The sequence below is a fragment of the Pseudomonas sp. JV245A genome, from assembly GCF_032424515.1.
Lineage (GTDB): Bacteria > Pseudomonadota > Gammaproteobacteria > Pseudomonadales > Pseudomonadaceae > Aquipseudomonas > Aquipseudomonas protegens.
In genome coordinates this window covers 1-57,671 of the sequence record NZ_VYKE01000024.1, presented here as the reverse complement: position 1 = coordinate 57,671, position 57,671 = coordinate 1, and the positions used below count along the sequence as shown (strand labels likewise).

The following is a 57,671-nucleotide window of genomic DNA, read 5'->3' as shown; positions in this document are numbered from 1 at the left end:
TTCCTTGACGAAGTTCTGCGCGGTGGCTTCCGAGCTGGTGCCGAGGATCTGCACCACGTAGTTGCCTGGCGCCTGGCCAGCGTACCAGCTGCCACCGGCGGCCTTGGCCACGGTGACCGGCTTCTCGGCCGGCTTGGCCGGAGCAGGCTTGGCTGCCACTGGCTTCTCTGCCGGCTTGGCGGCAGGCGCAGGCTTGGCCGTGGCCACCTGGGTCGGTGCCGGGGCTGGACGCGCTGCCGGAGTCGGCGTCGGGCCAGCCGTAGCCCCAGCAGGCGGCGCGGTGGTGGTCACGGTCGGTGGAACGGCGCTGGAGCCTTCAACCGGTACCCCGTCGTCACCCTCACTGATACCCCCTGCGGCTTCGGCCAGAGGACCGCGCATCACGGGCTGCGACTGGCCGACCAACGGCAGCGGCATTGGCTGTGACGAACCGGCGAACTCTACTGACGGGCTGCCATTGGCATTGGGTGTCGGTGTTTGCCCCAAAGGCAGCTGCGCTTGCTCATTGGCCGGAGCGCCGGTGGTTGGAGCCTTGCTGCGGCCCGGCATCAACCAGGCCGCGGCCACGGCCACCACCACGACAGCGGAGATGGCCAATACGTGTTTCTTCGGCATGTTGAACCCCATACTTGGACGCTTGACCGCAGAGCGGCTGGCGATCATTGCTTCGATCATTGCATCCCTGGCGACCTGGTTGATGTTGCCCGGCCAGCCATCGGAGCCTTCGTGAATATCACTGATCTGATCTGCGGAGAAAAGTTCGATGCCCTGCCCCGCACCTTCAAGCCGCTGGGCCAGATATTCGCGGGTTTCCTCTTCGGTATAAGGCTGCAACTCGATGACGTGGAAGCGCTCTTCCTCGGTATTGAGCTGGTCCAGTGCGGCGATCAGCGACGACTCGCCGAACAGGAACACATGGGGACGACCTTCCGGAGCGCCGGCCGCCAGGGCCAGCAGGGCCTCGAGGGCGGACTCGTCGAGCTGCTCGGCATCATCCACCAGCAGATAGACTTCCTGACCGGTCAGGGCCAGCTGCACTATCTGGGCGAGGATCGCGCCGATTTCAGCCTCGGCCACGTTCAGCGCCTGGGCCACCTGGCGCAGCACGCCGGCAGCGTCGCCGGCGCCGCGGGCCGACACCACCACGCTCTGCACCGATTGCTTGTTGGTACTGGCTACCAGCGCCTGGCGCAGCAGGGTCTTGCCGCTGCCCTGAGGCCCGGTGACCACCAGCAGCAACTGGCTGTAGCGGGCCAGGTGATGCAGTTGCCCCAGCACGGGCTTGCGCTGGGCAGGAAAGAACTTGAAGCCAGGGACCCGGGGAGCGAAAGGATCGTGGCTCAACTGGTAATGGCCGAGGAAAGCCTCGTCGGCGTGCAAACTAGTCATCGGGATCTTATTAACCTTTAAGCTGAGCCAGGGCGCGGTAGTCCGCTCCCAGCGTGGCCTGTAAAACCTCTTTCGGATAATCGTCGGTCACTACGGCTTCGCCCATGCGGCGCAACAGCACCAGACGCAAACGACCGTCGATCACTTTCTTGTCAATTGCCATGTGTTCGAGAAAATCCGCTTCGCTCATTTCCTCTGGCGGGATGACCGGCAAGCCCGCGCGCTGGAACAGGCGAATACCGCGGTCACGCTCCTGGCTGGTGATCCAGCCCAGGCGCGCGGACATTTCCAGGGCCATTACGGTGCCAGCAGCCACCGCCTCCCCATGCAGCCACACACCGTACCCCATGTGGGTTTCGATGGCGTGGCCGAAGGTATGCCCCAGGTTGAGAGTGGCCCGCACTCCCGATTCACGTTCGTCGGCACCCACCACCGCGGCCTTGGCCGCACAGGAGCGCTCGATGGCGTAAGTCAGGGCCTGCTGGTCCAGGGCCCGCAGGCGGTCGACGTTCTCTTCCAGCCAGGTGAGGAAGGGCTCGTCGCAGATCAGGCCGTACTTGATCACTTCCGCCAGACCTGCCGACAGCTCGCGGCTGGGCAGGGTGTTAAGGCTGGTGGTATCGATCAGCACCACGTTCGGCTGGTAGAAGGCGCCGACCATGTTCTTGCCCAGCGGGTGGTTGATACCGGTCTTGCCACCCACCGAAGAGTCCACCTGGGACAGGAGGGTGGTAGGAATCTGGATGAAATCCACGCCCCGCTGGTAGCAGGCCGCGGCAAAGCCGGCCATATCACCGATCACGCCGCCACCGAGGGCGATGATGGTAGTGCGTCTATCGTGGCGAGCAGTGAGCAGGCCATCGAAGATCAACTGCAGGGTTTCCCAGTTCTTGTAGGCCTCGCCATCGGGCAGGACCACCGAGATCACCGAGAACTGCCCCAGGCTGCGGGTCAGACGCTCAAGGTAAAGCGGCGCGACGGTCTCATTGGAAATGATCGCCACTTGCCGCCCGGCGATATGCGGCACCAGCAGCTCGGGCTGGTCCAACAGACCTTCACCAATGTGAATCGGGTAGCTGCGCTCGCCTAGATCGACCTTAAGTGTCTGCATGTGTCCCCACAGTGAAGATGGAAGCAGGCATTGTGCCCTGCATTGACGATGGGCCTCGTCTGGTCTTCTGACGCAGCCCGATAGCTCTGCGCCACACCTTGGCGGTCTGGCGCGACGCCGAGAATAGCGCATTTCGCTCGACGCATTAACGGGGTGGCAGCTGCTGCAGGCGCTCCAGTATGTCCAGTACCACCATTCGTGGCGGCCGCTCATCGGTTTCCACCACCAGATCGGCAATTTCCCGATAAAGCGGGTCGCGGATTTCCAGCAGGTCGCGCAGGGTCTTGGCCGGATCGGCGGTGCGCAGCAGGGGACGATTGCGGTCCCGGGCGGTGCGCCCCACCTGTTGCTCGACCGAGGCGTGCAGATAGACCACTCGTCCGCCAGCGTGCAGCGCCCGACGATTGGCCTCGCGCATCACTGCACCACCGCCAGTGGCCAGGACCACGCCGTCAGTGCCACAGAGCTCGGCGATCATCGCCTGTTCGCGATCACGAAAGCCCGGTTCGCCTTCCTTATCGAAGATCCACGGGATATTCGCGCCTGTACGCAGTTCAATTTCCTTATCGGAATCTTTGAATGGCAGGCGCAGCTCTTTGGCCAGTAAGCGACCAATGGTGCTTTTTCCAGCCCCCATCGGCCCAACAAGAATCAAATTTCGCACAGAATCAACGACTCACAGCAATCGCCTGGTTGTTCATGATACGCGGAGTGAGAAATACCAGCAGCTCGGATTTTTTCTCCGACACCACGTCACGCCGGAAAAGGCGGCCAAGATACGGCACATCGCCAAGAAATGGCACTTTATCTACAACCTTGCTCTGGGTATTCGAGAAAACCCCGCCGATGACGATGGTCGCCCCGTCGTTGACCAGGACCTTGGCATTGACCTCGTTCTTCTTGATCGGCGGTACATCCTGGACCTTGTTCAGGTAGTCCGGCTCATCCTTGGTGACCTTGACCTCCATGATGATGCGGTTGTCCGGGGTGATCTGCGGCGTCACTTCAAGCGACAGCGACGCCTCCTTGAAGGACACCGAGGTAGCGCCGCTGGAGCTGGCTTCCTGGTAGGGGATCTCGGTGCCCTTGAGGATCTTTGCGGTTTCCTTGTCGGAGGTGACCACCTTGGGCTGGGAAACGATCTCGCCGTTGCCGGTCTTCTCCATGGCGGTCAACTCCAGGTCCAGCAGCACGTTGTCGGTGATGTAGGCGATACCGATGCCCGAGGTATGGGCGCTAGCCCCCAGATCGACAAAGGGCGAGTTGCTGCCGCCGCTGCCCGGAGCGCCGATGCTGCTGGAACCGCTGGCAGCGTTCTGCACCCCGCTGGCGCTCCAGTTGCCCTGGTTCTGCACCGAGCCGCCCCAGCGCACGCCCAGGCTCTTGTCGTAGTCAACGTTGGCCTCGACGATGCGCGCTTCGATCATCACCTGGCGCACCGGAACATCCAGCTGGGCGACGATGCGCCGAAGTTCGTCGAGGCGCTCCTGGCTCTGGTAGGCAATGATGCTGTTGGTGCGTTCGTCCACGGTGATCGAGCCACGCTCATCGGCTTTTTCCTCGGCGCGGGTCACCGACTGGAACAGCTTGGCGATGTCCGCTGCCTTGGCGTAGTTGACCTGCAGCAGCTCCCGACGCAACGGCGCCAGGTCCTCCAGCTGCTTCTGTGACTCCAGCTCCTGACGCTCCCGGGCGGCAATCTCATCCGCCGGAGCCACCAGCAGCACATTGCCGATCTTGCGTGAATCAAGGCCCTTGGTCCGTAGCACCAGATCCAGGGCCTGATCCCAGGGCACGTTCTGCAGGCGCAGGGTGATGCCGCCCTGCACCGTGTCGCTGGCCACCAGGTTGAGGCCCGTGAAATCGGCGATCAGTTGCAGCACCGAGCGCACCTCGATGTCCTGAAAGTTCAGCGAGAGCTTTTCCCCCTTGTAGGCAGGTCGGGCCGCAGCCGCCCTGCTGCTGGTCTCGGCCAGGGGGCGGACACTGACCGTCAGGCGGTTGTCGGTCTGGAAGGTGGAATAGTCGAAGGCGCCCTTGGGCTCCAGGGTGACGGTGGTACGCCCGGCAGCCGTATCCGCAGTGATGTACTGCACCGGGGTGGCGAAATCCTTGACATCCAGGCGAACCCGCAGCGCCTCGGGCAATTGGGTACGGGCAAAATCGAGGACGATCCGGCCCTCGCGCCGCTGGACATCGACAGCGATGCGCGGGTCGGACAGGTCGATCAGCACATTGCCTTCGCCCTCCTCGCCGCGCCGAAAATCCACGCCGCGTATCGACCCGGCCACTGCCTGCGGCTTTGCAGGCGCCCGAGCTGCCGTCCCCGGAGCAGCGGGCTTGGGCTCGGCGGCGCCGACCAGCGGTGCCAGCAGCGCTATCCATAGCGCTACACCGAGGGCTGAAACAGTCCTGTTCATTTTCCAGATTCCACTTAAGAGTGTTTTTTCAGCGCCAGTGTTCGCGGCCGCTCCAGCCAGGCTCCCGCTCCATCGGGAACAATTTCCACCACCTCGATCTGCGATTCGCTGATGGTCACAACCCGGCCTTCGTTGCGCCCCAGGTAGTCGCCCACCTGCAAGCGGTGGATGCCACCTGCGCCGCGCAACAGGGCAAAGCTCCCGGAGGCGTTGGACAGGGTCCCGACCATTTGCAACTGCTCGATATCGAACCCCTCCAGGTATTGCCGGGCTCGCTGCGGGTCGGGCCGGACCGCACTGGCCCCTTGCCGACGGGCCGCCAGGTCAAGCCTTTGCGGCGGCTGGAACGGACTACGCAATGCGCTGGCGTCATAGGTGAACGAGGGGTAAGACCGGATTACCGGGATTGGTTCAATCGGCCCGGGCGCTTGCAGGCGCATCTGGTTCATGTAGGCGTCCAGGTCGGCAAAGTCGTCATCGGCGCCACCACACCCCCACAGCCCGGCACAAAGGCAGCCAAGCACCGCCCAGCGCAGGCGCCTCATGAGTGCGGCTCCGGAGCGTCGTACCTGTAGGTGCGCGCCTCGATGCTCATGCGCAACAGCGCCGGATTGCCCGCCGCTACAGGCTGAATGCGAAAATCATGCAAGGTGACGATGCGCGGCAGGCCGGCGACGCCACTGACGAAGCTCGCCAGGTCGTGATAGGCCCCGGTGACAGTAATCTGGATCGGCAACTCGACGTAGAACTGCCTGGCCACCTCCGGTTGCAGCCTGATTTCCTCGAAGGCCAGGCCACTGCCCAGCCCCACGCGACTGATGTCCTCCAGCAGGCCGGGGACCTCGGTGTCGCTGGGCAACTGACGCAACAGCAGGTCGAAGCTGTTGCGTATGACGGCCAACTGCTCCTGGTAGCGCGGCAAATTGGCTCCCTGGCGCGCCTTGCCGGCAAACTCCTGCCGGAGACGAGTTTCCTCCTGGCGCTGGCGCTCCAGTTGCTCCAGGTGCGGGCTCAGGTAAAAGCCGTAGCCCACTAGCAGAACCAGCAGCAGAAGCAGGGCCGCCACCAGACTCCTGGCCGGCCCGGGCCAGGAGCCCAGGTTGGCCAGCTCCAGCTCCCGCAGATCGATACGCCGCAACTCTGCCAGCCATTGTCGGGGGGTCATTGCCGAAGCTCCCCGGTTGGCCCGGGCGTCTGCCCGACATTCAGCCGGAACAGGTTGTTCAGCCCTTGCTGGGCGTCCACCGCGTTCTTCACCTCGGTCAGGCTGGGGGCAGCAAAACCCTCGGCAGCCTGCAGATTGCGCATCAGGTCGGACACCCTGTTGTTTGACTCGGCGGCACCGCTGATTCCAAGGTTCTGCCCCTGCAGATCCACCTCGGTGAAGTACACGCCATCAGGCAGGCTGCGGGCCAACTGCTGAAAAATCCGCACACTGTTGGAGCGGTTGCCCTGCAGCTCTTCGATGATGCCCATGCGTTCGAGCAACTGCTGTCGTTGCGCCTTGAGCCCCTGGATGCTGGCGATCTGCTCATCCAGGCGTGCCGTCGCCTGGCCCAGATACTGGTTGCGCAAATGCTGGCGCTCGATCACCCGGCTTATATAGGCGTCGGCCAACAGAATGACCCCAGCCCCGAGCACGACCATCATCGCCAGCATCTGCAGGAAACGCCGACGCCTCAGTTCGCGCGAGGCCTCGCGCCAGGGCAACAGGTTGATCCGCGCCATCAGTCGAACCCTCGCAGGGCCAGACCACAGGCCAGGAGCAGGTTCGGCGCCTGTTCATTCAATACCTGGGGGTCGACTCGAGGCCCCATGGGCATGGCCCGGAAAGGATTGGCCAGCGACGTATCGATGCCTGTCTCGCCCTCCACCCGCCGCTCCAGGCCGGCCAGGCCGCTACCGTCTCCGGCCAGCAGCAGTTGCACCAGGGGCTGTTGCTGAGGCGAGGTGGCGAACTGCTGCAGGGAACGGCTGACCTGTTGCAGCACTTCCTGCTCGAAGGGTTGCAGCAACTCTTCGGCGCAACCCTGTGGCAAACGGCCCTGGCTCTGCGCCAGCAATGCCTGCTCCAGTGTCAGCCCGTATCGACGCTGGAGCGCTTCCATCAGAGGCCCGCTACCGAAAAGCTGCTCACGGCTATAGATCACTCGCTGGCCGTGCAGGACGCTGAAACGGCTGAGGGCCGGGCCTATATCCAGCAACGCCACGGCGCCAGGAGTCGCCAGCGGCAGGTGCGCCGCCAGCAGCAACAGGCAGCGCTCCAGAGCCAGGGGCTGGGTATCCACCACCCGGGCTGTCAGGCCGGCCAGGCCCAATACCGTTTCCAGGGCCTCTACCCGCTCGTTGCGACAGGCTACCAGCAGCACCTGAACCCGCTGCGGATTACCGGGTACCGGCCCCTGCACTTCAAAATCCAGGGCCACGTCTTCCAGGGGATAGGGAATGTACTGGCCGGCTTCCAGCCGGACCTGCTGCTCCAGTTCGTCGGTGTGCAGGCCCGCCGGCATTTCGATCAGTTTGCTGATCACCGCCTCGCCGGCCACCGCTACCGCCGCCCCCTTGAGCCGGCTGCCCGTCTTGAGCCAGGCGCGGGACAGGGCCGCGGCCAGGGCCTCGGGGTCGGCAATGTGTTGGTCAAGCACAGTATTGGGCGCCAGGGGCTCCCTGGCGTAGGCCTCGACCCGGTACCCCTGCCCCTGGCGCCCCAGGGCCAGAAGCGTGACCGATGTCGCATTGATATCGATCCCCATGAGGGAACTCGGCTTTTTGCTGAAGAGTCCAAGCACGACCAATTCCCTATGACTATCCGTGACTTACGGACTGCTTAAGCTGCATTGCGTTCAATGGTCACGTCTTGACAGACGGGCAAATGACGCTCTCGGCGGAAAATGCTTATAATGCCCAGCGTTTTTTTCCGCTTTTACCTGCTGCGTGGGCCGGCCCCTGATGTCCGTGAATGCCCTGACGCCTAATTCATTCCTTTCTCTGGAAATCCAAAAGCCTTGATTCGTCTGCTGAAGTTTTTCGGGTGGTCCATCGTCGCGGTGTTCTGCGGGCTCCTCCTCGCCCTCTCCGGTGCGTTTCTCTATCTTAGTCCCGGCTTGCCGTCGGTTGAGGCCCTGAGAAGCATCCAGTTGCAGATTCCCCTGCGGGTGTACAGCAGCGACGGCAAACTGATCGCTGAATTCGGTGAAATGCGCCGTACCCCCATACGTTTCGCCGACATTCCGCCCAACTTCATCAATGCGTTACTAAGTGCTGAAGACGACAACTTCGCTAACCATTACGGGGTTGACCCCAGCAGCCTGATGCGTGCCGCAACCCAGCTGGTCAAGAGCGGACACATCCAGTCCGGCGGCAGTACCATCACCATGCAAGTGGCGAAGAACTTCTTCCTGACCAGCGAGCGCAGCTTCTCGCGCAAGACCACCGAGATCCTCCTGGCTCTGCAGATCGAACGGCAGCTGACCAAGGACGAGATCCTCGAGCTGTACGTCAACAAGATCTACCTGGGCAACCGTGCCTACGGAATCGAGGCAGCGGCCCAGGTGTATTACGGCAAGTCCATCCGTGACGTGAGCCTGGCGCAGATGGCGATGATCGCCGGCCTGCCCAAGGCGCCTTCGCGCTTCAACCCCCTGGCCAACCCGGCACGCAGCAAGGAACGTCGCGACTGGATCCTGGGGCGCATGTACAAGCTCGGCAAGATCACCGAAGCGGCCTATACCGAGGCAATCAACGAACCGTTGAACGCCAGCTATCACGTACCGACTCCGGAAGTGAACGCCCCGTACATCGCCGAGATGGCCCGGGCCGAAATGGTCGGCCGCTATGGCAGCGATGCCTACACCGAAGGTTTCCGGGTCACCACCACGGTGCCCAGCGATCTGCAGGAAATGGCCAACACCGCGGTCCATGAAGGCCTGATGACCTACGACCAGCGCCACGGCTATCGCGGCCCGGAATCGCGCCTGCCAGGCAAGACCCAGGCGGCCTGGGCCAGCGAACTGACCAAGCAGCGGACCATCAGCGGCCTGGAACCGGCGATCGTCACCCTGGTAGAGAAGAATGGCCTCCAGGTGCTGACCCGCAACGGCGAAGAACATGTGGCCTGGGACAGCATGAAATGGGCCCGGCCGTTCCTCAATACCAACAGCATGGGCCCGGTCCCGCGCCAACCGGCGGACGTGGCCCAGGTCGGCGACCTGATCCGCGTGCAGCGCCAGGCGGACAACTCGTTGAAGTTCAGCCAGATCCCGGTCGCCCAGGGCGCCCTGGTGACGCTGGACCCGCAGAACGGTGCGATCCGCGCCCTGGTGGGCGGCTTCGCCTTCGAGCAGAGCAATTACAACCGTGCGATGCAGGCCAAGCGCCAGCCCGGCTCCAGCTTCAAGCCGTTCATCTATAGCGCCGCCCTTGATAACGGCTACACCCCGGCCAGCCTGGTGAACGACGCACCTATCGTGTTCGTCGACGAATACCTGGACAAGGTCTGGCGCCCGAAGAACGACACCAACACCTTCCTCGGCCCGATCCGCATGCGCGAGGCGCTGTACAAGTCGCGCAACCTGGTGTCGATCCGCCTGCTGCAGAGCATGGGCGTGGACCGCACCATCGACTACATCAGCAAGTTCGGCTTCAACAAGCAGGACCTGCCGCGCAACCTGTCCCTGGCCCTGGGTACCGCAACCCTGACGCCGATGGAAATCGCCACCGGCTGGAGCACCTTTGCCAACGGCGGCTACAAGATCACCCCGTACATCATCGACAAGATCGAAAGCCGCAACGGCGAGCTGCTGTTCAGCGCCAACCCGCCAAGCGCCCCCACCGGCAATACGGCCACCAGCGGCATCGCCGCCCCTGAGCACAACTTCACGATCAACAACGTGGCCGGTGAAACCTCAGCTCCGGCAGCGACGCAAGCCCCGGCGGTTGCCGAGCGGATCATCGATGGCCGTACCACCTACATCCTCAACAGCATGCTCCAGGACGTGATCAAGCTGGGTACCGGACGCCGCGCACTGGCCTTGGGCCGTACCGACCTGGCGGGCAAGACCGGTACCACCAACGAGTCCAAGGATGCCTGGTTCTCCGGCTACAACGCCGACTACGTGACCACCGTATGGACCGGTTTCGACCAGCCGGAAAGCCTCGGGCGCCGCGAATACGGCGGCACCGTGGCACTGCCGATCTGGATGAGCTTCATGGGCGCCGCCCTCAAGGACAAGCCGCCACACACCCAGCCAGAGCCGGAAGGCATTCTCAGCCTGCGGGTAGACCCGGTCAGCGGCCGCGCCGCCACACCCGGCACGCCCAATGCCTACTTCGAACTGTTCAAGAGCGAAGACACTCCGCCCTCGGTCAATGAACTGGGCAATGGCGCCGTACCAGGCAGCCCGCTGCCGGCGGACGAAGCGGCGCCGATCGATCTGTTCTAGCGCCAGGGGAGCCGCGAACGCGGCAACCTTCGCCGGCTTGCCCGCTCCTACAGCGGGCAAGCGCCCACAAAAAAGCCCCGGCTCTCGCGAGCCGGGGCTTTTTGCATGACGCTACGAACGCTTAACCGTTGAACACATCATCCACGCTCTTGAGCGGGTAGTTCTTCGGGTACGGCAGGGTAGCCACGCCGGTCTCGATGGCGGCCTTGGCCACGGCATCGGAGATCACGGTGATCAGGCGGGCATCCATTGGCTTGGGAATGATGTACTCACGGCCGAATTCCAGCTTGATGCCACCGTAGGCGTCGCACACTTCCTGAGGAACCGGCAGCTTGGCCAGGTCACGCAGGGCGTTGGCCGCGGCGATCTTCATTTCTTCGTTGATGCGCTTGGCGCGTACGTCCAGGGCACCACGGAAGATGAACGGGAAGCCCAGGACGTTGTTCACCTGGTTCGGGTAGTCCGAACGGCCGGTAGCCATGATCACGTCGTCGCGGGTGGCGTGCGCCAGTTCCGGGGCGATTTCCGGATCAGGGTTGGAGCAGGCGAACACGATCGGGTTCGGCGCCATGGATTTCAGGCCTTCAGCACTCAGCAGGTTCGGGCCGGACAGACCGACGAACACGTCGGCGCCTTGCAGGGCGTCGGCCAGGGTGCGCTTGTCGGTGGAGTGGGCGAACACCGCCTTGTACTGGTTCAGGTCATCGCGGCCGGAGTGGATCACGCCGGTACGGTCGACCATGAAGATGTTTTCGATCTGTGCACCCATGCTCACCAGCAACTTCATGCAGGAGATGGCGGCAGCACCGGCACCCAGGCAAACGATCTTGGCGTCGGCCAGGGTTTTGCCAGCGATTTCCAGGGCGTTGATCATGCCGGCGGCGGTAACGATCGCGGTGCCGTGCTGGTCATCGTGGAACACCGGAATGTCGCACTGCTCGATCAGAGCGCGCTCGATCTCAAAGCACTCGGGTGCCTTGATGTCTTCCAGGTTGATGCCACCGAAGGTGATGGAAATGCGCTTGACGGTGTCGATGAAAGCCTGCGGGCTTTCGGAGTCGACTTCGATGTCGAATACATCGATGCCGGCGAAACGCTTGAACAGCACGCCCTTGCCTTCCATCACTGGCTTGGAGGCCAGTGGGCCGAGGTTACCCAGGCCGAGAATCGCGGTGCCATCGGAAATGACGGCAACCAGGTTGCCTTTGCCGGTGTACTTGTAGGCCAGTTCCGGATCGCGAGCGATTTCGCGTACCGGCTCGGCTACGCCGGGGCTGTAGGCCAACGCCAGATCACGAGCGGTAGCAGTGGCCTTGGTGAGCTCGACACTCAGCTTTCCTGGACGAGGATTGGCATGGTATTCGAGAGCGGCAGTTTTCAAATCAGACATGTGGGCATTCCGCTTTTTGCTGTTGGACAGACGGACCGCCGAGGATACTCGTGTCGCATAGTCCCCACAAGACTGCCCAGTCACCCCTGTCAAGGCCCCTAGCGTACGACTTTGGGCCAAGAGCCGCGGGGTACAAGGCTTTCAACTGTTCACAATCTATTAAAAAAATGTCTACAATTTTTCTTTATCAGATAAGTCCGAGCATGGAAGGGTCTGTCACGGACAACATCCAGCGCGGATGTGCAGATTGCCGGCCAGGCTGACGCGAGCGATCGACAACCCAGCCGCGAGCCTCGATCCGGCGCCCTGAAAGGCCACTGAGCAGCCGGCGATCGAAGCGCCGCAGGACATTGGGTGCAATGCGCAATACAACCTGCCCCTGCAATGTGATCCAAAGACCACCGCGATTGCGCTGCACCCTGCTCACTCGCCCTTCGAACAGGGCAAAGCCCGCGCGATGGATCTGCTGCGCCTTGAGTACAGGTGAACGTCGCCAAAGCCCCAGCCCGGCTCGGCGCGCATGGTTCTCGGCAGCCTTCTGGCAGCTCGCCAGGGCGACGTTTGGCAGCACGGCAATCCGATAGGCCAAGCCTTCCGCGATCAACCGGGCTTCGAAGTTGATACCAGTGACGCCATAGACATGGGCCAGGACACGACCGTAGCGATCCTGCCTTTCACGCCCCGGCAGCAGGCCGACCCGCCCACCACTCTGTGCCACCAGTTGTCGCAGGCGCTGCCGCGCCGCCTCGGCGAAGGGCTCGGCAGGGCGCCCCTTGCCCGCCAGCTCCGGGGCATTGAGGCCGATCATGCGCAACCTGCGGCCATCCTTGAGGTGCAGGGTGTCGCCGTCCACCACCCGGAGCACCGTTGCCGGCAACAGCCCCTTGGGCGCCGGACAAAACGCCTCGGCCGCTGTCAGCCAAATCGCGCCCACAAAAAAGGCGCCCACTAGGGACGCCTTTTTCATCAGCGAGGAAAGTCGGTATCGGCTTTCCAGAACGATCAGCCTCAGGCCTTCTTCGTTGCGCCGAAAGCACCGAAGCGCGACTTGAACTTGTCGACACGACCGCCAACGTCCAGAGTCTTTTGCTTGCCGGTGTAGAACGGGTGGCACTCGTTGCACACGTCCAGGCTCAGAGGCTTGGCCAGGGTGGAGCGAGTTTCGATGACGTTACCGCAGCTGCAGGTAGCGGTAATGGCTTCGTATACTGGATGGATATCGGCTTTCATGGTGTATTCCTCAGGCTAGCGTGCCGCCACCCAACACTATTGTTGAATACCGCACGAATTAGGGCGCGAATTCTACCAGACCGCGTCAAACGCGCAAGCGATCCTGAGTGCAGCCCATCAGAAAAAGCCGGTGCAACCTTGACAGCCCAGGCTTTGCCACCTCCTGAACTTAAAAACCGGCTCCATGCCCGGGCAGCCCCCGCAGGTACAGGGGCCACGCACGCTTATACAGGACACTCCACCGCTGCTCTGTTAGGCTCCGGGGCCTATTTACCCTCTGCTCAACGAGATTGTCCCGCGTGCCCGACGCCATCCTGCGCCTCGCCCTGCCCTCGCCCCTGCGCCGCCTGTTCGACTACCGTGCTCCGGCCGGGGTGCTGCGTGCCCAGTTGCACCCCGGCATGCGCCTGCGGGTGCCATTCGGCCGCCGGGAAATGATCGGCATCCTGGTGGAGGTGGCGGATCACAGCGAGGTCCCGGCGGAAAAACTCAAGCCGGCCCTGGCCCTGCTGGATCCCACGCCTCCGCTACCGCCGGCCCTGTTCAAGCTGTGCCTGTGGACCGCCCAGTACTACCAGCACAGCCTGGGAGACACCCTGAGCTGGGCATTGCCAGTGCTGTTGCGCCAGGGCGAGCTGGCCGAGGCCCGCCAGGAACGCTTCTGGTCGATCGCCCCCGGGGCCCGGCTCGACGACCCGCGCATCGCTCGCGCCCCACGCCAGCGCGAAGCCCTGGCAACCCTGGCCCAGCACCCACACGGCGTGCCCCATACCCTGCTGAGCAAGTTGATGCTGAGCAAGGACAGCCTCGACCTGCTGCTGGCCAAGGACCTGGTGCAGGTGGAGGTGCGCAAGCACGCGCCCGGGGTACGCCACGAACACTGGCTGGCCCAGCCCGAACTGCCGCTCAACAGCGAGCAGCGCGCCGCCTATGAAGCCATCCGCGCCGGGTTCGACAGCTATCACGCGTTTCTCCTGGCCGGGGTCACCGGCAGCGGCAAGACCGAGGTCTACCTGCAACTGATCCGCGAAACCCTGGAAGCCGGCAAGCAGGCCCTGGTGCTGATTCCGGAGATCAACCTCGGCCCGCAGACCCTGGCGCGCTTCGAGCAACGCTTCAACGCCCGCATCGCCCTGCTGCACTCGGCGGTCAATGACCGCGAACGCCTGGACGCCTGGCTGGCTGCCCGGGACGGCGAGGCCGACATCATCATCGGCACCCGCTCGGCCCTGTTCACGCCGATGAAGAACCCTGGCCTGATCATCATCGATGAGGAGCACGACGGGTCCTATAAACAGCAGGAAGGCCTGCGTTACCACGCCCGCGACCTGGCTCTGGTGCGTGCGCGCCAGGAAAACATTCCCATCGTCCTGGGCTCGGCCACGCCGTCCCTGGAAAGCCTGCACAACGCCTACACCGGCCGCTACGGCCTGCTGCGCCTGAACGAGCGGGCTGGCGGCGCCAAGCAGCCGCGTTTCCTGCGCCTGGACGTGAAGAGCCGCCCGCTGGACAGCGGCATTTCCGGCCCCATGCAGCAAGCCATCGGCCAGACCCTGGCCGCCGGCCAGCAGGTCCTGGTGTTCCTCAACCGCCGCGGCTTCGCCCCGACCCTGCTCTGCCACGACTGCGGCTGGATGTCCGAATGCCAGCGCTGCGACGCCCGCATGACCGTGCACCAGCGTTCCGGCGAGCTGCGCTGCCACCACTGCGGCCATGTGGAGCGGGTTCCGCGCCATTGCCCGCAATGCGGCAAGGTCGACCTGCGCCCCGTGGGCGCCGGCACCGAGCGGGCGGAAGAGCGCCTGGGCATCTTGTTTCCCGACTACCCGGTGCTGCGGGTGGACCGCGACAGCACCTCGCGCAAGGATGCAATGAACCAGCTGTTCGCCACTATCCAGAAAGGCCAGCCGTGCATCCTCGTGGGCACCCAGATGCTGGCCAAGGGTCATCACTTTCCCCGGGTGACCCTGGTGTCGATCCTCGATGCCGATGGCGGCCTGTTCTCCGGCGACTTCCGCGCCAGCGAGCGCATGGCGCAACTGATCGTCCAGGTCGCCGGGCGGGCTGGCCGGGCCGAAGAGCCGGGCAAGGTGATCATCCAGACCCACCTCGCCGACCACCCGTTGCTGGTGCAGTTGACCGAGCAGGGCTACTTCGCCTTCGCCGAACAGGCCCTGAGCGAGCGCCGCGCCGCCGGCCTGCCACCTTTCGCCCACCTGGCGCTGCTGCGGGCCGAAGCCCACAAACCGGGCCAGGCCGAGGGGTTCCTCGATGAAGCCTGCAGCGAGGCCGAGCGCCTGCTGGCGGAACAGAACCTGGGGGGCATCGAACTATTGGGCCCGGTGCCGGCTCCGATGGAGCGGCGCGCCGGACGTTATCGCGCGCAATTGCTGCTGCAGGCCAATGCCCGAGCGCCCTTGCATCGTTTGCTCAGCAGTTGGCTGCTGGTGCTGGAACAGATGCCCAGCGGGCGGCAGGTCCGCTGGTCGCTGGATGTGGATCCCGTGGATCTGTATTGATCGAGGTCGTGCTTTCGCGGGCAAGCCCGCTCCTACAATGGGCAGCATCAAACCCGCAAGAGCCGGCTTGCCGGCGAAGGCAATCGAATGCCGCCATCGATCCCCAAGCAGTCCTCTATAGTTGGCAAGCCCGTTCCAGCAACGGATAATGCCCAGTTTTTCCACCTGCGCACCGAAGCGCCGCCGCACCAGCGGTCGAAAGAGAAGACCATGAAAGACACCATTCGCCAGCTCATCCAGCAAGCCATCACCCAACTCGTCACCGAAGGTGTGTTGCCAGAAGGCCTGACGCCGGCGATCCAGGTCGAAAACACCCGCGACAAGACCCACGGCGACTTCGCCAGCAACATCGCCATGATGCTGGCCAAGCCGGCCGGCATGAAGCCACGCGACCTGGCGGAGAAAATCATCGCCGCCCTGCCGGCCCATGAAGACCTGAGCAAGGCGGAAATCGCCGGCCCCGGCTTCATCAACTTCTTCCAGAACACCCAGGCCCTGGCCGCGCGCCTGGACGCCGCTCTTGGCGACGACCACCTGGGCGTACGCAAGGCCGGCCCGGCGCAGCGCACCGTGATCGACATGTCGGCGCCCAACCTGGCCAAGGAAATGCACGTTGGCCACCTGCGCTCCACCATCATTGGCGACGGCGTGGCCCGGGTCCTGGAGTTCCTCGGCGACACCGTGATTCGCCAGAACCACGTGGGCGACTGGGGCACCCAGTTCGGAATGCTGATGGCCTACCTGGAAGAAAACCCCATCACCAGTGACGAGCTGTCGGACCTGGAGAACTTCTACCGCGCCGCCAAGCAGCGCTTCGACGAGTCCGAAGCCTTCGCCGACCGCGCCCGCGGCCTGGTGGTCAAGCTGCAGGCCGGCGACCCGGACTGCCTGGAGCTGTGGACCAAGTTCAAGGACATCTCCCTGTCCCACTGCCAGAAGATCTACGAGCTGCTCAACGTCAAGCTGACCATGGCCGACGTGATGGGCGAGAGCGCCTACAACGACGACCTGATCAACGTGGTCAACGACCTCAAGGCCCAGGGCCTGCTGGTGGAGAGCAACGGCGCCCAGTGCGTGTTCCTCGACGAGTTCAAGAACGCCGAAGGCGAGCCGCTGCCGGTGATCATCGTCAAGGCTGACGGCGGCTACCTGTACGCCACCACCGACCTGGCGGCCGTGCGCTACCGCAGCGGCAAGCTCAAGGCCGATCGCGCCCTGTACTTCGTCGACCAGCGCCAGGCCCTGCACTTCCAGCAAGTGTTCGCCGTGGCCCGCAAGGCCGGTTTCGTGACCCATCCGATGGAAATGGAGCACATGGGCTTCGGCACCATGAACGGCGCCGACGGCCGTCCGTTCAAGACCCGCGACGGCGGCACCGTGAAGCTCATCGACCTGCTGACCGAAGCCGAAGAACGTGCCTACGCCCTGGTGAAGGAAAAGAACCCGCAACTGCCGGAAGCCGACCTGCGCAGCATCGCCAAGGTGGTGGGCATCGACTCGGTGAAGTACGCCGACCTGTCCAAGCACCGCACCAGCGACTACAGCTTCAACTTCGACCTGATGCTCAACTTCGAAGGCAACACCGCGCCGTACCTGCTGTACGCCTACACCCGCGCCGCCGGTGTGTTCCGCAAGCTGGGCAAGGACTTCAGCGAAGTCGGCGGGCAGATCGAACTGCACGCGGCCCAGGAACTGGAGCTGGCGGCCAAGCTGGCGCAGTTCGGCGAGATTCTCAACAACGTCGCCGAGAAGGGCACGCCACACATCCTCTGCACCTACCTGTACGACGTGGCCGGGCTGTTCTCCAGCTTCTATGAAAACTGCCCGATCCTGGCAGCCGAGACGCCGACCCAGATGCACAGCCGTCTGCGCCTCACCGAGCTGACCCGGCGCACCCTCAAGCAAGGTCTGGAACTGCTGGGCCTCAAAGTCCTGGAGCAAATGTAAGTTGGCTGCCAAGAAAAAACCTGCACCCAAGCGTGGCGCCAGCCGTTACCAGGCCCCGGCCAAGAAGCCGATTCCGGGCTGGTTGTGGCTGGCCATCGGCCTGACCATCGGTGCCTTCATCGTGTTCCTGATGAAGCTCGAGCCCGGCAAGGGCGGTGACAGCGTCAAGCGCGAGAAGATCGAACAGCAGAAAGCCACCAAGATCGCCGAGGCCAACAAGACCCCGCCGAGCCCCCAGCAACCGGTGAAGCCGAAATACGACTTCTACACCCTGCTGCCGGAATCGGAGGTCATCGTGCCGCCGGAAGCGGTGCCGGAAAAAACCCTGCCGACGCCACAGGTGCCACCTGTGCCCACCACCCCGGTAACCCCGGCGGAAGCGGCCAAGATCGACACCGCCCGTGCCCAGGCAGCCCTGGCCGGGATCACCCCGCCACCAGCGCCACCCGTGGCCAAGGCGGCGCCGGTGACCAAGTTCTTCCTCCAGGCCGGTTCGTTCCGCAAGGAAGCCGATGCCGACAAGGTCCGGGCGCAGATCATCCTGCTGGGCCAGTCGGTCTCGGTGGAATCCGGCACGGTGAAGGATGAAACCTGGTACCGGGTATTGGTAGGCCCGTTCAGCAACCGCGAACAGCTGACCGTGGCGCAGAAACAACTGGCCGGCGCCGGCTTCAGCAACCTGCTGTTACAACAGCGCCAGAGCCGCTAAGCCGACCGCTACGCGATTGATCGCGGGCAAGCCCACTCCTACATGGCCCACCGTAGGAGCGGGCCTGCCCGCAAAGCGCTTGCAGCATGCAGCAATGACCGCCGGTCCCTCGCTGCAGCCTCCGGTTGAAAAACGCCCGACCACCCCCATATGAGTTTCCATCAGGGCACTTTCGCCCCGCTGTGTGGAGACTCCCCCCTTGACCACCATCGTTTCAGTCCGCCGCCACGGCAAAGTCGTCATGGGCGGCGACGGCCAGGTTTCTCTCGGCAACACCGTGATGAAAGGCAACGCGAAAAAAGTCCGCCGCCTCTATCACGGCCAGGTCATCGCCGGCTTTGCCGGGGCCACCGCCGACGCCTTCACCCTGTTCGAGCGCTTTGAAGGCCAACTGGAGAAACACCAGGGCCATCTGGTCCGTGCCGCCGTAGAGCTGGCCAAGGAATGGCGCACCGATCGCTCCCTGAGCCGCCTGGAAGCCATGCTGGCCGTGGCCAACAAGGATGCGTCCTTGATCATCACCGGCAATGGCGACGTGGTTGAACCCGAGGACGGGCTGATCGCCATGGGTTCCGGTGGCGCCTACGCCCAGGCCGCTGCCAGCGCCCTGCTGAAAAAGACCGACCTGTCGGCCCGTGAAATCGTCGAGACCGCGCTCGGCATCGCCGGCGACATCTGTGTATTCACCAACCACACTCAAACCATCGAGGAGCAGGATCTCGCGGAATAAGCCTGTTGCGGCGCTTGCGCCACGGCATTCATTCTTGCTTGAGGACCGCCAACTACTATGTCCATGACACCCCGCGAAATCGTCCACGAACTCAATCGCCATATCATCGGCCAGGACGATGCCAAGCGCGCCGTCGCTATCGCCCTGCGCAACCGCTGGCGCCGCATGCAACTGCCGGCCGAGCTGCGCGTTGAAGTGACCCCCAAGAACATCCTGATGATCGGCCCGACCGGCGTCGGCAAGACCGAGATCGCCCGCCGCCTGGCCAAGCTGGCCAATGCGCCCTTCATCAAGGTCGAGGCCACCAAGTTCACCGAAGTCGGCTATGTGGGCCGCGACGTTGAATCCATCATCCGCGACCTGGCCGACGCGGCGATCAAGATGTTCCGCGAACAGGAAATGATCCGGGTTCGCCATCGCGCCGAAGACGCCGCCGAAGAACGCATCCTCGATGCCCTGCTGCCCCAGGCACGCACCGGTTTCAACAGCGACGACGCGGCTCCGGCCCAGGACTCCAATACCCGCCAGCTGTTCCGCAAGCGCCTGCGCGAAGGCCAGCTGGATGACAAGGAAATCGAGATCGAAGTGGCGGAAGCTGCAGGCGTCGACATTTCCGCGCCACCGGGCATGGAAGAAATGACCAACCAGCTGCAGAGCCTGTTCGCCAACATGGGCAAGGGCAAGCGCAAGAACCGCAAGCTCAAGGTCAAGGAAGCGCTGAAACTGGTACGCGACGAAGAAGCCAGCCGCCTGGTCAACGACGAAGAACTCAAGGCCAAGGCCCTGGAAGCCGTCGAGCAGCACGGCATCGTGTTCATCGACGAGATCGACAAGGTGGCCAAGCGCGGCAACGCCGGCGGTGTGGACGTCTCCCGCGAGGGCGTGCAGCGTGACCTGCTGCCGCTGATCGAAGGCTGCACCGTCAACACCAAGCTGGGCATGGTCAAGACCGACCACATCCTGTTCATTGCCTCCGGTGCCTTCCACCTGAGCAAGCCCAGCGACCTGGTACCGGAGCTGCAAGGCCGTCTGCCGATCCGCGTGGAACTCAAGGCGCTGTCGCCGCAAGACTTCGAGCGCATCCTCAGCGAGCCGCACGCTTCGCTGACCGAGCAATATCGCGAGCTGCTGAAGACCGAAGGCCTGAACATCGAGTTCCTGCCCGAAGGCATCAAGCGCCTGGCGGAAATCGCCTGGCAGGTCAACGAGAAGACCGAGAACATCGGTGCCCGTCGCCTGCATACCCTGCTCGAGCGCCTGCTGGAAGAGGTGTCGTTCAGTGCCGGTGACCTGGCCAGCGCCCACAGCGAAGAGCCGATCCGCATCGACGCCGCCTACGTCAACAGCCACCTGGGCGAATTGGCGCAGAACGAAGACCTTTCCCGTTATATCCTGTAAACCTTCGCCACCCATGCAGGGACTGGCTTGCCAGCGATAGGGCCTCCCCCGATCGCCGGCAAGCCGGCTCCTGCCGGAAGGACTACAGGTCATGAGCAAACTTCCCACCGGTATCAACCTGCACAAAGCCTCGAAAACCCTGACCCTGACTTACGGGCCGGACGAGGTCTATCACCTGCCTGCAGAACTCCTGCGGGTGCATTCTCCCTCCGCCGAGGTCCAGGGCCACGGCAAACCCATCCTGCAATTCGGCAAGCTCGGCGTCGGCCTGACCAAGGTTGAACCGGCGGGCCAGTACGCACTGAAATTGACCTTCGACGACGGTCATGACAGCGGATTGTTCACCTGGGACTACCTCTACCAACTGGCGCTGCGCCAGGACGAGCTGTGGAACGACTATCTGGCGGAGCTCAAGGCTGCCGGAAAATCCCGCGATCCGAACGAGTCCATCGTCAAGCTGATGCTCTAGCTCAAGGCTCCGATGGTTTAGAGGGCATTTTCTAATTTCATCTGTTTGAATGCTTGGCTGTATGGCCAATGAATGGCCTGCTTGCGGAAAAAATTAAACTCGGGTAACCAATGGAGCTGGCAAGTTCCCTGCAGAGCTTTCGGAACAAAAAAGCAGCGGTGCGCAATCAACGGTCACCCGAGCAGTAGTACCTGGCATCGTGCTGTGTGACTGCACAGCAGGTCCGGTACTCGTCTCAGGACAATGGAGCGTCGTAGATGAGTAACAAGAATAACGATGACCTGAAACGCCAAGCCTCGGAAAACACCCTGGGGCTCAATCCGGTCATTGGCTTGCGTAGAAAGGACCTGCTTACTTCCGCTCGAATGGTGCTTGCCCAGGCCATCAAACAACCCATCCACAGCGTCAAGCACGTCGCCCATTTCGGCATCGAACTTAAGAACGTGATGTTCGGCAAATCCACCCTGCAGCCGGAGAGCGACGACCGTCGCTTCAACGACCCCGCGTGGAGCCAGAACCCGTTGTACAAACGCTACCTGCAAACCTACCTGGCGTGGCGCAAGGAACTCCACGACTGGATCGACGACAGCAGCCTGTCCGAGCAGGACATCAGCCGCGGCCACTTCGTGATCAACCTGATGACCGAAGCCATGGCCCCGACCAACAGCGCGGCCAACCCCGCAGCGGTAAAGCGCTTCTTCGAAACCGGCGGCAAGAGCCTGCTGGACGGCCTGTCCCATCTGGCCAAGGACCTGGTGCACAACGGCGGCATGCCCAGCCAGGTCAACATGGACGCCTTCGAAGTGGGCAAGAACCTGGGCACCAGTGAAGGCGCGGTGGTGTTTCGCAATGACGTGCTGGAGCTGATCCAGTACCGGCCGATCACCGAGCAGGTGCATGAGCGCCCGCTGCTGGTGGTGCCACCGCAGATCAACAAGTTCTATGTCTTCGACCTCAGCCCGGACAAGAGCCTGGCGCGCTTCTGCCTGCGCAACAACGTGCAGACCTTTATCGTCAGCTGGCGCAACCCCACCAAGGCCCAGCGCGAATGGGGCCTGTCCACCTACATCGAAGCCCTGAAAGAAGCGGTCGACGTAGTGACCGCGATCACCGGCAGCAAGGACGTGAACATGCTCGGTGCCTGCTCCGGCGGCATCACCTGCACCGCGCTGCTGGGCCACTACGCGGCGCTGGGGCAGAAGAAGGTCAACGCCCTGACCCTGCTGGTCAGCGTACTCGACACCACCCTGGACACCCAGGTAGCGCTGTTCGTCGACGAGCAGACCCTGGAAGCGGCCAAGCGCCACTCCTATCAGGCCGGAGTCCTGGAAGGCCGCGACATGGCCAAGGTGTTCGCCTGGATGCGCCCCAACGACCTGATCTGGAACTACTGGGTCAACAACTACCTGCTGGGCAACGAGCCGCCGGTGTTCGACATCCTGTTCTGGAACAACGACACCACCCGCCTGCCCGCCGCCTTCCACGGCGACCTGATCGAAATGTTCAAGAACAACCCGCTGGTGCGCGCCAATGCACTGGAAGTGTGCGGCACGCCGATCGACCTCAAGCAGGTGACCGCCGATATCTTCTCCCTGGCCGGCACCAACGACCACATCACCCCGTGGAAGTCCTGCTACAAGTCGGCGCAGCTGTTTGGCGGCAACGTCGAGTTCGTGCTCTCCAGCAGCGGCCATATCCAGAGCATCCTCAACCCGCCTGGCAACCCCAAGGCGCGCTACATGACCAGCACCGACATTCCGGCCTGCCCCGACCAGTGGCAGGAAAACTCGATCAAGCACACCGATTCCTGGTGGCTGCATTGGCAGGCCTGGCAGGCGGAACGCTCAGGTGACCTGAAGCCGGCGCCCACCAGCCTGGGTAACAAGAAGTTCGCAGCCGCCGAGGCGGCGCCCGGGACCTACGTCCACGAGCGCTGAGCCCCGGCCATCGACGCGGCGGCGCCAGGAGGCTCCGCCAAGCCCTATTCTTGACAAGAGGCTCGGCCTCAGGAAATCCGCAGGACGCCCGGGATGGCGGCTGCGACGGTTTAATTCACAGGGCTACGGCATGCCACACTCATTCATATTCCGCACCGTCGACCTGGATGGCCAGACCATCCGCACCGCGGTACGCCCAGGCAAGCCGCACTTGACGCCGCTGCTGATCTTCAACGGCATCGGCGCCAACCTGGAGCTGGTGTTTCCCTTTGTCCAGGCCCTGGATCCGGACCTCGAGGTGATCGCCTTCGATGTGCCCGGTGTCGGCGGCTCCTCCACGCCGAGCCGGCCCTACCGCTTTCCCGGGCTGGCCAAGCTGACCGCGCGGATGCTCGACTACCTGGACTACGGCCAGGTCAATGCAGTGGGTGTGTCCTGGGGCGGCGCGCTGGCCCAGCAGTTCGCCTACGACTACCCCGAGCGCTGCAAGAAGCTGGTGCTGGCCGCCACCGCGGCCGGGGCGTTCATGGTCCCGGGCAAACCCAAGGTGCTGTGGATGATGGCCAGCCCACGGCGCTACGTGCAGCCCTCCCATGTGATGCGCATCGCGCCGCTGATCTATGGCGGCTCCTTCCGCCGCGACCCGAGCCTGGCAGCGGAACACGCTGCCAAGGTGCGCTCGGCCGGCAAGCTCGGCTACTACTGGCAGCTGTTCGCGGGCCTGGGCTGGACCAGCATTCACTGGCTGCACAAGATCCATCAGCCGACCCTGGTGCTGGCCGGCGATGACGACCCGCTGATTCCCCTGATCAACATGCGCATGCTGGCCTGGCGCATACCCAATGCCCAGTTGCACATCATCGATGATGGCCACCTGTTCCTGATCACCCGGGCCGAGGCCGTCGCCCCGATCATCATGAAGTTCCTCCAGGAAGAACGCCAAAGGGCGGTGATGCACCCGCATCCCGAACCTGTGCGCCCTACCAAGTAAAAGATACCTGTCGACAGGATCGTCGCGCGCAAGAAGGGCCAGGACCGACTATGTTGTCTGTCTTGGATTGGTCTGCTTGTTAGTGGTTTGACGAAGGAGTGTTGACTCATGCAAGACAAACCTGCGACGGGCTCATTGCCGTCACCCGCCGCGTATATCAATGCGCAGAGCGCGATCACCGGCCTGCGCGGCCGGGACCTGTTCTCCACCTTGCGCAGCCTGGCGGCCCACAGCCTGCGCAATCCATTGCACAGTGCCCGGCATACCCTGGCCCTGGGCGGCCAGCTGGGGCGTGTGCTGCTGGGGGAAACCCTGCACAAGACCAACCCCAAGGACAACCGCTTCGCCGACCCGGCCTGGAGCCTCAACCCCTTCTACCGGCGCGGCCTGCAGGCCTACCTGAGCTGGCAGAAGCAGGTGCGCCACTGGATCGACGACAGTGGCATGAGCGAAGACGACCGGGCCCGGGCACACTTTGCCTTTTCCCTGCTCAATGATGCCGTTGCGCCTTCCAATACCCTGCTCAACCCCCTGGCCCTCAAGGAGATCTTCAACACCGGGGGCAACAGCGTGGTGCGGGGCATCGGCAACCTGCTGGATGACCTGCTGCACAACAACGGGTTGCCCAGCCAGGTGACCAAGCACGCCTTCGAGGTGGGCAAGAACCTGGCGGTCACCCCGGGCTCAGTGGTGTTTCGCAATGAATTGCTGGAGCTGATCCAGTACAGCCCCATGAGCGAAAAACAGTACGCCAAGCCGCTGCTGATCGTGCCGCCACAAATCAACAAGTACTACATTTTCGACCTGAGCCCGACCAACAGCTTCGTCCAGTACGCGCTGAAAAACGGCCTGCAGGTGTTCATGGTCAGCTGGCGCAACCCGGATGTGCGGCACCGCGAGTGGGGCCTGTCGACCTACGTCGAGGCGGCCGAAGAAGCGCTGAACGTCACCCGGGCGATTACCGGCAGTCGCGAAGTCAACCTGGTGGGAGCCTGTGCCGGAGGGCTGACCATCGCCGCCCTGCAAGGCCATCTACAGGCCAAGCGCCAGCTGCGCCGGGTATCCAGCGCGACCTACATGGTGAGCCTGCTGGACAGCCAGATGGACAGCCCGGCAACGCTGTTCGCCGACGAGAAGACCCTCGAAGCGGCCAAGCGTCGTTCCTATCAGCAAGGGGTACTGGACGGTCGCGACATGGCCAAGGTGTTCGCCTGGATGCGCCCCAACGACCTGATCTGGAACTACTGGGTCAACAACTACCTGCTGGGCAAGGAGCCGCCGGTCTTCGACATTCTCTACTGGAACAACGACAGCACCCGGTTGCCGGCCGCGCTGCACGGCGATCTGCTGGACTTCTTCAAGCACAACCCCCTGAGCCATGTCGGCGGGCTGGAAGTCTGCGGCACGCCGATCGATTTGCAGAAGGTCACGGTGGACAGCTTCAGCGTGGCCGGGATCAACGACCACATCACGCCCTGGGACGCGGTCTACCGCTCGACCCTGCTGCTGGGCGGCGAACGGCGCTTCGTGCTGTCCAACAGCGGCCACGTGCAGAGCATCCTCAACCCGCCGAGCAATCCCAAGGCCAACTACGTGGAGAACCGCAAGCTCAGCAGCGACCCGCGGGCCTGGTACTACGATGCCGAGCATGTGGACGGCAGCTGGTGGAACCAGTGGCTGACCTGGGTCCAGGAGCGCTCGGGGGCGCAGCGGGAAACCCTCACCACCCTGGGCAACCAGAACTATCCGCCGATGGAGGCTGCGCCCGGCACCTACGTGCGCGTGCGCTGAAGACACTTTGCACCACGGTTCCACGCCGGAGCCGTGCCCCTTCAATGGACCGACAAGAAGTCAGGATGAAGACCCGCGACCGGATACTCGAATGTGCCCTGCAACTGTTCAATCAAAAGGGCGAGCCCAATGTCTCCACCATGGAGGTGGCCAATGAAATGGGGATCAGCCCCGGCAACCTCTACTACCACTTCCATGGCAAGGAGCCGCTGGTGCTCGGCCTGTTCGAGCGCTTTCAGAACGAACTGACGCCATTGCTGGACCCACCGTCCGACGTCCAGCTGGCGGCGGAAGACTACTGGCTGTTCCTGCACCTGATCGTCGAGCGCCTGGCCCACTACCGCTTTCTATTTCAGGACCTGTCCAACCTGGCCGGGCGCCTGCCAAAACTGGCCAAGGGCATTCGCAACCTGCTCAATGCCTTGAAACGCACCCTGGCCTCGTTGCTGGCCCGGCTCAAGGCTCAGGGGCAACTGGTCAGCGGCACCCAGGCCCTGGGGCAGCTGGTGGAACAGATCACCATGACCCTGCTGTTCTCTCTGGATTACCAGCGGATTCTCGATCGCGAAGGCGAAGTTCGGCTGGTGGTCTACCAGATCATGATGCTGGTGGCGCCACACCTGCTGCCGCCGGCAAAGATGGCCACCGAACAGATGGCGCTGCGCTACCTGGATGAGCAGGGCTAGAACGCCTCAATAAAAAACGCCCGGCCTTCCCAGGCCGGGCGTTTTTTATTCCTGATGCGATCAGGACTGGCTGCTTGGCGTCGCTGGAGCTGGCGCGGCAGTCGGGGTTGCAGCCGGGCTCGGGGCTGCGGCGGAGTTCGCCGAGCTGGCCGGAGCCGGGGCTGCAGGCTTGGCCGCAACAGCGGGCTTGGCTGCTGGTTTGGCCGCTGGCTTGGCAGCCACAGGCTTCTTGGCCACAGGCTTTTTCGCCACTGCAGGCTTGGCGGCCGGTTTGGCCGCTGGCTTGGCCGCTGCGGTTTTCGCCGCGGGCTTGGCAGCGGGCTTGGCCGCTACAGGCTTGGCAGCTGGTTTGGCGGCTGCGGTTTTCGCGGCCGGCTTGGCTGCGGGTTTAGCGGCGGCCTTGGCGACAGGCTTAGCGGCAGGCTTGGCCAGAGGCTTGGCTGCGGGTTTTGCAGCAGGCTTGGCAGCTGCAGTTTTGGCTGCAACCGGCGCAACCTTGGCACCTGTGAGTTTTTCAATCTGCTTGGTCAGGGTATCGACCTTGTCGTGCAGGGCCTTGACTTCGTTGCGGCTAGGCACGCCCAGACGCGAGATGGCGCTGTTCAAGCGCTTGTCGAAAGCGCCTTCCAGTTCATCCCACTTACCCAGGGCGCGATCCTTGACGTCGCTGATACGCGACTTGGCCGAAGTTGCGGAATCTTTGGCCGCATCAACTTTCTTGCCGACTACGCTCTTAGTCAGTTTCTCGGCTTTCTCACCATCTTTGACCAATGTCTCGAAAAGCTTGCTGCCGTCAGAGTCGATTTTCGAGTACACGCCTAAACCAGCAAGCCAAATTTTACGGGAGTACTCTTCGACTTTCCCGATCCACGAGCTGCCTTCTTTTTCAGTATTCTTTTTACCAGCCATCCCGTTCTCCTTAATGTTTACGCGCGACACGTTCGAGCAACGCCGTCAGCTCATCGAGCTTAGCAGAGAGTGTCTCAACGTCATGTTTAGACGGAATGCCGATACGATTCAAGGCACTGGCGACGCGCGTGTCAAAAGCCTTCTCGACCTTGTCCAGTTGCACTTCGACTTTGCCTTTAAGAGTGCTGACATCCCCTTTAACGCCATCTATCTGACTGTTGGCTGCTTCAAGTTGTTCAGTGACAACTTTTTTGCCTTTCTTTTCAACGGATTGACCAGCCTTGATCAACTCCTGGAAGTACTCGCTGCCTTCCTGACCGACTTTGGCGTAGGCCCCCAGGCCTGCCAGCCAGATCTTGCGGGCATAGGATTTGACTTCACTCAGAGCAGTCGATTGGGCATCAACTTTTTTCTTCAGAATTACTTTGGCCATGGTGCACCTCACGCGCAGAAGGTTTGAGGAACTGCCCTCGGAAAGAGGACCTGAGGCACAACCTAGAGAGAAAAATTAGAATCGGCACCCTAACGACTGTCATGAATTCATGTAGGAGCCGGTTCAGACCAGAGCCTTGTCCAGAGCCTTTTCGATTTCCGACTTGATGGTGCCGCTCATGGCCGACATCAACATCCCCAGTTCCACGTCGATGCGGATCGACTCTTCACCCACATGCACCGCGCCTTTGACGCCCGAGCGCTTGAGGTTCAGGGTATCGCCTGCCCACTGCGGCTCCAGGCCATATTGATCGGCGAGTTTCTGCGCCAGTTTGTCGGCCTTTTCACGGGCTGCCTGCTTGCCCAGGCCATGGGCACGTTCAACACTAATACGGGCCATTGAAGGTCTCCTGCTGTTTCGGGACTTGCCTGAAGCATCTTGACCCTGCGTGCGTCAAAACGTCCCGGCGGATCGCTATCTTACATTCAGCCTTGCCAAGACAAAGACCGCCACCGGCATTAGAATGTCCCGCATTCTCTTTTGGTGACAGCGATATGACTGATCAGCGCAAAGGCAGCGATGCCGAACCCACCACTCACTTCGGCTTCAAGAATGTTCCTGAAAGCCAGAAAGCGGAAAAAGTCGCTGAGGTGTTCCACTCGGTAGCGGCCAAGTACGACTTGATGAACGACGTGCTGTCCGGTGGCATGCACCGCCTGTGGAAACGCTTCACGATCGAGCTGTCCGGCGTGCGCGCCGGCAATCGCGTACTGGACATCGCCGGCGGCACGGGTGACTTGACCAGGCGTTTCTCCCACCTGGTGGGCCCGACCGGCCAAGTGGTACTGGCCGACATCAACGAATCCATGCTCAAGGTCGGTCGTGACCGCCTGCTGGACCTGGGTGTGGCCGGCAACGTCGAGTTCGTCCAGGCCGATGCGGAAAAACTGCCGTTCCCGGACAACCATTTCGACTGCGTGACCATTGCCTTCGGCCTGCGCAACGTGACCCACAAGGAAGACGCCCTGCGCTCCATGCTGCGGGTGCTCAAGCCCGGCGGTCGCCTGCTGGTGCTGGAGTTCTCCAAGCCCACCAACGCGCTGATGTCCAAGGTCTACGACGCCTACTCGTTCGCCTTCATGCCCCTGGCCGGCAAGCTGATCACCAACGACTCGGAAAGCTACCGCTACCTGGCCGAATCGATCCGCATGCACCCCAACCAGGAAACCCTGAAGTCGATGATGGTCGAGGCCGGTTTCGACCGCGTGACCTATCACAACATGACCGCAGGCATCGTCGCCCTGCACCGCGGCATCAAGCCCTGATGTTGCTCAGCGGCCTGCTCGCCAGCGTCGAGACCGGCATCAATCGGGTGCTGCGTCTGGACAGCACGGCGCTGCCGCGCCTGCAGCACCTCAATGGCAAGGTGATCGCCGTGGAATGCCGCAACCCGGCGCTGCAGCTGTTCATCCTGCCCAGCGATGAAGGCCTGATGCTCGCCAGCCAGTGGGCCGCGGACCCGGACTGCACCCTGCGCGCACCGGCCTCGAGCCTGCTGCGCCTGGCCCTGAGCAAGGACAAGACCGCGGTCCTGCACGGCCCCGAAGTGGAGCTGGAAGGCGATAGCGGCGTGCTGCTGGACCTGGCAGCAACCCTTCAGGACCTGGAGCTGGACTGGGAGTACGAGCTCTCGCGCTGGCTGGGCCCCGTGGCCACCCAGCTGTTCAGTGGCCATGTGCGCAGCCGCGCCCGCTGGTATCAGCAAGGATTTGCCAGCCTCAACCAGAACCTCGCCGAATTCCTCGCCGAAGAATCGCGGACCCTGGTGGGTCAGCGCGAAGCCGAAGCGCGCTTTCGCGAGCTGGATCAGGCCAAACTCGACCTGGAACGTCTCGAGGCGCGCTTGGAGCGCCTTTCCCGATCCCTTGACCCAAGCGATAACGCATGAAGCTGCTTGCCGTCCGCCGTCTGTTGCGCATCCAGCGCGTCGTGATCCGCTACCGCCTCGATGACCTGCTGTTCGACCTGCCCCTGCCCTGGTTCCTCCTGGCCCTGCGCTTCGCCCTGCCCTGGCGCTGGTTCCCGCGCAAGCCGCTGGACCTGAGCCGCGGTGCACGCCTGCGCCTGGCGTTGCAGGACCTGGGGCCGATCTTCATCAAGTTCGGGCAGATCCTCTCGACCCGCCGCGACCTGCTGCCGGAAGACATCGCCGACGAGCTGATGCTGCTGCAGGACCGGGTGCCGCCGTTCGACTCGCAAAAGTCCGTGGCCCTGATCGAAGCGCAGTTGGGCAAGAAGATCAGCGACGTGTTCAGCCGCTTCGACATCGAGCCCCTGGCGTCGGCGTCGGTGGCCCAGGTGCACGCCGCCAAGCTCAAGACCGGCGAAGAAGTGGTGGTCAAGGTGATCCGCCCCGGGCTCAAGCCGATCATCGCCCAGGACCTGGCGTGGCTGTTCATCCTCGCCCGTGCCGCGGAAAAGCTCTCTGCCGACGCGCGCCTGCTGCACCCGGTGGACGTGGTCAGCGACTACGAGAAAACCATCTACGACGAGCTCGACCTGCTGCGCGAGGCGGCCAACGCCAGCCAGCTCAAGCGCAACTTCGAAGGCTCGCCGCTGCTCTATGTACCCCAGGTCTACTGGGACTGGTGCCGGCCCAAAGTGCTGGTGATGGAGCGCATCTACGGCATTCAGGTCACCGACCTGGCCACCCTGGCCGACCAGCGTACCGACATGAAGATGCTCGCCGAGCGTGGCGTGGAGATCTTCTTCACCCAGGTGTTCCGCGACAGCTTCTTCCACGCCGACATGCACCCGGGCAACATCTTCGTCAGCACCGTGCAGCCCTGGAGCCCGCAGTACATCGCCATCGACTGCGGCATCGTCGGCAGTCTGACCCCGGAAGACCAGGACTACCTGGCCCGCAACCTGTTTGCCTTCTTCAAGCGCGACTACCGCCGCGTGGCCCAGTTGCACATTGATTCCGGCTGGGTCCCGGCGGAAACCAAGCTCAACGAATTCGAGGCGGCGATCCGCACCGTGTGCGAGCCGATCTTCGAAAAACCGCTGAAGGACATTTCCTTCGGCCAGGTGCTGATGCGCCTGTTCCAGACCGCTCGGCGCTTCAACATGGAAGTGCAGCCGCAACTGGTGCTGCTGCAGAAGACCCTGCTCAACATCGAGGGCCTGGGCCGCCAGCTGTACCCGGACCTGGACCTGTGGAACACCGCGCAACCCTTCCTCGAACGCTGGATGCGCGAACGGGTCAGCCCCAAGGCCGTGCTCGGCAACATCCACAGCCAGATCGAACAGTTGCCGCACCTGGCCAACATGACCCGCGACCTGCTGGAGCGCATGTCCCAGCCCCATGCCGCCGATCCGCCGGCGCCCTGGCACAAGCGCAAGGACGACTGGTTCCTGCGCCTGCTGGGCACTGCCCACCTGGGCGGTGGCGCGGTCCTGGCCGCCGGCGGTCCATTGCATGAGCTGGGGCACTGGCCTGCTGGCATCATGATTGCGGTCGGTTTGTATCTGATCGTTCGCCGATAGCCAGTGGCGCGACCTGCTGGCAAACTGTCGAAATCGCCGAGGCGTCACCAGCGGGTTGAGCCCGGTTGTCGGAGTCGAAAATGAAAGATTGGCTGGACCAGATCAAATGGGATGCGGACGGCCTGGTGCCGGCCATCGCCCAGGATCACAAGACCGGGCGCGTACTGATGATGGCCTGGATGAACCGCGAGGCCCTGAGCCTGACCGCTGCCGAGAATCGCGCCATCTACTGGTCACGTTCCCGTGGCAAGCTGTGGCGCAAGGGCGAAGAATCCGGGCACGTGCAGAAGCTTCATGAAATGCGCCTGGACTGCGACGCCGATGTGATCATCCTGATGGTTGAGCAGATCGGCGACATCGCCTGCCATACCGGCCGCCACAGCTGTTTCTACCGCGTCTATGAAGATGGCGAGTGGAAAACCGTCGAACCGGTCCTCAAGGACCCGCACGCGATCTATTCTGCAGGACACTGACATGAGCGATACCCTCACCCGTCTGGCCCAGGTGCTGGAAGAGCGTAAAGACGCCGCAGCCGACAGCTCCTACGTCGCCAGCCTGTACCACAAGGGCCTGAACAAGATTCTGGAAAAAGTCGGCGAAGAATCGGTGGAAACCATCATCGCCGCCAAGGACGCTGCCATCAGCGGCGACTGCAGCGATGTGATCTACGAAACCGCGGACCTGTGGTTCCACACCCTGGTCATGCTGGCACAGCTGGGGCAGCATCCCCAGGCCGTGCTCGATGAGCTGGACCGCCGCTTCGGTTTGTCCGGACACGCCGAGAAAGCCTCGCGTCCGTCCGCCTGAACAACTTTCTAAGAGGAAACGCAGCATGGGCATTTTTGACTGGAAACACTGGATCGTCATCCTGGTGGTCGTGGTACTGGTATTCGGCACCAAGAAGCTCAAGAACCTGGGCACCGACGTCGGCGAATCGATCAAGGGCTTTCGCAAGGCCATGAATGACGACGAAAAGCCTGCCGAACCCGTGGTCCCGCCAGCAGCGCAGCCTGTGCCACCGGTTCAGCCGCAGCAGAGCGCGCCGTTGAGCCAGCCGCACACCATCGATGTGCAGGCGCAGAAAGTCGAAGAGCCGACCCGCAAAGACTCGTGAGCACTGACTAATGTTTGGTATCAGCTTCTCTGAACTGCTGCTGGTGGGCCTGGTGGCCCTGCTGGTGCTCGGCCCCGAGCGCCTGCCCGGCGCTGCGCGCACCGCCGGCCTGTGGGTCGGGCGCCTCAAGCGCAGCTTCAACGCGATAAAACAGGAAGTTGAACGTGAAATCGGTGCCGACGAGATCCGCCGGCAACTGCACAACGAGCACATTCTGTCCCTGGAGCAGGAAGCGCGGAAAATCCTCGCCCCGACCCAGCAGCAACCGACTCCGGTAGAGCCTGTGGCCGAGCAGACGATTCACGCGCCAGGCGCCGCTACGGTCGCCGAAGCGCCGCCAGCCAGCGAAGTGCCCGCGCCTCTGCCATCGACACCAGCACCGGCACCGACCGCAGAGCCCGCAGCCCCAGTGGCAACACCCGCCACCACGGCCCCCCACGACTCCACCTTGCCGCCGCGAGCACCATGAGCGATATCCCAGAGAACGACCAACACATGCCGCTGGTGTCGCACCTCACCGAGCTGCGCACCCGCCTGCTGCGCTGCGTAGCGGCGATCTTCATCATCTTCGCCGGGCTGTTCGCCTTCACCCAGCAGATCTACACCATCGTCTCCACGCCGCTGCGCCAGTACCTGCCGGTCGGCGCGACGATGATCGCCACCGACGTCGCCTCGCCGTTCCTGACGCCGCTGAAGCTGACCATGATGGTCTCGCTGTTCCTGGCGATCCCGGTGATCCTGCACCAGATCTGGGGCTTTATCGCACCCGGCCTGTACAAGCATGAAAAGCGCATTGCCGTGCCCTTGCTGGTGTCGAGCATCCTGCTGTTCTACATCGGCATGGCGTTCGCCTACTTCCTGGTGTTCCCGCTGATCTTCAAGTTCTTCGCCGCCGCCACCCCGGCCGGCGTGGAGATGATGACCGATATCACCAGCTACCTCGATTTCGTCATGACCCTGTTCTTCGCCTTCGGCGTGGCCTTCGAGATCCCGGTGGCCGTGGTCCTGCTGGTGTGGATAGGCGTGGTCAACGTGGCGTACCTGCGCAAGATCCGCCCTTACGTGATCATCGGCTGCTTCGTGGTGGGCATGATCCTCACCCCGCCGGACATTTTCTCCCAGACCCTGCTGGCCGTGCCCATGTGGCTGCTGTTCGAGATCGGCGTGCTGTTCGGCGGGCTGATCAGCAAACGTGGCGAGCACCCGGACGATGAACCGGCCGACGACCACAACGACCAGCCGCCAGCGACCCAAGCGTGAACCTGCTGCTTCTGGAAGAGGCCGATTTCATTGCGGCCGACCGGGTAGTGCTGCGCGACCGACGCCTGACCCACATGCAGGACGTGCATCGGGTGGCGGTCGGCGACAGCCTGCGGGTCGGGCGCATTGGCGGCTTGATGGGCAGTGCCCAGGTACTGCGCCTGGAGCCTGCTGAAGCCGAACTGCAAGTGACCCTCGATCAGCCGCCACCGGCCAAGCTGCCATTGACCCTGGTGCTGGCCCTGCCGCGCCCGAAAATGCTTCGCCGGGTGTTCCAGACCATAGCGACCATGGGCGTGCCGCGGCTGGTGCTGGTGAACAGCTACCGGGTAGAAAAGAGCTTCTGGCAGACCCCGTTCCTGGAACCCGAAACGATTCGCGAACACCTGGTGCTCGGCCTGGAACAGGCCCGTGACACCGTGCTGCCCGACGTCCTGATCGAAAAACGCTTCAAGCCCTTCGTCGAAGACCGCCTGCCGGCCCTCAGCGCTGGCACCCTGGGGCTGGTGGGCCACCCTGGCCCATATCCGCCCTGCCCTCGCGGGCTGGACCAGGCCGTCACCCTGGCCATTGGCCCGGAGGGCGGCTGGATTCCCTACGAGATCGATCTTCTGGGCAAGGCCGGCCTGCAACCGGTGCAACTGGGCGAACGCATCCTGCGGGTCGAAACCGCGGTCACCGCCCTGCTTTCGCGCCTGTTCTGAGCCCCCATGTGCGTGCTGGCCAAGTGGCCAGCCGGACCTCACGGTCGTAATGGCAACTAGCCAGTCAAGCTACAGAATCCCCCACTCCCGCCGATAGCCTATGGTTAAGCGCACATTGCTAAAAGGGAGTTCGCAGAATGTACCGTTGGCTAGCCAGAAACCTGGGAAACGTAAGCGTCAGCCTCAAGCTGGGTATCGGCTTCGGCCTGGTACTGCTCCTGACCCTGCTGATCACCGCCACCGGCTGGACCGGCCTGAGCCGGGTGATCGACCGGGGCGACAAACTGGGCAATATTTCCGTTATCTACGCCCTGACCAAGGACCTGCGCATCGCCCGCCTCAACTACGAGATGAGCCGCGGTGAACACGGCCCGGCAGCGGTCAACGACTTCCTCAAGCAACTCAACGACGGCCTGCAGGACGCTCGCGCGCAACTGCAGCAACCGGAAAGCATCACCATGGTCGACCAGCAACTGGACGCCGTGGCCGAATACCAGAAAGCCTTTGCCGACATGACTCGCGCCACCGCCAACCGCGAGGCTGCGAGGTCCCAGCTTGGCGCCACCGCGGACAATGCCGTGGCCCGGGTCGCGGAGGTTGAGAACTCACTGCTGCAAGGCGACAGCGTGGCGCAGTTCAATAGCGTGATCGACCTGTCCAAGCTGATCCAGCAGGCACGCTTCCAGGTACGCGGCTACACCTACAGCGCCAAGCCCGAGGCCAAGCAGCCGGCGCTGGACGCCATCGACAACGCCCTGAACAACCTCACCAGCCTGCCTTCACGCCTGCCCGAGCAGCACGTTGCCAACCTGCAACAGGCCAGCGACTCGCTGAAGGCCTACCGGATGGCCGTCAGCGCCTACAGCGACGCCGAAGAAGCCAGCGCGGCTGCGCTCAAGCGCATGGCCGCCCAGGGCGACCGGCTGATGGACCTGAGCAAGCAGCTGACCGTGGCCCAGACCACCAAGCGTGACAGCGACGCCGCGCAAGCCAAGAGCACCCTGCTGATCGCCACCTTGCTGGCCATGCTGTTCGGCCTGATCGCCGCCTGGGCCATCACCCGGCAGATCACCCAGCCGCTGCAGCAGACCCTCAAGGCCGCCGAGCGCGTGGCTTCCGGGGACCTGAGCCAGAACCTCGCCGTGGAGCGCCGCGACGAACTGGGCCAACTGCAGAAAGCCATGCAGCGCATGACGGTGAGCCTGCGGGAACTGATCGGCGGCATCAGCGACGGGGTGACCCAGATCGCCAGCGCCGCCGAGCAACTGTCCGCGGTGACCGAGCAGACCAGCGCCGGGGTCAACAGCCAGAAAGTCGAGACCGACCAGGTGGCCACGGCCATGAACGAAATGGCCGCCACCGTGCAGGAAGTGGCGCGCAACGCCGAGGAGGCCTCCGAGGCCGCTGTGGCGGCCGACCAGCAGGCCCGCGAGGGTGACCGGGTGGTGAACGAAGCCATCGCCCAGATCGAGCGCCTGGCCAGCGAGGTGGGCCATTCCACCGAGGCCATGGGCCATCTCAAGCAGGAAAGCGACAAGATCGGCAGCGTCCTGGATGTGATCAAGTCGGTGGCCCAGCAGACCAACCTGCTGGCCCTGAACGCCGCCATCGAGGCCGCCCGGGCCGGTGAAGCCGGGCGGGGTTTTGCCGTGGTGGCGGATGAAGTCCGCAGCCTGGCGCAACGTACCCAGCAATCCACCGAAGAAATCGCTGAACTCATCGTTGGCCTGCAAAGCGGCACCCAGCAGGTGGCCAGCACCCTGGATACCAGCCGCAGCCTGACCGACAGCAGTGTCGAGCTGACACGCCGGGCTGGTGGTTCCCTGGAAAACATCACCCGTACCGTGTCGGCGATCCAGGCGATGAACCAGCAGATCGCCGCGGCAGCAGAGCAGCAGAGCGCGGTGGCGGAAGAGATCAACCGCAGCGTGTTGAATGTGCGGGATGTGTCTGAACAGACGTCATCGGCCAGCGAGGAAACCGCCGCGTCCAGCGCCGAGCTGGCGCGGCTGGGGATTCACCTGCAAAGCCTGGTGGGGCGTTTCCGGGTCTGAGCCGCTTCGCCGGCAAGCCGGCTCCTACCGGGAAATGCAGGAGCCGGCCTTACAGCACCTGGCGCAGGAAAGCCTGGGCCCGCGGGTCTTGCGGCGCGTCGAAGAACACCTGCGGCGCCGCGTCTTCCAGTAGTTTGCCGTGATCGAAGAACAGCACCCGATCCGCCACTTCCCGGGCAAAGCCCATTTCGTGGGTCACGCAGACCATGGTCATGCCTTCCAGGGCCAGGGTCTTCATCACATCCAGCACCTCGCCGACCATTTCCGGGTCCAGGGCCGAGGTCGGCTCGTCGAACAGCATCACCTTGGGTTCCATGGCCAGGGCCCGGGCGATGGCCACACGCTGCTGCTGGCCACCGGAAAGCCGCGAAGGAAACTCGTGGGCCTTCTGGGCGATCCCGACCTTTTCCAGCAACGCCAGGGCCTTGGCCTCGCGCTCCTGCTTGCCGCGCTTGCGTACCACCTTCTGCGCCAGGCAGAGGTTTTCCAGCACGGTCATGTGCGGGAACAGGTTGAAATGCTGGAACACCATGCCGACTTCCCGGCGGTAGGCGTTCACATCGGTCCTCGGGTCGGCCAGTTGCAGACCGTCGATGCTCACCGAGCCGGAGTCGAACTCTTCCAGGCCATTGAGGCAACGCAGGAAGGTCGACTTGCCGGAACCGGACGGACCGATCACCACCAGCACCTCGCCCTTGGCCACCTGGGTGGTGACGTTATCCACCGCACGCACCAGCTGGCCGCGGGTGTCGAAGACTTTTACCAGATCGCGGACTTCAATCACTTTGCGCGAGCCTCCGCTCAAGCCGGCTGGCCATCTTCGACAGCGGCAGGTTGATCAACAAATACAGGCCCGCCACGCAGAACAGGATCTCAAATGGCGAGAACGACGTGGTGATGACTTCCCGGCCGCTCTTGAGCAGTTCGGTAATGGCGATCACCGACACCAGGGAGGTGTCCTTGACCAGGCTGATGAACTGTCCGGCCAGCGGCGGCAGCACCCGCTTGAAGGCCTGGGGCAGCACCACATGGCGCATCGACTGGCCGGCGCTGAGCCCCAGGGAGCGCGCGGCTTCGTTCTGCCCGCGGGCGATGGACTGCACCCCGGCGCGAACGATTTCCGCCACATAGGCCCCGGTAAACAGCGACAGCGCGGCGATCCCGGCGAACTCCCGGGACAGATTGAGCACCGTGCCGATAAAGAAATAGAAGATGAATATCTGCACCAGCAGCGGCGTGCCCCGCACCAGTTCGACATAGATCGTCGACAGGTCGCGCAGGGTCGGGTTGCTGGACAACCGGCACAGGCCGGTACCCAGGCCGATCAGCAGCCCCAGCACGCCGGACACCACCGACAGCCACAAGGTGGTCCACAGGCCCCACAACAGCGGGCCCGCGGCCCAGTGCCGGGTCACGCCGATGACATCGCCTTCGGCCACGTCATCGCCGCTAGCCACCTGCAAGCTGCTTTCATCGACGCTCAGATGCTGCTCGGCACCCGAGTCACCGCGCAGCGTGACTTGTGCCTTGCCGCCCTGGCGCACCACCTCGGCGACGGTGGAGATTTCCGCCGCCCGCTGGGACTCTTCGGCCTGATAGGCGAAGTACTGGGGGACACGGTTCCAGCGCCATTCGTAGGACATCAGCGAGGTGGCGTAGTACAGGGCGCCGGCCAGGCCGATCAGCACCAGCACGGTCAGTACGTGCCAGGGCCATTGGGCTTTTTTCTGTTTGTTCACTTTGCAGGTTCCAGCGGTTTGCAGCGGGGAGGTTCGGCAGAGCCCGGGGGGGCATCGTCGCGAGCAGACTCGCTCCTACAAAAACGCTATGCGCCCTGTAGGAGCGAGCTTGCTCGCGATCAACCGCAAATCAGTTGCCTGACGCCTATTCCATGTCCTTGAGCCACTCGGTGCTCTTGAACCACTTGTCATGGATGCGATCGTAGGTGCCGTCTTCGTGGATCTGGTGCAGGAAGTTGTTGATGAAGTTGATGCTGTCGTAATCGCCCTTCTTCAAACCGAAGGCCAGGGGCTCGTAGGTGAACGGCTTGTCGAGGAAGACCAGCTTGCCATTGCCCACTTTGTTGACGGCCACCACGTTGTACGGGGCGTCGTAGATGAAGGCGTCGGCCTTGCCGTTGACCACGTCCAGCACCGCTTCCTGCTCGTTGTCGTAGCCGTGGTACTTGGCCTTGGCGATCAGCTTCTTGGCGACCATCTCACCGGTGGTGCCCAGCTTGGAGGTGATGCGGTAGTCGGCGCTGTTCAGGTCCTTGTAGGACTTGATGGTGCCTTCCAGGTCCTTGCGGATCAGCAGGGTCTGGCCGACCACGATGAAGGGTTCGCTGAAGTTCAGGCGCAGGTTGCGTTCCTGGGTCAGGGTCATGCCGCTGCCGATCATGTCGAACTTGTCGGTCAGCAGGGCCGGGATGATGCCGTCGTAGCCAGTGGAAACCATCTCCAGCTTGACCCCCATGGACTTGGCCATGGCCTTGAGCAGGTCGACTTCGAAACCGATGATTTCGCCACGCTTGTTGGTCATCTCGAACGGCATGTAGGTCGGGTCCATGCCGACTTTCAGCGTGCCGCGCTTGACCGCGTCGTCGATAGCGCCGGCCTGGGCCGTGTTGACCGCCAGCAGGGCTGCGGCACCCGCCAGCAGCAGCGAAAGATACTTCTTCATCTCAAGTCCCCTGAAGCCATTTTATTGTGGTGTCTGCACACGGCGGTCATCTGCTTGAGTGCTTCGAATGGCAGGCCGTTGTCGATTGCGCGCAGAAATTTGCGGGTGCGATGCTAACGCACTCGGCCATTTGCACAAGGATTTTTGTTGTTTCAGGGGGAGCGACCGGTGGCCGCTGCCACAGCCTCCGACAAGGCATAGGCGGCCATTGGCGCCATAAAGCAAAACGCCCTTGAGCAAGAGCTCAAGGGCGTTGGCTTCAGGCCGGTTGCGGCGCCGCGTTCAGCGGCTGCAACGGCAGCAGCGGTGCATGGGGATCGGCATCCACCGACTGGCGCCAGGCGCTCAGCCATTCGCTGTGCCCCTCGCTCCAGACCTGCTCGTGCAGGCGCCCCAGGGCTACCGGGTCGCTCAACAGCGCCAGCCGCTCGCTGTTGTTCAGGGCCGCCGGGCCGACTTTCAGGGCATGCCGTACACGCTCCTGGCGCAGCCACTCGATGGGCTCGGCCTGGGTGTGGCGCGAGGTCGCCAGGGCACAGGCCAGGGCGTTCTGCTGCGGATCCACCACGGCCCGGACAAAGCCGTCGTTGAGCGCATGCCAGCGGTTTTCATGGGTGTACTGGTCGGTTGCCAGCAGCGCCTGTGGCGGAGCGTATTCCTCGGGGATTAGGAACAGGCTTTCGTCACGGGACTTCAGGCCCAGGCCCACGCGGCTGGAGATCACCGACACCGGGATCGACAGCATCAACGAACCGACGATCGGTACCAGCCACCAGAGGAAGCTCGGGTTCAACCAGATCACCAGCAGCGCCCAGCAGAAGCCCAGCAGGGTCTGCGGACCGTGGCGCTTGACCGCTTCGCTCCACGGCGTGGAGTCGTCGTCACGCTGTGGCGAGTTCCAGGTCGCGGCCCAGCCCAGGAACGCGGCCAGTACGAAACGAGTGTGGAAAATCATCCGCACCGGCGCCAGCAACATGGAGAACAGCATCTCCAGGAGCATCGACAGGGTCACCTTGAACTTGCCACCGAACTCTTTCGCACCCTTGGCCCAGATCAGGATGATACTCAAGAGCTTGGGCAGGAACAGCAGCACGATGGTGGTGGAGAACAGCGCGATGGCCTTGTCCGGATGCCACTGCGGCCACAGCGGATACAGCTGCCGCGGCTCGAGGAAGTACTGCGGCTCCATCAGGGTGTTGACCGCCAGCAGGGCCGTGGACAGCACCAGGAAGAAGAACCACAGCGGCGCCGACAGGTAGGACATCACCCCGGTGAGGAACACCGCGCGGTGCACCGGGTGCATGCCCTTGACCAGAAACAGGCGGAAGTTCATCAGGTTGCCGTGGCACCAGCGCCGGTCACGCTTGAGTTCGTCCAGCAGGTTCGGCGGCAGCTCTTCGTAGCTGCCCGGCAGGTCGTAGGCAATCCACACGCCCCAGCCGGCACGGCGCATCAGCGCGGCTTCGACGAAGTCGTGGGAGAGGATCGCACCGGCGAAGGCACCCTTGCCCGGCAACGGCGCCAGGGCACAGTGCTCGATGAACGGCTGCATGCGGATGATCGCGTTGTGCCCCCAGTAATGGGATTCCCCCAACTGCCAGAAGTGCAGGCCGGCGGTGAACAGCGGGCCGTAGACCCGGGTGGCGAACTGCTGCATGCGCGCATATAGGGTGTCCATGCCCGAGGCCCGTGGCGCGGTCTGGATGATCCCCGCGTCCGGCGTGGCTTCCATCAGGCGTACCAGGCTGGTCAGGCATTCGCCGCTCATCACGCTGTCAGCGTCGAGCACGACCATGTACTTGTAGTCACCGCCCCAGCGACGGCAGAAGTCGTCGAGGTTGCCGCTCTTGCGTTTCACTCGGCGGCGACGGCGGCGATAGAAGATCTTGCCGAAGCCCTTGGCTTCGCGGCAGACATCCAGCCAGGCCTGCTGCTCGGCCACGCAGATATCGCTGTCGTTGCTGTCGCTGAGGACGAAGAAGTCGAAACGGTCCAGGTCACCGGTGGCCGCCACCGACTCGAAGGTTGCGCGCAGGCCGGCAAACACCCGGGGCACGTCTTCGTTGCAGATCGGCATCACCAGTGCGGTGCGCGCATCCTTGGGAATCGGCTCGTTGCCTGCGCTGGCCCCGGAGATGCGGTACTTGTCGTGGCCGGTCAGCAGTTCCAGGAAGCCCATCAGGGCGGTCCAGAAACCTGCCGAGACCCAGCAGAACAGGATCCCGAACAGAATCAGGATGCTGGTCTGCAGGGCATAGGGCAGCACTTGCTGGGCGGTCTGCATCAGCGGCTGGTGCATGACCTCTTCCAGGTCGACGAAGGACCAGCCCTGGTACGGCATGATGCCTTTCATGTACCAGCCGGCGACGATGGTCTGGCCGAGCATCAGCACCAGCAGGATGTAGCGGCGGATCGAACCGACGGTACGCCAGCGAGCGGCCGGCAGTACCCGTTCGTCCTTCTTCGGCGCTGGCGGGTTGGTACGCCCGGTCAGGCGCCGCCAGCCGCGCACCAGGATATTGGTGCGCCACGGCTCCGGGACCACCTTGGTGCGGCGGATCGGTGGCGTGGCCTTGAGGCAGACCCGGCCCTCGGCGTCCACCGCGAGCATTTCCGCTTCTTCCAGCTCAGCGGCGGTGCTCAGGGTCAGGCGCTGGCCCACCGAGGCCTGGGCGGCATCGGTGGGGCCATCGAAGGTGCTGGACGACAGGCGTTGGTGCAATTCGCTGAAGGACTGGCAGCCCGCAAGTTCCGCGCGCTGCTGGTCCGACATCGGCAAGTGCGCCAGGTACTCGGCAAGAGACTCTGGCTGTAGTTGAGAGTTACTCATCGGCAGGCAACTGATAGCTCCAGGTCTCGGTCAGGACTTGCTCCGTTTTAACCGGTTCCGGTGTGGCTGGGGCCGCGTCCGCAGCAGCAGGCTGCTTGGCGTCTTTGTGGTCCTTGTCCTTGGCGTTCTTGGCGTCTTTAGCCTCTTTGCCCGGCTGGGCTTGCGCCTGCTTGGCGGCTGCCGCTGCGGCTTCCTTCTCTTTCTTCTCCTGCTGCTTGGCGGCGATCTTGTCGGCCTTGGCGATGGAGGAGTTGGAGTTCGGCGTCGAGGCCTTGGCCGGCTCGGGCTGCGCAATGTCGCGGACCAGAGCGGCACGCATCTCGGTGGACTTGCTCGCGTCCTTGATCTTCATCCGCAGGGTCAGGCGCCAGCCCTTGGTTTCCGGGTTGTAGCGAACGCTGTTTTCCACCAGCTCGGCGTTGTCACCCACGCTGACCTGGCTGCGAACGTCGGCGTTTTCCGGCAATGCCGCCAGGGACGGGCCTTCGAAGTCCACCAGGTAGGCCACGCTGCCGTCGGGCTGACGGATCAGGTTGGACTGCTTGACGTCACCGGTGGAGCGCAGGGTTTGCTGTACCCAGGCGCTGTCAGGGGAATGCAGGGCGGCTTCGTCGATGGTCCAGTGCAGGCGATAGGCGAAATCCAGCGGCTGGCCTGGCTCAGGCTGCTTTTCCGGGTTCCAGAACGCCACGATGTTGTCGTTGGTTTCGTCCGCGGTCGGGATCTCTACCAGGTCGACGGTACCCTTGCCCCAGTCGCCCTTGGGCTCGATCCAGGCGCTTGGGCGCTTGTCGTAGCGGTCGTCGAGGTCTTCATAGTGGCTGAAGTCGCGGCCACGCTGGAGCAGGCCGAAACCACGCGGGTTCTCCACCGAGAAGTTGCTCACGGCCAGATGTTTCGGGTTGTTCAGCGGGCGCCAGATCCACTCGCCATTGCCGGCGTGGATCGACAGGCCGCTGGAGTCATGCAGTTCGCGACGGTAGTTGAGGACCTTCGACGGCTGGTTGGCGCCGAACAGGTACATGCTGGTCAGCGGGGCCAGGCCCAGCTTGCCGACCTTGTCACGCAGGAACACCCGGGCCTTGACGTCGACAATGGTGTCGGCGCCCGGCCGCAGGGTCAGGCGATAGGCGCCGGTGGCCCGTGGCGAATCCAGCAGGGCGTAGATCACCAGGTGCTTGTCGGTAGCCTTGGGCTGCTGGATCCAGAACTCGCTGAAACGCGGGAATTCCTCGCCGGATGGCAGGGCGGTGTCGATTGCCAGGCCCCGGGCGGACAGGCCATAGGTATGGCCCTTGCCAACGACGCGGAAATAGCTCGCGCCGAGCATGGTCATGATCTCGTCTTGCTTGTCAGCCTTGTTGATCGGGTACAGCACGCGGAAACCGGCGTAGCCGAGCTTCTCGGTGGCCTTGGGGTCGAACTTCACGTCGCCGAAATCGAAACGGTTCGGGTCGTACTTGATCTCGGTAACGGTGTTGGCGCTGATCTCGTTGATCTTCACCGGCGTGTCGAAGTGCATGCCCTGGTGGTAGAACGACAGCTTGAACGGGGTCTTCTGGTCGGCCCATTCGGCTTTTTCGGTGAGGAAGCGGATTTTCTGGTAATCCGCGAACTTCATCTCACGGAACTCGTTCGGCAGGTTACTGCGCGGGGCCTCGTACTTCTGCCCGGCCAGGTCCTTGGCCTTGACCGATACATCATCCAGATTGAATGCCATGAGTTGACCGGCGCCGAGCAGGCAGACCAGCGCAGAGCCCGTCACCAGTGCGTTTCGTAACCGTTTGGCAAACAAGTTTGGTGCATTACAGGGACTAACAATCACGAGCAACCCTCGCCGAAAACAGATCAAAAAACCAACGGCCAGCTATCTATATGCCAGGTTGGCGAGCATTGTTCCGACTCCGATGGGGCTAAATGATTCCCCAAACGGCCGTGGACAAGTCTCTACTTAAGTCAAAATGGACCAACGAACGCTGATCCCCGTAGCGCGCGATTATCTAGTAGCCCGCGTTACAACGCATCAGGGGTAACAAAGTATTTATCGCGAAAAACAGCAGTTTCCGGCCCAAATCGGTGGAAAAAGCTGTTTCAGACGTTTTCAGGTCTGTAACAGGAAGGTTACCGGGCCATCATTGACCAGGTGCACCTGCATGTCCGCGCCAAAACGCCCTGATGCCACTTTGCCATGCAACTGTTGCGCCTTCACTACCAGGTAGTCAAAAAGCTCTTCGCCAAGGGCCGGCGGCGCGGCTGTGGAAAAGCTCGGGCGCAGCCCGCTCTTGGTGTCCGCCGCCAGGGTGAATTGCGACACCAGCAGCAAGCCGCCCTGCACATCCGCCAGGGACAGGTTCATCTTGCCCTCGGCATCACTGAACACCCGATAGTTAAGCAGCTTATGCAGGAGTTTGTCGGCACTGGCCCGGGTGTCCTCGGGCTCCACCGCCACCAGTACCAGCAATCCCTGGTCCACCGCGCCGACTATTTCCCCGGCGACTTCCACCCGCGCGCCACGCACGCGCTGCAACAGGCCCTTCATGCTTCTTCGGGCGGCAGGTCGAGCAGACGGCGCGCCATCTGGTCGGTGGCGCGTACCAGAGCATCGGTGATGCCCGGCTCGGAGGCGGCGTGGCCAGCGTCGCGGATCACCTGCAGCTCGCTGTTGGGCCAGGCCTGATGCAGCTCCCAGGCGTTGTCCAGCGGGCAGATCACATCGTAGCGGCCATGGACGATGACCCCGGGCAGATGGGCGATCTTGCCCATGTCGCGGATCAGCTGGTCAGGTTCGAGGAAGGCGTTGTTGGTGAAGTAATGGCATTCGATCCGGGCAATCGACAGCGCCCGCTGCGGCTCGGAGAAACGGTCCACCACCAACGGGTTGGGGCGCAGGGTCGCGGTGCGCCCTTCCCAGCCCGACCAGGCCTTGGCCGCATGCATCTGGGCGATCTGGTCGGTGCCGGTCAGGCGCTTGTGGAAGGCGCTGACCAGGTCATGCCGCTCTTCCAGGGGAATCGGCGCCACATAGTCCTGCCAGTAGTCGGGGAACAGGCGGCTGGCGCCACACTGGTAGTACCACTGGATCTCCTGGGGCCGGGCAAGGAAGATGCCCCGCACGATCAGGCCGAGCACGCGCTCCGGGTGGGTCTGGGCATAGGCCAGGGCCAGGGTCGAACCCCAGGAGCCGCCAAACAGCACCCACTTGTCGATGCCCAGGTGCTGGCGAATGCGCTCAAGGTCCGCCACCAGGTCCCAGGTGGTGTTGTTTTCCAGGCTGGCGTGGGGGGTGGAACGCCCGCAACCGCGCTGGTCGAACGTGACGATGCGGTACAGATTCGGGTCGAAGTAGCAGCGGCTGGCCCCATCGCAGCCCGCCCCCGGCCCGCCATGAATGAACACCACCGGCAAACCTTCCGGTGAACCACTTTCGTCGACATACAGCACGTGCGGCTCGTCGACGGCCAGATCGTGCCGGGCATAGGGTTTGATCTGCGGGTACAAAGTCTGCATTACGCGCTCCGTGGAGGTCGGGTTCATCCCTGGCGGGGACTACATTTATTCTGCCGTCCGGCATCATAAACCCGAATTACGCAATGAGCATGTCCTTGGAGAAAACAGGGTTGTTTCAGGTTTTGCGCGGGGGTCGAAGGCGCTTCGCGAGCAAGCGCGCTCCTACACAAAGGCGTGTACCCGCTGTAGGAGCGCTTGCTGTCAGGCGTAACGTTCCTGCCCCCAGGCCAGCAGCCCCTGGAGCAATTCCTTGAGCACCACCTGGGTCGGTGCTGCCAGGTCCTCGCGATAGCGGAACGGTTCGAACTCTTCCATGTAGGCGCTCTGTGCCAGCTCCAGTTGCACGGCATGGATATGCTCGTCCGGGTTGCCGTAGTGGCGGGTGATATGCCCGCCCTTGAAGCGCCCGTTGAGCACATGGGTGTAGTCGCCGTGGCCGGCGCAGATCGCCTCCAGCCGGCTGGCCAGTTGCGGATCGCAGCTGGCGCCATTGAAAGTGCCGAGGTTGAAGTCCGGCAGCTTGCCTTCGAACAGGTGCGGGATCAGCGAGCGGATGGAGTGGGCATCGAACAGCAGGGCATAGCCGAATTCGGCCTTGAGCCGCGCCAGCTCTTCCTGGAGGGTGCGGTGGTAAGGCCCCCACACCTCGTGCAGGTACTGCTCGCGCTCCTCACTGGACGGCGCCTGACCTTCGACGAACAAGGGCTCGCCGTCGAACAGGGTGGCCGGGTACAGGCCCGTTGTGGCCCCCAAGTACAGGGGCTTGTCATCGGACGGGCGGTTCAGGTCGATGACAAAACGCGAATATTCGGCCGCCAGGGTACTGGCCCCCAGCTCCTGGGCGAACTGGTACAGCCGTGGAATGTGCCAGTCGGTGTCCGGCAGGCTCTGCGCCTGGGGCACCAGCCCGGCCGCCACCGCCGGGGTCAGGCGCGTACCGGCGTGGGGCATGCTGATCAGCAGCGGCACCCGGCCTTGTTTGAAATTCAGAACCTTATCCACAACCCTTCTCCTACACAGTCACTTCAACGCCGTGTCGCACGACGCGCTTTTCCAGATCGCCGCCCAGCCAGTAGGCCAGGTCGGCAGGACGATCGATCTGCCAGGCGACGAAGTCCGCCACCTTGCCCACCTCCAGCGAACCATGGGTCTTTTCCATGCCCAGGGCCTGGGCCGCATGCAGGGTAACCCCGGCCAGGGCCTCCTCGGGGGTCATACGGAAACAGGTACAGGCCATGTTCAGCATCAGCCGCAGCGACAACGCCGGTGACGTACCGGGATTGAGGTCGCTGGCCACGGCGATCTTCACCCCGTGCTTGCGCAGGGCTTCCATTGGCGGCAGCTGGGTTTCCCGGAGGAAATAGAAGGCCCCCGGCAGCAACACCGCCACGGTCCCGGACGCCGCCATGGCTATTGCATCCTCCTCGGTCATGAACTCCAGGTGATCGGCGGACAGCGCATGGTAGCGGGCCGCCAGGCTCGAACCATGCAGCGACGACAGTTGCTCGGCGTGCAGCTTGACCGGCAGGCCGAGCTGTTGCGCGGCAATGAACACCCGCTCCACCTGCTCCGGAGAGAACGCCAGGTATTCACAGAAGGCATCCACCGCGTCCACCAGCCCCTCGGCCGCCAGGGCCGGGAGCATCTCGCTGCAGATATGCTCGATGTAGGCATCGCTGCGCTCGGCGTATTCCGGCGGCAGGGCGTGGGCCGCCAGGCAGGTGCTGCGCACGCTGACCGGCAACTCTTCGCCCAGGCGACGGATCACCCGCAGGATCTTGCGCTCGCTGGCCAGGTCCAGGCCGTAGCCGGACTTGATCTCGACGCTGGTCACGCCATCGCGCAACAGGCTCAGCAGACGCTTGCGGGCGCTGCCGAACAGTTCCTCCTCGGTGGCGGCCCGAGTAGCCCGTACGGTACTGGCGATACCACCGCCGGCAGCGGCGATCTCGGCATAGCTCACCCCTTGCAGGCGCTGCTCGAACTCACCACTGCGGTTGCCGCCAAATACCGTGTGGGTGTGGCAATCGATAAAGCCCGGGGTTACCCAGGCTCCAGCCAGGTCATTGACCTGGGCGTAGTCGCCGGCCGGCGCCTCCGAGCGCCGGCCGATCCACTCGATGTGCGCCCCTGACGTCACCATGGCCGCATCCTCGATGATCGAGTAAACACCCGAGGCCATGCTGGCGACGTTGCAGTGTTGCCAAAGAGTTTTCATCCAACCTCCATTAATGGTCAGTAGGTAAAGGAGCGTCGCTCATGATCGCCTGGGCCTGCCCCGCCATGGGCTTGACCCACAGCATATAGGCCACGATCAGTAGAGCGATCCACACTACGCCGACGATCAGCGCTCCCTGGGTTTTCGGGAAATAGCCCAGCACGCCGAAGATGAACAGCATGAAGGCAATGGCCGCCGCCGGGGCCCAAGGCCAGAATGGCACCTTGAACTGCAACTGGGCCACCTGCTCGGCGGTCATCGAACGGCGCATGGCCACGTGAGTCAGGAGAATCATCAGCCACACCCAGACCGTGGCGAACGTGGCCAGGGAAGCGATCAGCAGGAAGATGTTTTCCGGGATCAGGTAGTTCAGCACCACCCCGATCAACAGAGTCACGGCCATCACCACCACGGTCATCCACGGCACCCCGTGCTTGGACACCTGGGCAAAGCCCTTGGGCGCCTGCCCTTGCCGGGCCAGGCCATACATCATCCGGCCGGCGCCGAAGATGTCGCTGTTGATGGCCGATACCGCCGCCGAAATCACCACGATATTGAGGATAGTGGCGGCCGAGCTGATGCCCAGGCTGTCAAAGATCTGCACGAACGGGCTGCCCTGGGTACCGATCTGCGGCCAGGGGAAAATCGACATCAGCACGAACAGGGTCAGCACGTAGAACAGCAGGATACGCAGCGGCACGGCATTGATCGCCTTGGGAATGACCCGCTTCGGATCCTGGGCCTCGCCCGCAGTGACCCCGATGATCTCGATGCCGCCAAAGGCAAACATCACCACGGCAAACGAGGCGATCACCCCACTGATGCCATTGGGCATGAAGCCGCCGTGGGCCCAGAGGTTGGCGGCGCCAGTGGCCTGGTCCTGCGCGGCGCTGCTGATACCGAAGAGCATGATGCCCAAGCCCCCCAGGATCATCGCGACGATCGCCCCGACCTTGAGCAGCGACAGCCAGAACTCCATCTCGCCGAACACCTTGACGTTGCACAGGTTCAGGCCGCCGATGAACAGCACGATGCCCAGCACCCAGATCCAGCGCGCCACTTCGGGAAACCAGAAGCCCATGTAGATGCCAAAGGCAGTCACGTCCGCCAGGCACACGATCAACATCTCGAAGGCGTAGGTCCACCCCAGGATGAAGCCCGGCAACGGCCCCAGGTACTGGCTGGCGTAATGCCCGAACGAACCGGACACCGGGTTGTGCACGGCCATCTCCCCGAGGGCGCGCATCACCATGAAAACCGCCGCGCCACCGATCAGGTAGGCCAGCAACACGGCGGGCCCGGCCATCTGGATGGCCGAGGCCGAACCGTAGAACAATCCTGTACCGATGGCCGACCCCAAGGCCATGAAGCGTATATGGCGGGCTGTCAGCCCTCGGCGTAGTCCACTGTCTTGCGATTGCATGTCATCGTCCCTTTTATTGTTATCGGACAAGTCCGCCCCGCGCAGGGGTGCGGGGCGGAGGAAGCAGACGCTCCGCGCCTGTCTTGCAGGTAAAGCCAACCAGCACGGGCCGCAGCTCCACGCCGAGCGCGAAGCTGCCTGGCGGCCCGGCGTGCATTACAGGCTCGGCAACAACCGGGCTGGCAGCAGCCCGTTCAGGCAACGCGAAGCCAGCAACTCACTGGCGGCGTTGATGTCCGGTGCAAAGAAGCGGTCCTTCTCGTAGTACGCCACTTTCTCGCGCAAGGTGGCACGGGCCTTTTCCAGGGTCGGCGAGGTTTTCAGGCCTTCGCGCAGGTCCAGCCCCTGGCAGGCCGCCAGCCATTCCACAGCCAGGACACCACGGGTGTTCTCGGCCATTTCCCACAAGCGCTTGCCGGCGGCCGGGGCCATGGAGACGTGGTCTTCCTGGTTGGCAGAGGTAGGGATGCTGTCCACCGAGTGCGGGTGGGCCAGGGCCTTGTTCTCGCTGGCCAGGGCCGCGGCGGTGACCTGGGCGATCATGAAGCCGGAGTTGACCCCGCCATTGGCCACCAGGAACGGCGGCAGCTGGGACATGTGCTTGTCCATCATCAGCGAGATCCGCCGTTCGCTCAGGGAGGCGATCTCGGCGATGGCCAGGGCCATGTTGTCGGCGGCCATGGCCACCGGCTCGGCGTGGAAGTTGCCACCGGAAATCACGTCACCTTCGGCGGCGAACACCAGCGGGTTGTCCGACACGGCGTTGGCTTCCACCACCAGCACTTCGGCAGCCTGGCGCAACTGGGTCAGGCAGGTGCCCATCACTTGTGGCTGGCAACGCAGGGAATACGGGTCCTGGACCTTGTCGCAGTTCTTGTGCGACGCGGATACCTCGGTGCTGTCCCCCAGCAACGCGCGATAGGCCGCGGCGGTATCGATCTGCCCGCGCTGACCACGAGCGGCGTGAATCCGCGGGTCGAATGGCGAGCGCGAACCCAGCACCGCTTCCACGGTCAGGCCGCCGCACACCAGGGCGCCGGCGAACAGGTCTTCGCCCTCGAACAGACCGCGCAAGGCGTATGCGGTGGAAACCTGGGTGCCGTTGAGCAGCGCCAGGCCTTCCTTGGCGGCCAGGGTCAACGGCTTGAGGCCGGCCACTTCCAGGGCCGCTGTCGCTTCCAGCCACTGCCCCTTGTAGCGCGCCTTGCCCTCGCCCAGCAGCACCAGGGACATGTGGGCCAAAGGCGCCAGGTCGCCGGAAGCACCCACCGAGCCCTTGAGCGGGATGTGCGGGTAGACCTCGGCGTTGATCAGGGCGATCAAGGCGTCGATCACCTGGCGGCGGATCCCGGAGAAGCCACGGCTCAGGCTGTTGACCTTGAGCACCATGATCAGGCGTACCAGGTCATCGCTGATAGGCTCGCCAACACCGGCGGCGTGGGACAGCACCAGCGAGCGCTGGAGGTTTTCCAGGTCGGCGCTGGCAATGCGGGTCGAGGCCAGCAGGCCAAAACCGGTGTTGATGCCATAGGCAGTACGATTCTCGGCGAGGATCTGCTCGACACAGGCGACGCTGGCGTCGATCTGCGCCGAGGCGCTGCCATCCAGGGTCAGGGTCAGCGGCTGCTGATAGATGGCCCGCAGTTGGGCCAGGGTCAGTTGGCCGGGAATCAGGTTTAGCGCAGTCACATTCATGCTCCTTTTGAGAGTTTTGTAATAACTAGCCAGTCGCTCCGGAAGCTTCCGTTGTCCGTCGCCACCCGCAGCTTGAGCAGGTGGCGCCTTGGCACGCTGGCGATGGGGAAATCCGTTTTATTGCACCTTGGAAAAGCGTTTGTTGAGCAATCGCGGGTCCTTGAGCAAGGCCGCCACGCTGGCGATATCCGGGGCCAGCCAGCGGTCCTGGTCGTAGGCCGGAACCCGCTCGCGCAGCAGGCACCAGGCAATGCCGGTGCCGGTGCCGAAGCGCTGCTCCTTGAGAAATTCGAATGCCTGGGCCGCCAGCAGGTACTCGATGGCGAGAATCTGGGTGCAGTTTTCCAGCACCTGCAGCAGCTTCAGGGCGGCGTTGGTGCCCAGGCTCAGGTGGTCTTCCTGCAGGCCCGAGGTGACGAAGTTGTCGAGCACCGCCGGCTGTGCCAGCTGGCGGTTCTGCGCGCACAGCGAGGCCGCCACGTACTGCACGATCATCATCCCGGAGTTGACCCCGGGCTCGGCCACCAGGAACGCCGGCAGGCCACTGACATGGGGGTTGATCAGGCGGTCCAGGCGGCGCTCGGCGATGGAGCCGATCTCGGCCATGGCAATCGCCAGCACGTCCGCCGCCAGGGCCACCGACTGGCCGTGGGGGTTGGCCTGGGACACCACCCGATAGTTGTCCGGGGTGCCCAGCAGCAACGGATTGTCGGTGGCGGCATTGAGCTCGGTTTCCACCTGCCTGGCCGCGTGGGCCAGTTGATCCCGGGCAGCACCGTGCACCTGGGGAATCGAGCGAATGCTCAGGGCGTCCTGGGTACGGATGCCCTTGCTGGAAGCGATCACCTCGCTGCGGTCGAGCAAGGCCCGCAGGTTGCTGCCCACCACCTGCATGCCGGGGTGCGCCTTGAGGGCGATGATCTCGGCATCAAAGGCGGCGATCTGGCCGCGCAGGGCCTCGAAGCTCATGGCGCCGATCACGTCGGCCCACTGCAACAGGCGGCTGGCATCGGCCAGGGCCAGGCAACCGAGGCCGGTCATGCACGGCGTGCCGTTGACCAGGCACAGACCATCCTTGGCCCCCAGTTGCACCGCTTGCAGCCCTTCCTCGGCCAGGGCCTGCTCGGCGCTGACGATGTGCCCGCGATAGCTGACCTGACCGACGCCGAGCAGCGCCACGCCGATATGGGCCATGTGGGTCAGGTAGCCCACCGAACCCTGCGACGGCACCTGCGGGGTGATCCCGCGATTGAGCAGCGCCAGCAGCGCCTGGACCACCTGCCGGTGGATCCCGGACTTGCCGTGGCTGTAGTTGATGATGGCCGCACAGATGATCGCCCGGGTCTGTTCGTCGGCCAGCACCGGGCCAACTCCGCAGGCATGGCTGAGCAGGGTATTGCGTGACAGCTGGCTGAGCTGCTCGCCGGCCAGCAACACATTGCACAAGGCCCCAAGGCCGGTGCTGATGCCATAGGCGCGCTCGCCGCTGTCCACCACTTTGCGCACGATGGCCTGGGCATTGTCGATCCGCGCCCAGGCCTGCTCCGAGAGTTCGAGCTCAGCACCGTGGCGGGCGACGGCGACAACATCCTGCCAACCCAGGGGGGCGTCGGCGATTACGATCTTTTCAGCCTGGAACATCGTTAACCTCGTGGTGAAATCCGGGGGCCTCTTCGCTGGCAAGCCAGCTCCTACGGGCCCGGGGCTTGTGGGCTGTTGAACTACACCGTCGCGGCACGACGCTGGACGAAACGGTCGACGTACTCATCCGCCGGTGAATGCAGGATCTCCCTGGGCGTGCCCACCTGGATCAGGCGGCCGTCCTTGAGGATCGCGATGCGGTTGCCGATGCGCACGGCCTCGTCCAGGTCATGGGTGATGAAGACGATGGTCTTGTGCAGCGTCTTCTGCAGCTCCAGCAACTGGTCCTGCATTTCTGCGCGGATCAGCGGGTCGAGGGCGCTGAAGGCCTCGTCCATGAGAATGATGTCGGTGTCCGCCGCCAGGGCCCGGGCCAGGCCGACCCGCTGGCGCATGCCGCCGGACAGCTGGTGCGGGTACTTGTTCTCGTAGCCCTTGAGGCCCACGGTGTTGATCCAGTGCAAGGCACGCTCGGCACACAGTGCCTTGCTCTCGCCGCGCACCTTGAGGCCGTAGGCAACATTGTCCTGCACGTTGCGGTGGGGCAGCAGGCCGAAGCTCTGGAACACCATGCTGATCTTGTGCCGGCGAAACTGGCGCAGGGCCTCCATGTCGTATTGCAGGATGTCCTCGCCGTCCACCAGGATCGCGCCGCTGGTGGGGTCGATCAGGCGGTTGAAGTGGCGCACCAGGGTCGACTTGCCAGAGCCGGACAGGCCCATGATGACGAAGATCTCGCCGGTGCCGATGCTCAGGGACAGGTCGTTGACCCCGACCACACAGCCGGTCTCGGCCAGCACCTGGTCCTTGCCCTTGCCTTGGCGGATCATCGCCAGGGCATCGGCAGGGCGACTGCCGAAAATCTTGAAGACGTTCCTCACTTCGATCTTGCTGATGGCAGCGCTGCTCATTTGCTCACCTCATGGCGCGGACGACCGTAGGCCTGGGTAATGCGGTCGATCACCACCGCCAGAATCACGATCGCCAGCCCCGCTTCCAGGCCGCGCCCGACGTTGAGGGTCTGGATCCCCACCAGCACATCCTCGCCCAGGCCACGGGCACCGATCATCGAGGCGATCACCACCATCGACAGGGCCATCATCGTGGTCTGGTTGATCCCGGCCATGATGCTCGGCAGGGCCAGGGGCAGTTGCACACCGAACAGCTGCTGCCAGCGATTGGCGCCGAAGGCGTTGATCGCCTCCATCACCTCGCCGTCCACCTGGCGGATCCCCAGGTCGGTGAGGCGGATCAAGGGCGGCGCGGCGTAGATCACCGTAGCGAAGATCGCCGGCACCTTCCCCAGGCCGAACAGCATCAGCACCGGGATCAGGTACACGAAGCTGGGCATGGTCTGCATGATGTCCAAGAGCGGCATCAGCAATGAGCGCAGGCGGTTGCTGCGGGCCGAGAGGATCCCCAGGGGGATGCCGATCAGCACCGAGATCAGGGTGGCCACCAGCATCAGCGCCAGGGTCTGCATCAGCTTGTCCCACAGCCCCACCGCGCCCACCAGGAACAGCAGGCCGACGATCACCGCGGTGGTCAGCAGCTTGCGGGTGGCGTGCCAGGCGATACCGCCGACAATCGCCAGCATCAGCCACCAGGGCGCCATGCGCAGCAGGCCTTCGAGGTTGACGATGGCCCACAGCAGGGTGTCGGAAATGTGCCGGAACACATCGCCATAATGGGTCACCAGGGCGTCGACCCAGCCGTTGACCCAATCGGCGATGGAAAACGTGAAGCTTTCTGGAAACATAGGAAACTCTCGCTCAAAGGAGGTTGCTGTCCGGTTCCCGACGGCCCTTGGAGCCGCCGGAAAAGCCCGGGCTACAGGGCCGCGTCGATTTTCCCGGCGGCCTCTTCACTGACCCATGGGTGCCAGACTTCAGGATGTTCCTTGAGAAAGAGTTTCGCCAGTTTCGGCGACTCGATGCGCTCACGGCTCATGCGCGCCAGATTCTGGTTGAGCAGGTCGATCGGCAGGTTGACCTTTTCCAGTACCGCCACCAGCTCCGGGGCCTCGTCGTGGAAGACTCTGGACAAGCCGACCTTGATGCTCACGCTCTTGTCGACGCCAGGTTTCTCATCGAGCTTGACCAGGTCCACCTGGCCCATCAGGGGGGTCGGCGACCAGTAGTAGAAGAGGATCGGCTCGCCGCGCTTGTAGCTCGACAGTACCGCCGCATCCAGGGCCGGGCCGGTGCCCGGGCGGAAGTTGGTGTAGCTGCTTTCCAGGCCGTAGCTCTTGAGCATCTCGCTGTTGTCCAGCTCGCAGGTCCAGCCCGCCGGGCAGTTGTAGAAACGCCCCTTGCTCGGTTCTTCCGGGTCCTTGAACACGCTGGCGTACTTGCCCAGGTCGGCAATGTTCTTCAGGTCCGGGGCCTTGGCTTCGAGCTTGCGCTTGGCGTCGCCTTCGATCACGTAGCGCGGGACGTACCAGCCTTCGACAGCACCCACCACCGGCGCGCCGACGCCCACCACCTTGCCGGCCTTCTCGGCCTTGTTCCACACCTCGCTGCGGCCCACCCACTCTTCGGCGAAGATCTGGATGTCATTGCTGCCCAGGGCGTTTTCCATGGTGATGGAGTTGCCCGGCAGGCTGTCGGTCTTGCAGCCGTAGCCCTTCTCCAGGACCAGTTGCAGCACGTCGGTCAGCAACATGCCGCTTTCCCAGTTCAGGCCGGCGAACTTCACCGCCTTGCCCGACTCGCACCAGCCCGCGGCCTGAGCGCCGGAAGCGGCCAGCAGGCCCATGGACAGCAACGTGGTCAGCAGGGTCTTATGCATTTTCATTGTGTGACGCTCCTAATCATGAGTTGGCTTACGGCAGTTAAGAGGCATCCAGCCCTGTCCACGTCCAATCAAGACTCATACCGCTGCAGCGCGGGTGGTCCCACTCGTTTTTTGTTCGGTGGGCGCGCCCTGCTCTACTGGCAGGATCAGGTGCTCGGGCACCGCGCCATGCCACTTCTTCGCACAGGCGTAGTACAACGCCGCGGGCACCACCAGGCCGATGATCCAGGAGATGTCGGTATCTCCGAGGCTCGCCACCAGGGGGCCGGTGTAGAAGTGGGTGGAAATGAACGGCATCTGAATCAGCACGCCGAACACATAGATACTGATGCCCATGACATTCCAGCGGCCGTAGCGACCGTCCGGATTGGACAGCGCGGGGATGTCATAGCGCTCCTTGGTAATGCAGTAGAAATCCACCAGGTTGATCGCACTCCAGGGCGTGAAGAACGCCAGCAGGAACAGGATGAAGGCGGAGAAATCCTTGAGGAACGAATCCTTGCCCAACAGTGCCAGGGTGGCGGCAAGCGAGACCATGATGAAGATGTAGAACAGGCGCACACCGCTGCCGATATGCCGGCTGCCGCGAAAGCCGCTGATGATGGTGGCGATCGACATGAAGCTGCCGTAGGCATTCAACGTGGTCACCGTGACCTTGCCGAAGGCCACGGCGAAATACAGCAGGCCGGCGACGATACCGGTACCGCCGAGGCTGACGATGAACGACACCTCGTGGTGGGCGAACTGGGACCCGGCCAGGGCCGCCGCGAAGACCCCGAAGACCATCGCGGCCTGGGCCCCGATCACCGAACCCAGGCCTACGGCCCAGAAGGTTTTCGCCGCCGAGGTGCTGCGCGGCAGGTAGCGCGAGTAGTCCGCCACATAAGGGCCGAAGGCGATCTGCCAGGAGGCCGACAGCGATACCGCCAGCAGGAAGCTGGCCAGGGAAAAATGCTTGTTGCCGAGCAGGGCCGCGATGTCGTTGCCTGCCAGCAGCTTGTAGAACAGGTAGATGAAGGCCACCACGCCAAGCACGCTGGCGATCCGCCCGATGCCGTGGATGACCCGGTAGCCGAAAATGGTGAAGACCATGATCGAGCCGGCGAACAGCAAGATGCCGGCCCAGTCTTCGACGTGCAGCAGTTGCGCCACCGCCTGCCCCGCCAGCAGCGAACCGCTGGCGGAAAAGCCGACGTACATCAGGCACACCAGCACCAGGGGAATCACCGCACCGTACACGCCGAACTGCACGCGGCTGGAGATCATCTGCGGCAGCCCCAGTTGCGGGCCCTGGGCGGCATGCAGGGCCATGACCCCGCCCCCCAGCAACTGACCGACCAGCAAGCCGATCAGCGACCAGAACACATCACCGCCCAGGACCACTGCCAGGGCGCCGGTGACAATGGCGGTGATCTGCAGGTTGGCGCCCAACCACAGGGTGAATTGACTCAAGAGACGACCGTGTCTTTCCGCTTCCGGGATGTAGTCGATCGAACGCCTTTCGATCAACGGTTTGTTGCTTGCACGATCATTCGCTAAAGCCATGGACGTCGAACCTCTAGTGGGCACTGCAGACGATTTCCCCTGTAGGAGCGAGCGGGCTCGCGAGGCGGTGTGCCTGATGCACCGCGGTGCATGCTTGGCCAGCAAGCTGGCTCCTACAGAGAGCGGTGGTTACTTGCCGGTGATCATCGGCAGATTCAGGCCCTGTTCCTTGGCGCAATCGATGGCGATCTGGTAGCCGGCATCGGCGTGACGCATCACCCCGGTGGCCGGGTCGTTGTGCAGCACCCGGGCAATACGCTCGGCCGCTTCATCGGTGCCGTCGCAGACGATCACCATCCCCGAATGCTGGGAGAAGCCCATGCCGACGCCGCCGCCGTGGTGCAGGGAAACCCAGGTCGCGCCACTGGCGGTGTTCAACAGGGCATTGAGCAGCGGCCAGTCGGATACGGCATCGGAACCGTCCTGCATCGATTCGGTTTCACGGTTCGGGCTGGCCACGGAACCGGAGTCCAGGTGGTCGCGACCGATGACGATCGGTGCCGACAGCTCGCCGCTGCGGACCATTTCGTTGAAGGCCAGGCCGAGCTTGGCACGCAGGCCCAGGCCAACCCAGCAGATCCGTGCCGGCAAGCCCTGGAAGCTGATGCGCTCGCGCGCCATGTCCAGCCAGTTGTGCAGGTGGGCGTCGTCGGGGATCAGTTCCTTGACCTTGGCGTCGGTCTTGTAGATGTCCTGCGGATCGCCGGACAGCGCCGCCCAGCGGAACGGGCCGATGCCACGGCAGAACAGCGGACGGATATAGGCCGGGACGAAGCCGGGGAAGTCGAAAGCGTTTTCCACGCCCTCTTCCTGGGCCATCTGGCGGATGTTGTTGCCGTAGTCGAAGGTCGGAACCCCCATTTTCTGGAAGTCCAGCATGGCTTGGACGTGCACGGCCATGGACTGCTTGGCCGCCTTGATCACCGCCGCCGGCTCGGTCTGGGCGCGGTCACGGTACTGCTCCCAGGTCCAGCCCTTGGGCAGGTAGCCGTTCAGCGGGTCGTGGGCGCTGGTCTGGTCGGTGACCATGTCCGGGCGCACGCCGCGGCGTACCAGTTCCGGCAGGATCTCGGCAGCGTTGCCGCACAGGGCAATGGAGATGGCACGGCCTTCGGCGGTGTATTTCTTGATCCGCGCCAGGGCGTCGTCCAGG

At 63.5% G+C, this 57,671-nt stretch carries 51 protein-coding genes and 2 pseudogenes (1 of these 53 running past the window's edge); 22 read left to right on the top strand and 31 right to left on the bottom strand.

Annotated elements, in window-relative coordinates; all coding sequences use genetic code 11:
* The 8 genes and pseudogenes from F6S12_RS10100 to pilM all read right to left on the bottom strand — a co-directional run.
* Positions 1–1,389, bottom strand: partial view of an AAA family ATPase gene (locus F6S12_RS10100; protein WP_283991932.1) — the 5' portion only. Its footprint begins 192 nt before the window's first position; only the first 1,389 of its 1,581 coding nucleotides appear in the window; its start codon is at positions 1,387–1,389; its stop codon lies beyond the left edge, outside the window.
* A 10-nt stretch (positions 1,390–1,399) separates the two neighbouring features.
* A complete protein-coding gene (gene aroB / locus F6S12_RS10095; protein WP_011058825.1) occupies positions 1,400–2,500 on the bottom strand; it encodes a 3-dehydroquinate synthase in 1,101 nt (366 codons plus the stop codon).
* A 145-nt stretch (positions 2,501–2,645) separates the two neighbouring features.
* Positions 2,646–3,164 carry a shikimate kinase AroK gene (gene aroK, locus F6S12_RS10090; RefSeq protein WP_011058824.1) on the bottom strand — a complete coding sequence of 173 codons (519 nt, stop codon included), beginning with the start codon at positions 3,162–3,164 and terminating at the stop codon, positions 2,646–2,648.
* A 4-nt stretch (positions 3,165–3,168) separates the two neighbouring features.
* Positions 3,169–4,824 (bottom strand): annotated as a pseudogene (locus F6S12_RS10085) (type IV pilus secretin PilQ); the annotation flags it as partial.
* 110 nt (positions 4,825–4,934) lie between these two features.
* Positions 4,935–5,465 carry a pilus assembly protein PilP gene (locus F6S12_RS10080; protein ID WP_015633866.1) on the bottom strand — a complete coding sequence of 177 codons (531 nt, stop codon included), beginning with the start codon at positions 5,463–5,465 and terminating at the stop codon, positions 4,935–4,937.
* A complete protein-coding gene (locus F6S12_RS10075; protein ID WP_047283605.1) occupies positions 5,462–6,085 on the bottom strand; it encodes a type 4a pilus biogenesis protein PilO in 624 nt (207 codons plus the stop codon). Before F6S12_RS10075 ends, F6S12_RS10080 begins: the two co-directional genes overlap by 4 nt.
* Positions 6,082–6,648 carry a PilN domain-containing protein gene (locus F6S12_RS10070; RefSeq protein ID WP_019095185.1) on the bottom strand — a complete coding sequence of 189 codons (567 nt, stop codon included), beginning with the start codon at positions 6,646–6,648 and terminating at the stop codon, positions 6,082–6,084. The genes F6S12_RS10075 and F6S12_RS10070 overlap by 4 nt, the downstream gene beginning before the upstream one ends.
* Positions 6,648–7,709, bottom strand: a complete 1,062-nt coding sequence (gene pilM / locus F6S12_RS10065) for a type IV pilus assembly protein PilM (RefSeq protein ID WP_315868874.1) — start codon at positions 7,707–7,709, stop codon at positions 6,648–6,650. Before pilM ends, F6S12_RS10070 begins: the two co-directional genes overlap by 1 nt.
* 219 nt (positions 7,710–7,928) lie before the next feature.
* Between pilM and F6S12_RS10060 the strand changes: the two genes are divergently transcribed.
* Entirely contained in the window at positions 7,929–10,361 is a 2,433-nt protein-coding gene (locus F6S12_RS10060) for a penicillin-binding protein 1A (RefSeq protein WP_373365351.1), read from the top strand.
* Positions 10,362–10,482: 121 nt separating this feature from the next.
* Here the strand turns inward: F6S12_RS10060 and F6S12_RS10055 are convergent, their stop codons facing one another.
* From F6S12_RS10055 to rpmE, 3 genes are all read right to left on the bottom strand, one after another.
* A complete protein-coding gene (locus tag F6S12_RS10055) occupies positions 10,483–11,751 on the bottom strand; it encodes a malic enzyme-like NAD(P)-binding protein (RefSeq protein WP_053156016.1) in 1,269 nt (422 codons plus the stop codon).
* A gap of 187 nt (positions 11,752–11,938) precedes the next feature.
* Positions 11,939–12,718, bottom strand: a complete 780-nt coding sequence (locus F6S12_RS10050; protein WP_011058816.1) for a thermonuclease family protein — start codon at positions 12,716–12,718, stop codon at positions 11,939–11,941.
* A 41-nt stretch (positions 12,719–12,759) separates the two neighbouring features.
* Entirely contained in the window at positions 12,760–12,981 is a 222-nt protein-coding gene (gene rpmE, locus F6S12_RS10045) for a 50S ribosomal protein L31 (RefSeq protein WP_011058815.1), read from the bottom strand.
* A 299-nt stretch (positions 12,982–13,280) separates the two neighbouring features.
* On the opposite strand from rpmE, the gene F6S12_RS10040 reads away from it, so the two are divergent.
* The 10 genes from F6S12_RS10040 to F6S12_RS09995 all read left to right on the top strand — a co-directional run bounded on the left by F6S12_RS10040 (position 13,281) and on the right by F6S12_RS09995 (position 26,158).
* The gene (locus F6S12_RS10040) at positions 13,281–15,500 is read left to right on the top strand and encodes a primosomal protein N' (RefSeq protein ID WP_011058814.1); all 2,220 of its coding nucleotides are present in this window, start codon (positions 13,281–13,283) and stop codon (positions 15,498–15,500) included.
* 210 nt (positions 15,501–15,710) lie between these two features.
* Positions 15,711–17,447: an arginine--tRNA ligase gene (argS, locus tag F6S12_RS10035; protein WP_011058813.1), complete on the top strand. Its 1,737-nt coding sequence runs from the start codon at positions 15,711–15,713 to the stop codon at positions 17,445–17,447.
* 1 nt (position 17,448) lies between these two features.
* The gene (locus tag F6S12_RS10030) at positions 17,449–18,156 is read left to right on the top strand and encodes an SPOR domain-containing protein (protein WP_011058812.1); all 708 of its coding nucleotides are present in this window, start codon (positions 17,449–17,451) and stop codon (positions 18,154–18,156) included.
* 199 nt (positions 18,157–18,355) lie between these two features.
* A complete protein-coding gene (gene hslV, locus F6S12_RS10025) occupies positions 18,356–18,886 on the top strand; it encodes an ATP-dependent protease subunit HslV (RefSeq protein WP_003186641.1) in 531 nt (176 codons plus the stop codon).
* Positions 18,887–18,943: 57 nt separating this feature from the next.
* Positions 18,944–20,284 (top strand): ATP-dependent protease ATPase subunit HslU, encoded by a 1,341-nt coding sequence (gene hslU / locus F6S12_RS10020; protein ID WP_011058811.1) that lies wholly within the window; start codon positions 18,944–18,946, stop codon positions 20,282–20,284.
* 91 nt (positions 20,285–20,375) lie between these two features.
* Positions 20,376–20,753 (top strand): gamma-butyrobetaine hydroxylase-like domain-containing protein, encoded by a 378-nt coding sequence (locus F6S12_RS10015; RefSeq protein ID WP_011058810.1) that lies wholly within the window; start codon positions 20,376–20,378, stop codon positions 20,751–20,753.
* Positions 20,754–21,010: 257 nt separating this feature from the next.
* The gene (gene phaC, locus F6S12_RS10010) at positions 21,011–22,690 is read left to right on the top strand and encodes a class II poly(R)-hydroxyalkanoic acid synthase (RefSeq protein WP_015633859.1); all 1,680 of its coding nucleotides are present in this window, start codon (positions 21,011–21,013) and stop codon (positions 22,688–22,690) included.
* 130 nt (positions 22,691–22,820) lie between these two features.
* The gene (gene phaZ / locus F6S12_RS10005; protein WP_011058808.1) at positions 22,821–23,681 is read left to right on the top strand and encodes a poly(3-hydroxyalkanoate) depolymerase; all 861 of its coding nucleotides are present in this window, start codon (positions 22,821–22,823) and stop codon (positions 23,679–23,681) included.
* Between the two features lie 108 nt (positions 23,682–23,789).
* Positions 23,790–25,472 carry a class II poly(R)-hydroxyalkanoic acid synthase gene (gene phaC / locus F6S12_RS10000; protein ID WP_315868873.1) on the top strand — a complete coding sequence of 561 codons (1,683 nt, stop codon included), beginning with the start codon at positions 23,790–23,792 and terminating at the stop codon, positions 25,470–25,472.
* Between the two features lie 65 nt (positions 25,473–25,537).
* Positions 25,538–26,158: a TetR/AcrR family transcriptional regulator gene (locus F6S12_RS09995; protein ID WP_011058806.1), complete on the top strand. Its 621-nt coding sequence runs from the start codon at positions 25,538–25,540 to the stop codon at positions 26,156–26,158.
* Between the two features lie 60 nt (positions 26,159–26,218).
* On the opposite strand, the gene F6S12_RS09990 is transcribed toward F6S12_RS09995, so the two are convergent.
* From F6S12_RS09990 to F6S12_RS09980, 3 genes are all read right to left on the bottom strand, one after another.
* Complete coding sequence (locus F6S12_RS09990) at positions 26,219–27,067, bottom strand: phasin family protein (RefSeq protein WP_315868872.1); 849 nt, start codon at positions 27,065–27,067, stop codon at positions 26,219–26,221.
* Between the two features lie 10 nt (positions 27,068–27,077).
* On the bottom strand, positions 27,078–27,500 hold the full coding sequence (locus F6S12_RS09985) for a phasin family protein (RefSeq protein WP_011058804.1): 423 nt from the start codon (positions 27,498–27,500) through the stop codon (positions 27,078–27,080).
* A 123-nt stretch (positions 27,501–27,623) separates the two neighbouring features.
* Positions 27,624–27,899 carry a polyhydroxyalkanoic acid system family protein gene (locus tag F6S12_RS09980; protein ID WP_011058803.1) on the bottom strand — a complete coding sequence of 92 codons (276 nt, stop codon included), beginning with the start codon at positions 27,897–27,899 and terminating at the stop codon, positions 27,624–27,626.
* Positions 27,900–28,054: 155 nt separating this feature from the next.
* Here F6S12_RS09980 and ubiE point away from each other — a divergent pair, with 155 nt between their 5' ends.
* The 11 genes and pseudogenes from ubiE to F6S12_RS33780 all read left to right on the top strand — a co-directional run bounded on the left by ubiE (position 28,055) and on the right by F6S12_RS33780 (position 36,181).
* Positions 28,055–28,825 (top strand): bifunctional demethylmenaquinone methyltransferase/2-methoxy-6-polyprenyl-1,4-benzoquinol methylase UbiE, encoded by a 771-nt coding sequence (ubiE, locus tag F6S12_RS09975; protein WP_053148653.1) that lies wholly within the window; start codon positions 28,055–28,057, stop codon positions 28,823–28,825.
* Entirely contained in the window at positions 28,825–29,448 is a 624-nt protein-coding gene (locus tag F6S12_RS09970) for an SCP2 domain-containing protein (RefSeq protein WP_015633857.1), read from the top strand. The genes ubiE and F6S12_RS09970 overlap by 1 nt, the downstream gene beginning before the upstream one ends.
* On the top strand, positions 29,445–31,049 hold the full coding sequence (ubiB, locus tag F6S12_RS09965; protein ID WP_011058800.1) for a ubiquinone biosynthesis regulatory protein kinase UbiB: 1,605 nt from the start codon (positions 29,445–29,447) through the stop codon (positions 31,047–31,049). The genes F6S12_RS09970 and ubiB overlap by 4 nt, the downstream gene beginning before the upstream one ends.
* A gap of 80 nt (positions 31,050–31,129) precedes the next feature.
* On the top strand, positions 31,130–31,522 hold the full coding sequence (gene hisI / locus F6S12_RS09960) for a phosphoribosyl-AMP cyclohydrolase (RefSeq protein ID WP_011058799.1): 393 nt from the start codon (positions 31,130–31,132) through the stop codon (positions 31,520–31,522).
* Between the two features lies 1 nt (position 31,523).
* The gene (locus F6S12_RS09955; RefSeq protein WP_011058798.1) at positions 31,524–31,856 is read left to right on the top strand and encodes a phosphoribosyl-ATP diphosphatase; all 333 of its coding nucleotides are present in this window, start codon (positions 31,524–31,526) and stop codon (positions 31,854–31,856) included.
* Between the two features lie 25 nt (positions 31,857–31,881).
* Entirely contained in the window at positions 31,882–32,163 is a 282-nt protein-coding gene (locus tag F6S12_RS09950) for a twin-arginine translocase TatA/TatE family subunit (RefSeq protein WP_077933226.1), read from the top strand.
* 10 nt (positions 32,164–32,173) lie between these two features.
* Positions 32,174–32,632, top strand: coding sequence for a Sec-independent protein translocase protein TatB (tatB, locus tag F6S12_RS09945; protein ID WP_011058796.1), 459 nt, complete (start codon positions 32,174–32,176; stop codon positions 32,630–32,632).
* Positions 32,629–33,423, top strand: a complete 795-nt coding sequence (gene tatC, locus F6S12_RS09940; protein WP_011058795.1) for a twin-arginine translocase subunit TatC — start codon at positions 32,629–32,631, stop codon at positions 33,421–33,423. Before tatB ends, tatC begins: the two co-directional genes overlap by 4 nt.
* Positions 33,420–34,127 carry a 16S rRNA (uracil(1498)-N(3))-methyltransferase gene (locus tag F6S12_RS09935; RefSeq protein ID WP_011058794.1) on the top strand — a complete coding sequence of 236 codons (708 nt, stop codon included), beginning with the start codon at positions 33,420–33,422 and terminating at the stop codon, positions 34,125–34,127. Before tatC ends, F6S12_RS09935 begins: the two co-directional genes overlap by 4 nt.
* Before the next feature lie 137 nt (positions 34,128–34,264).
* Positions 34,265–35,326: pseudogene (locus F6S12_RS33785) on the top strand (methyl-accepting chemotaxis protein); the annotation flags it as partial.
* On the top strand, positions 35,309–36,181 hold the full coding sequence (locus F6S12_RS33780; protein ID WP_370059461.1) for a methyl-accepting chemotaxis protein: 873 nt from the start codon (positions 35,309–35,311) through the stop codon (positions 36,179–36,181). The pseudogene F6S12_RS33785 and the gene F6S12_RS33780, both read left to right, overlap by 18 nt.
* Before the next feature lie 49 nt (positions 36,182–36,230).
* On the opposite strand, the gene F6S12_RS09925 is transcribed toward F6S12_RS33780, so the two are convergent.
* From F6S12_RS09925 to hutU, 17 genes are all read right to left on the bottom strand, one after another.
* Entirely contained in the window at positions 36,231–36,965 is a 735-nt protein-coding gene (locus tag F6S12_RS09925; RefSeq protein ID WP_053156009.1) for an amino acid ABC transporter ATP-binding protein, read from the bottom strand.
* Complete coding sequence (locus tag F6S12_RS09920; protein WP_015633854.1) at positions 36,958–37,920, bottom strand: amino acid ABC transporter permease; 963 nt, start codon at positions 37,918–37,920, stop codon at positions 36,958–36,960. The genes F6S12_RS09925 and F6S12_RS09920 overlap by 8 nt, the downstream gene beginning before the upstream one ends.
* Before the next feature lie 145 nt (positions 37,921–38,065).
* Positions 38,066–38,863, bottom strand: coding sequence for a transporter substrate-binding domain-containing protein (locus tag F6S12_RS09915; RefSeq protein WP_019095754.1), 798 nt, complete (start codon positions 38,861–38,863; stop codon positions 38,066–38,068).
* A 259-nt stretch (positions 38,864–39,122) separates the two neighbouring features.
* Entirely contained in the window at positions 39,123–41,693 is a 2,571-nt protein-coding gene (gene mdoH / locus F6S12_RS09910; protein WP_011058789.1) for a glucans biosynthesis glucosyltransferase MdoH, read from the bottom strand.
* Positions 41,686–43,518, bottom strand: coding sequence for a glucan biosynthesis protein G (locus F6S12_RS09905; protein WP_011058788.1), 1,833 nt, complete (start codon positions 43,516–43,518; stop codon positions 41,686–41,688). The genes mdoH and F6S12_RS09905 overlap by 8 nt, the downstream gene beginning before the upstream one ends.
* A 276-nt stretch (positions 43,519–43,794) precedes the next feature.
* A complete protein-coding gene (dtd, locus tag F6S12_RS09900; protein WP_015633852.1) occupies positions 43,795–44,232 on the bottom strand; it encodes a D-aminoacyl-tRNA deacylase in 438 nt (145 codons plus the stop codon).
* Positions 44,229–45,200: a prolyl aminopeptidase gene (pip, locus tag F6S12_RS09895; protein WP_011058786.1), complete on the bottom strand. Its 972-nt coding sequence runs from the start codon at positions 45,198–45,200 to the stop codon at positions 44,229–44,231. Before pip ends, dtd begins: the two co-directional genes overlap by 4 nt.
* Positions 45,201–45,401: 201 nt before the next feature.
* Complete coding sequence (hutG, locus tag F6S12_RS09890; RefSeq protein ID WP_315868871.1) at positions 45,402–46,202, bottom strand: N-formylglutamate deformylase; 801 nt, start codon at positions 46,200–46,202, stop codon at positions 45,402–45,404.
* Between the two features lie 10 nt (positions 46,203–46,212).
* Positions 46,213–47,418, bottom strand: a complete 1,206-nt coding sequence (hutI, locus tag F6S12_RS09885) for an imidazolonepropionase (RefSeq protein WP_041115309.1) — start codon at positions 47,416–47,418, stop codon at positions 46,213–46,215.
* A 10-nt stretch (positions 47,419–47,428) separates the two neighbouring features.
* Positions 47,429–48,841 carry an amino acid permease gene (locus tag F6S12_RS09880; protein ID WP_015633849.1) on the bottom strand — a complete coding sequence of 471 codons (1,413 nt, stop codon included), beginning with the start codon at positions 48,839–48,841 and terminating at the stop codon, positions 47,429–47,431.
* A 156-nt stretch (positions 48,842–48,997) separates the two neighbouring features.
* Positions 48,998–50,536 (bottom strand): histidine ammonia-lyase, encoded by a 1,539-nt coding sequence (gene hutH, locus F6S12_RS09875; protein ID WP_315868870.1) that lies wholly within the window; start codon positions 50,534–50,536, stop codon positions 48,998–49,000.
* A 117-nt stretch (positions 50,537–50,653) separates the two neighbouring features.
* A complete protein-coding gene (hutH, locus tag F6S12_RS09870; RefSeq protein WP_011058781.1) occupies positions 50,654–52,177 on the bottom strand; it encodes a histidine ammonia-lyase in 1,524 nt (507 codons plus the stop codon).
* Positions 52,178–52,257: 80 nt separating this feature from the next.
* Positions 52,258–53,088, bottom strand: coding sequence for a glycine betaine/L-proline ABC transporter ATP-binding protein (locus F6S12_RS09865; RefSeq protein WP_011058780.1), 831 nt, complete (start codon positions 53,086–53,088; stop codon positions 52,258–52,260).
* Positions 53,085–53,936, bottom strand: a complete 852-nt coding sequence (locus F6S12_RS09860) for a proline/glycine betaine ABC transporter permease (RefSeq protein WP_315868869.1) — start codon at positions 53,934–53,936, stop codon at positions 53,085–53,087. The genes F6S12_RS09865 and F6S12_RS09860 overlap by 4 nt, the downstream gene beginning before the upstream one ends.
* A 71-nt stretch (positions 53,937–54,007) precedes the next feature.
* Positions 54,008–54,973 (bottom strand): ABC transporter substrate-binding protein, encoded by a 966-nt coding sequence (locus F6S12_RS09855; RefSeq protein ID WP_011058778.1) that lies wholly within the window; start codon positions 54,971–54,973, stop codon positions 54,008–54,010.
* A gap of 75 nt (positions 54,974–55,048) precedes the next feature.
* Entirely contained in the window at positions 55,049–56,518 is a 1,470-nt protein-coding gene (locus F6S12_RS09850; RefSeq protein ID WP_011058777.1) for a purine-cytosine permease family protein, read from the bottom strand.
* A 129-nt stretch (positions 56,519–56,647) separates the two neighbouring features.
* Positions 56,648–57,671: urocanate hydratase (hutU, locus tag F6S12_RS09845; RefSeq protein WP_315868868.1), on the bottom strand; the 1,024-nt coding region annotated here is incomplete at its 5' end.

Coding starts and splice junctions, on each gene's coding strand:
- aroB (WP_011058825.1), bottom strand. CDS start 2,500: ATGCAGACACTTAAGGTCGATCTAGGCGAGCGCAGCTACCCGATTCAC.
- F6S12_RS10080 (WP_015633866.1), bottom strand. CDS start 5,465: ATGAGGCGCCTGCGCTGGGCGGTGCTTGGCTGCCTTTGTGCCGGGCTG.
- F6S12_RS10075 (WP_047283605.1), bottom strand. CDS start 6,085: ATGACCCCCCGACAATGGCTGGCAGAGTTGCGGCGTATCGATCTGCGG.
- F6S12_RS10070 (WP_019095185.1), bottom strand. CDS start 6,648: ATGGCGCGGATCAACCTGTTGCCCTGGCGCGAGGCCTCGCGCGAACTG.
- F6S12_RS10055 (WP_053156016.1), bottom strand. CDS start 11,751: ATGTCTGATTTGAAAACTGCCGCTCTCGAATACCATGCCAATCCTCGT.
- F6S12_RS10050 (WP_011058816.1), bottom strand. CDS start 12,718: ATGAAAAAGGCGTCCCTAGTGGGCGCCTTTTTTGTGGGCGCGATTTGG.
- rpmE (WP_011058815.1), bottom strand. CDS start 12,981: ATGAAAGCCGATATCCATCCAGTATACGAAGCCATTACCGCTACCTGC.
- argS (WP_011058813.1), top strand. CDS start 15,711: ATGAAAGACACCATTCGCCAGCTCATCCAGCAAGCCATCACCCAACTC.
- hslU (WP_011058811.1), top strand. CDS start 18,944: ATGTCCATGACACCCCGCGAAATCGTCCACGAACTCAATCGCCATATC.
- F6S12_RS10015 (WP_011058810.1), top strand. CDS start 20,376: ATGAGCAAACTTCCCACCGGTATCAACCTGCACAAAGCCTCGAAAACC.
- phaC (WP_015633859.1), top strand. CDS start 21,011: ATGAGTAACAAGAATAACGATGACCTGAAACGCCAAGCCTCGGAAAAC.
- phaZ (WP_011058808.1), top strand. CDS start 22,821: ATGCCACACTCATTCATATTCCGCACCGTCGACCTGGATGGCCAGACC.
- phaC (WP_315868873.1), top strand. CDS start 23,790: ATGCAAGACAAACCTGCGACGGGCTCATTGCCGTCACCCGCCGCGTAT.
- F6S12_RS09995 (WP_011058806.1), top strand. CDS start 25,538: ATGAAGACCCGCGACCGGATACTCGAATGTGCCCTGCAACTGTTCAAT.
- F6S12_RS09990 (WP_315868872.1), bottom strand. CDS start 27,067: ATGGCTGGTAAAAAGAATACTGAAAAAGAAGGCAGCTCGTGGATCGGG.
- F6S12_RS09985 (WP_011058804.1), bottom strand. CDS start 27,500: ATGGCCAAAGTAATTCTGAAGAAAAAAGTTGATGCCCAATCGACTGCT.
- F6S12_RS09980 (WP_011058803.1), bottom strand. CDS start 27,899: ATGGCCCGTATTAGTGTTGAACGTGCCCATGGCCTGGGCAAGCAGGCA.
- ubiE (WP_053148653.1), top strand. CDS start 28,055: ATGACTGATCAGCGCAAAGGCAGCGATGCCGAACCCACCACTCACTTC.
- F6S12_RS09970 (WP_015633857.1), top strand. CDS start 28,825: ATGTTGCTCAGCGGCCTGCTCGCCAGCGTCGAGACCGGCATCAATCGG.
- ubiB (WP_011058800.1), top strand. CDS start 29,445: ATGAAGCTGCTTGCCGTCCGCCGTCTGTTGCGCATCCAGCGCGTCGTG.
- hisI (WP_011058799.1), top strand. CDS start 31,130: ATGAAAGATTGGCTGGACCAGATCAAATGGGATGCGGACGGCCTGGTG.
- F6S12_RS09955 (WP_011058798.1), top strand. CDS start 31,524: ATGAGCGATACCCTCACCCGTCTGGCCCAGGTGCTGGAAGAGCGTAAA.
- F6S12_RS09950 (WP_077933226.1), top strand. CDS start 31,882: ATGGGCATTTTTGACTGGAAACACTGGATCGTCATCCTGGTGGTCGTG.
- tatB (WP_011058796.1), top strand. CDS start 32,174: ATGTTTGGTATCAGCTTCTCTGAACTGCTGCTGGTGGGCCTGGTGGCC.
- tatC (WP_011058795.1), top strand. CDS start 32,629: ATGAGCGATATCCCAGAGAACGACCAACACATGCCGCTGGTGTCGCAC.
- F6S12_RS33780 (WP_370059461.1), top strand. CDS start 35,309: ATGCAGCGCATGACGGTGAGCCTGCGGGAACTGATCGGCGGCATCAGC.
- F6S12_RS09915 (WP_019095754.1), bottom strand. CDS start 38,863: ATGAAGAAGTATCTTTCGCTGCTGCTGGCGGGTGCCGCAGCCCTGCTG.
- mdoH (WP_011058789.1), bottom strand. CDS start 41,693: ATGAGTAACTCTCAACTACAGCCAGAGTCTCTTGCCGAGTACCTGGCG.
- dtd (WP_015633852.1), bottom strand. CDS start 44,232: ATGAAGGGCCTGTTGCAGCGCGTGCGTGGCGCGCGGGTGGAAGTCGCC.
- pip (WP_011058786.1), bottom strand. CDS start 45,200: ATGCAGACTTTGTACCCGCAGATCAAACCCTATGCCCGGCACGATCTG.
- hutI (WP_041115309.1), bottom strand. CDS start 47,418: ATGAAAACTCTTTGGCAACACTGCAACGTCGCCAGCATGGCCTCGGGT.
- F6S12_RS09880 (WP_015633849.1), bottom strand. CDS start 48,841: ATGCAATCGCAAGACAGTGGACTACGCCGAGGGCTGACAGCCCGCCAT.
- hutH (WP_315868870.1), bottom strand. CDS start 50,536: ATGAATGTGACTGCGCTAAACCTGATTCCCGGCCAACTGACCCTGGCC.
- hutH (WP_011058781.1), bottom strand. CDS start 52,177: ATGTTCCAGGCTGAAAAGATCGTAATCGCCGACGCCCCCCTGGGTTGG.
- F6S12_RS09865 (WP_011058780.1), bottom strand. CDS start 53,088: ATGAGCAGCGCTGCCATCAGCAAGATCGAAGTGAGGAACGTCTTCAAG.
- F6S12_RS09860 (WP_315868869.1), bottom strand. CDS start 53,936: ATGTTTCCAGAAAGCTTCACGTTTTCCATCGCCGATTGGGTCAACGGC.
- F6S12_RS09855 (WP_011058778.1), bottom strand. CDS start 54,973: ATGAAAATGCATAAGACCCTGCTGACCACGTTGCTGTCCATGGGCCTG.
- F6S12_RS09850 (WP_011058777.1), bottom strand. CDS start 56,518: ATGGCTTTAGCGAATGATCGTGCAAGCAACAAACCGTTGATCGAAAGG.